Consider the following 52,531-nt stretch of genomic DNA (forward strand, 5'->3'; position numbering starts at 1 on the left):
ATTTTTTGGTCTAACTTTTTGGGGTCGGTACAAAAAACTCAATTCCTTTTTTATTATATTTTCCAAATTTTTCCAATAGCATTTCTAATTTCGTAATTATCCATAAAGTATTCAATGTTTCCATTGAAGTTACGTTTAAACTGGAGAACACCGTAATCAGTAGCATCTTCAGAATGGAAGTCTTTTGAAGTACCAAAGAAGTTGAAATATTTGAAGTTATTGTTAATTGCATATTTCATCATGTGAAATAAGATTGCATATGGCCCTTCATAACGATGGAATTTTCTCATTGCACCACTTGTGAAGTAGATTAAATCTTGACCTGATTCTATAAAAGTCGCACAAGAAAGGTTAATAACATTTCCATTTTCTGCTTTAAGTTCTTTTATTTTATCAATTTTTTTATACCAAATAGCAATGTTTTCATCAAATTCTTTTAGACGGTTAGTTGCTTTTTTAGCATTTACTTTTCCTTGTTCTAATTTTTCTTTTAAATCGTCTCGCTCTTTTTCAAGATTTGCAATTGTGTTAGTTGTAGTTTCAACGAACTGATCACAATCAATATATGAAACAAGGTAGTGAGCTTTTTCTCCGATATTATTTTTTAATGATTTGAAATAAGTATTGTCTCGAATTTCAAAATCAATTCTATCTTCAGTATCACGATTTATTTCATCAAAGATTTTAGCGTCTTCTTCATTGAATATGTCTATTTCGCGAACCTGAACTCCTTCTTTCATCGTTCTGTTAATAGTATAACGAGCGATTTGTGAAATATTTTTTAATAAGTTACTTTCAGTAATATTTTCGTCTAGTGGTTTAGAGAAAACACAACGAGAAGCTAGTGTAGGATTTGTAAATAAATCTTCGTTCATAGCGTGATAATTTAAATCATTTAGAATTCTATTAGTTTTAACTGCTACTTCGTTCTCTTCTACAAATTCAATATCATTATAGATTTTTTCATTTACAAATGGATTTACACGTACACATAATACTCTTAGATTTTTTGCAAAGTATTTTTTTAGTTGTTCAAAGTAGAAACTAACTAACTCAGTATTTGAGTAATCCATAATAGGGCCGTATTGTGCAGTTACTTTGTAAAAGTATTTTTTATATTGGAAATAAATGAAAATACCGTATGCTAGTATTTTATTATTTTCTTTTACGGCTAAAATTTCAGTTTTTAAGTTGTTATTATTGGCCATAATATTATATTCTGCCGATTCAGAGAAATAATATCTATGATCACTTTCTTTTTGAAATTGTTGAAGTTCTTCACTACTAATTTCAGTAAATATCATTTTGAAATCTCCTTTTTAGTTTGTTACTATTCAAAATTACTTATAAAATTATATAACAAAAATTAAAAAAAAAAAAGTAATATACTAATAATAAGTGATATAATTAAGTAAAGTAATTATATGGAGTAAGGTTTCAATGCAAGAATATACAATAAGGAATGAAAGATACAAGATAAGGTATAATGATTTTGAAGGAAGTGGATTACCTATTGTAGTTATTCATGGGTTAGGATGTGCCAGTTCATTTGACTATGTAGAAATTTTTAATAGTGAGGAATTTAAAGGTCATAGAAGGGTACTTATAGATTTGTTAGGTGCTGGATATAGTGATAAACCTCTAGACTTTTCATATGAGGTTAAAGAACATGCGAAATATCTAGCGGAGTTTTTGGAAGATTTAGGTTTGAATAATGTTATCTTGTTTGGTCACAGTTTAGGTGGGGCTATTGCTATTGAGTTGTATGCAAGGTGTAGAGACAGAATTGAGAGATTGATTTTAACAGAACCAAATTTAGATCCCTCTACAAAAGGTCAGATTAGTTGGGCGATAGCACAGTATAAGGAAGATAATTACGAAAAAAGTATTAAGACACTAATAAAATATTGTGAAGGTGGAATGAATACAATGTGGGCTGCAACATTGAAGAATTGGTTACCTAAAGCAGTTTATCAAATTTCTCGTGATGCAGTGTTTGAGAGAGAAATATCATGGAGAAATATGTTATATGAGTTTGATATCCCGAAATTTTTTATATTTGGAGAAAATAGCCTTCCGAGTGATGACCTGGAAGAATTACCTAAACATGGTGTAAATGTAAAAACGGTAAAAAATGCAGGTCACTCAATGGCTTGGGAAAATCCAGAGGGGTTAACTGAGGTTATAGTCAGGTGCTTATTATAATTAAAAAGTGTATATATAAGATTTAATTAAAAAAATGTCCAGATAACTATCTGAACATTTTTTCTATATTTTTTTGATTTTTATATTACTTACCATTAAGTAAGAGCATAACACTAATAGTATTAGTATTGCAATACTTGGTAATTTTATCGGAGCAAGTACTGCAAGGACTGTTCCGCATGTAGTAATTGGAACACCTTGATAGTATCCATTTTTCATTTTTGTTACATTAAATCTCGCTAAACGATAAGCACCACAGCATACGTAAATTCCGCAAAGAATAGCGACAATTACCATTAATAGAGTTGATGGCTTATCATTTGTAATAAAGATTTCAAAAACAAGCATAGCAGGTGCTACTCCAAAACTTACTACGTCACATAATGAATCTAAGTCGTGACCAATTTCAGAAACAACACCAAGTTTTCTCGCAACGATACCATCGTATCTATCTGCAAGCATGGCTAAGATAATAAAGACAGTACCCCAGATAAAATATCCATGTGATGTAGTCAAAATTGACATAAACCCACAAAAAATATTGCAAAGGGTAAGATAATTTGGTATGAAGTTTTTATTCATTTTAAAAGTCAACCTCCAATATTGATATTATAATTATAGTACAAATTTGTAATAATGTCTAAGAAAATATGAAATTTATAATTATTAACCGCCAAAAAATTATTATTTATGCCTGTTGTCTATGACTATAAAACCTGTTATAATTAGGATAAAATTGCTTTTGGAGGTGCACCATGGAAAAAAATTTAAAAAATTTAAATTTCACAAAAATTTTAAAAGAATTATTTATTATTTCTCTAGGATGTGCTATTTACTCTTTTGCTATTATGCATTTTAATGTCCCAAATAAATTGGCAGAAGGTGGAGGAACAGGGATTTCACTGTTATTATTATACTCAATAGGTCTTCCAGTTTCTATTGGGACAATATTGGTAAACATTCCTTTATTAATAATAGGATATAAAATGTTAGATAAAAAGACAATGTTATACACGGTTTACGGTATTATTATGTTGACTTTTTGGATAGGGATTTTTGAGAAGTATAATATAGAAATAGAGATCGGTGGAGATAGATTACTGGCTGCTGTATTTGGAGGATTACTTGCTGGATTAGGATTGGGGATAGTCTTTCTAGCAGGTGGAACAACAGGTGGAGTAGACATAGTGGCGAAAATTGTACAACTTTATACAGGGAGTTCAATCGGTAGGATAATTCAAATTCTTGATGGGGTAATCATAGCATTAACTTTCGTAGTAGTTAAGAGTTTCCCAGCGATTTTATATACTTTGATTTATATTTTCATATGCACAAAAGTGATAGATTATGTCGTTGAAGGTGGGGTTCCTGGAAAAGGGGTAATGATAGTTTCGTCTGAGATAGAAATTATTACTAAAAAAATTCAAGAAGATATGAATCGTGGATTAACTTATATAAAAGGACAAGGAAGCTATTCTAAGAAAGATTTGAATATAGGTTATTGTGTAGTTTCAAGAAATGAAATAGGAAAACTTAAGTCATTAGTTTATAAAATTGATCCTCGGGCGTTCTTGACAATAACTGAAGTTCATGATATTATAGGAGAAGGATTCAGTTATGATCAACCGAAAAAAACAAGTCTAGGTTTTAAGAAGAATCAATAGATAAAAATCTGAGAAGGAGTGACTAGAAAATCATGATTTTGAAGAAACAAGATTTTGTCGAGTCACTTTTCGCAGTGGTTTATGCCTTGTAATATACACTTTTTTAAAAATTTAGAACTTTTATGTCAATCTCAGATTTATATTTGAAGGAGAAAAATAAATATAATATGTTAAGGAATTATTATTTTAGATTAATAAGTACAGTATTATTAATTTCTATTTGTTGTTCGTTATTTGGTCAAATGTTATTGAAATTAATAGAATTAACTAGTAGTTATTATAAGTATTTATTGATTCTAACACCTTTGATACTAGTTTTTACTAAGTTTAGTAATAAATATTTACACACCGGTGCTATAGGTATGAAGTATTTTATTGAAGCGGCAACTAATAAAAAAGAGAAAGTTACATGGAAATTTCCGTTTGTTTTAACTTTAAATACTTTATTGGCACATAGCTTCGGAGTAAGTGTAGGGCGTGAAGGAGTAGCTGTGCAATTAGGTGGAGCAATCGGTGGTAATATCGCTCCTAATGAATTTAGTCCAGAGAAGAAACAATTTTTTGTGAAATTAGGCATGATTTGTGGATTTGCTGGATTATTTCAAACTCCATTAGCTGCTGTAGTATTCATTTTAGAGGTTGTCAGTGACAAATTTAACTTTACAATAAATAAAGTTTATGAGTATGTAATATATGTCGTCGCAGCGTATATAAGTGCTTTTGTATCACATAAAGCAGGTTTGGAAAAATTCTTTGTAACTATAGATGTAAGTGGAATTAATATAAATTTAGAGTTTATTTCTAAATTAGTTTTAGTTGGAGTTGTTTTTGTTTTTGTAGGAATCTTATTTGTTCTCCTTCAAAGAAAAACAAAAGCATTAGTATCTTTGAATAAAAATATCATTTGGATTCTTCTAGTTATTTTTATTTTAGTTAGTATTGTTTTTGAGTACAGATATGCTTCATTAGGTACAAATTTAATTGATCTTTCTTTTACAGATTTTGAACAGATTCAGGTTTATGATTTTATGTTGAAAATTATATTAACAGCTATTTGTACAGGGATAGGCTTTAGTGGAGGAGAGGTTACTCCGTTGTTTGCGATTGGAGCAACTTGTGGAGTAATTCTAGGAGTTTGGTTAGGACTACCAATTCTAGTAACAGCAGCCTTGGGATACTGTTTAGTATTTTCAGCAGCAACTAAGACATACATTGCACCTATATTTCTTGCATTAGAAGTATTCGGATATAAATTGATGTTGTTTGCGGTAATCCCAGCAATATTAATTTACTTAATCAATAAAAAATATAGTATCTATAAATAATTAAATACACCCCAGTGTGAAAATTCACGCTAGGGTGTATTATTATAATCCAAGTATATTTAGTATCTCTTTCTTATATTTAAGTTTTTGTTCATCTTGATTATTTTCATCAAGATTTATTTTTATTTCAGATACAATTTCACCAGGTTTATTTTTAATGATATAAATTCTATCGCTTAGGTCAATGGCCTCGTCTATATCGTGGGTGATTAGTAGAGTAGTTATATCAAGTTTATTCTTGATTTCAAGGTACCAAGAGTGAAGTGATATTTTAGTAATTGCATCGAGTGCACTGAAGGGTTCGTCTAGTAAAAACAGTTCTTCTTTGAACATATATGTACGTAGAAGTGCTACTCTTTGACGCATACCACCACTTAATTCACTAGGATATTTATCTTTATATTCATAAAGATTAAATAATTTAAGATTTTTTATTGCTTCTTCTTCTGCTTCTTTTTTATTAATTTTTCTTATTAAAAGAGGAAGTATAATGTTTTGAATAATAGTCTTATGTTCTAATAATAAGTCTTTTTGAAGCATGTAACTTACACGACCTTTATAGTCTGTGTTACCTTTTATAGAGATTTCTCCACTTTGAAGAGGATTTATACCCGCAATAATGTTGAAAAGGGTAGTTTTACCAACACCACTTCCACCAAGTATAGAAACAACTTCACCTTTATCGACATGGATGTTTATATCTTTTAGTATTTTATTGTTAGGATAATTGAAAGATAAGTTTTTTATTGATAATATATTCATTATTTTATATAGTCATTGCTGAATCCAGTGTTTTCTGCAAGAGGTTGTTTTGTGATTTTGTTTTCGTTAACCCAACGGTAGAATGCATTCCATCTGTTAGCATCGAATTCACCCCAGTGATCTTTGTTTGATGCATATTGTTTAGATAGATATTTTTGAGATTCAACAACGAAATCTTTTTTATCTTTCAATTCTGGAGCATTTTTAATTAAAATCTCTGCAGCTTCTTCAGGATGTTCTATAGCGTAGACATATCCTTTCTTAATAGCTTTAAGAACTTTTTTAGCTTCTTCTTTATTTTCTTTTAAGTAATCGTTATTAGCAATGATTACTGGAGAGTAGTAGTCTAAATCTTTATTGAAATCTTTTAGATAGAAGTAGTTAATATCTAGTTTCATGCTTTCAGCTAATTTACCATCCCATGCATAGTAAATCCAAGCTGCATCGAAAAGACCATTTTCTAGTGGAGTAACAGAGTTTGTATCTGTATTTGGAGCTAGATTTAATTTATTAGCATCTCCACCTTGTTTTTGAATTAATGATTTAACCATTGCTAATTCTACTGGATCATTCCAAGTTCCGTACTTTTTACCTTGAAGATCTTTTGGTTCTTTAATGTTGTTTTTCTTAAGTGAAATGATACCAGAAGTGTTGTGTTCAATAATTGCGGCTACGGCAGTAATTCCTGCACCTTTAGAAAGTTTGTTAGCCATTGAGTCTTGGTAGTAAATACCAAAAGGTGCTTTGTTATTAATAATTAAATCAGAAGTACTATCTTCAGGCGCCGGCTTAATGTCAAGATCAATACCTTCTTCAGCGAAGTATCCTTTCTCTTTTGCTACATATAGACCAGTGTGGTTTGTGTTAATTGCCCAGTCAAGTACGAAATCTACTTTTTTAAGTTCTTTTTTCTCTGCGTTTTTATTAACCGTACTGCATGCAGTTAATGAGATTGCTAAGATAAAAGCAAAAACGCTAGTTAATATCTTTTTCATGATTTTCTCCTATGTATTTCCATTTAATAAATTTTTTCTCACTTAGTTTAACAAGTTCGATACTTAATAAACTGATAACCGATACTAGTATTATGATTGCAAACATAGTATCGTATTCAAATAATTTTTTCGCTTTAATCATGTAAACTCCAAGTCCTTCAAAGCCACCTAACCATTCAGCAACCACTGCTGCGATAAAGGCATAAGATACACTAACTCTAAGCCCAGCATAGAAGTAGCTTAGACTCGTTGGGATTTTTACATGCCAAAGTATTTGTAATTTACTAGCATTCATTAATTGTAATAAAGTAATCATATCTTTATCACAGTTTCTAAATCCATCTAGTATACTTACAACAATTGGGAATGTTGTTGTTATAACAATTAATACAATTTTTGGTGTAAGTCCATAACCCAACCAAAGCACAAGTATAGGGGCTATTGCAATAGTTGGTATAGTTTGAGTCAGTACAAGAAGTGGATAGATAGACTTGTTAAATATTGGTATGCTATCCATAATTAAAGCAAGAAGCCATGCTATGACTATCCCTAGGAATAGACCTATAATAGCTTCAAGTAGGGTGATTTTGCTGTGAAATATTAATAGTTCGTAGTTTTTTATAAAAGCTTTAACTATTTCAACAGGTGTAGGTATGATATATTTTGGAAGTAAACCGAGATTACCAGCTCCTTGCCAAATAATCACTAGACACAACATAGAAATAGTTGCTGCATATTTATTGATTAAATTTGTCAATTTTTTCATTTATAGTTAAAACATCTCCATAGTTAATTTTCACATTTGCAAAAATATTTTTACTATCCTCACCCGCTAGGACAAAGCATTCTTTAAGAGTATCCATAAGTTCGTTGAATTCACCTTCAATTACTGTTTCGAATGGAGTAACAATTACATTTGAATGCTTATTTTGTAGAAAATAGATAACTTTATCTATAATCTTTAGTCTTCCATCATGATTATCAAGAGGAAGAATTTGTAATGCAATACTGCAATTTATCAAAATAAAAAACCTCCTTACAATATAAGAGGGGTCTAAGTTTGTCTTTAAGTCAAATAATGCCTACGCTAGCATTATCTAGATCAGGCGCGGTCGAAATATTTATATTCCCTCTCAGACTGTTCACAGACTCCCGTATAAATAATTATATCACACGTATGAAAAAAAACAATAAAAGTGCTTACAGAAATAACGGTATTTCATGAAAAATGATTTACATAAATATTGACATTTTCATTTCTAAACAGATTAACAAAAATATTTGAGTTGATGTGAAATCTATAAATTCCAATATATTAATTCTAATATATTAATGGAAAATTTATTTTTGATTTTTCTATTAATATATGGTAGAATTATTAATCATAAATAAAATAAAAGAGGGATATACCAGTGAAAATTTTAAGAGAAATTATGGAGTGGATAGTAGTTGTAGTAGTTTCTATTGCTATTTATCTACTTATAAGCACATATCTTATCGCGCCTTTTACAGTAAAAGGACACTCGATGGATTACACATTTGCTGATAACGATAAAGTTTTCGTTAATAAATTCAGCAAAAATTTTGAGCGTGGAGATGAAGTTGTATTCCATGCAAATGAAACTGATGACTATATTAAACGTATAATCGGAGTTCCTGGAGATACTATAGAGTACAGAAACGATGTACTATATGTAAATGGTCAAAAAGTTGAAGAGCCATACTTAGCTCAAAAAATTAAAGAAGCTAATGCTTCTGGAACTGCACCATTTACGCCAGATTTTAATATTGAATTTTTAAGTAGTACAAAATCTAAAACTGTGCCAGAAGGTACATACTTTGTATTAGGAGATAACAGACAACACAGTACAGATAGTCGTGTATTTGGATTTGTTAAGAAAGAAGCAATGATTGGGAAAGTAAGCTTAAGATACTACCCATTTAGTTCATTTAAATTCTTTTAATAAATACTAAAAGAAAATTTAATATATCGAATTATTTTAGTTGCTAAAAATTTTGCGTTATGCTAGAATAATATACGGGCACTCTTAAAGAGTGATTTAAGAAACCACCCCCTGCGATAATTTCGTAGGGGGTTTATTATTTTTAATAGAAGGAGAACACAATGACAAAGTATATTTTTGTAACAGGTGGAGTAGTATCATCATTAGGAAAAGGTATTGTAGCGGCATCAGTAGGTCGTGTATTAAAAAATAGAGGATTAAAAGTAACATTACAAAAATTTGATCCATATTTAAATGTTGACCCTGGAACAATGAGTCCATATCAACACGGAGAAGTTTTCGTTACAGAAGATGGAGCTGAGACTGACTTAGACTTAGGTCACTATGAAAGATTTATCGATGTTAACTTAGGACAATATTCTAACGTAACTGCAGGACGTGTTTATTCTTCAATTATTGAAAAAGAACGTCGCGGAGATTATTTAGGAGGAACAGTTCAAGTAATTCCTCACGTAACAAATGAAATCAAATCACGAGTATTATTAGCTGGAGAATCTAGTGATGCTGATGTTGTTATTACAGAAATTGGTGGAACAACAGGAGATATTGAATCTTTACCATTCTTAGAAGCAATCCGTCAAATCCGTAGCGATTTAGGACGTGAAAATGTATGCTTTATTCACTGTACATTATTACCGTACATTAAAGCAGCAGGGGAAATGAAAACTAAGCCAACACAACAATCTGTTAAAGAATTACGTGGTTTAGGTATTCAACCAGATATTATTGTAGTTAGAAATGAACTTGCTTTAAACGATGAGCTACGTGCTAAGATTTCATTATTCTGTGACATTCCAAAACAAAACGTTATTGAAAGTCGTGATGTAAGTAATCTATATCAATTACCAGTAAATCTTAAAGCACAAAAAATTGATGATATCGTGTTAAATCATTTTGGTTTAACTGCGCCAGAAGCTGATATGACTGAATGGTTATCATTAGTGGATAGAGTAGATAACTTAAAAGAGGATGTAAGAATCGCATTAGTAGGTAAATATGTAGAACTTCACGATGCTTATATTTCTGTTGTAGAATCTTTAAAACATGCAGGATATAAAAACAATGCTAAAGTTAAAATTGATTGGATTCAATCTGAAGATATTACAGAAGAAAATGTTCATGAGTATCTTAAAGATGCAGACGGAATCCTTGTACCAGGTGGATTTGGTGATCGTGGAGTTGAAGGTAAAATTACTACTATTAAATATGCACGTGAAAACAAAGTACCATTCTTCGGTATTTGTTTAGGTATGCAACTTGCTGCTGTTGAGTTTGCACGTAACGTGTGTGGTTTAACTGGAGCACACTCATCAGAATTAGATCCAAATACGCCATACCCAATTATTAACTTATTAGCGGATCAAGAAAATGTTGTTGAAATGGGAGGAACTTTACGTTTAGGAAGTTACCCATGTACATTAATAGAAGGATCTGTAGCTCACAAAGAATATGGAGAAATCAATATTACTGAGCGTCACCGTCATAGATATGAATTCAATAACTTCTATCGTGAGCGTTTAACTCAAAAAGGAATGGTATTATCAGGAGTTAGTCCAGATGGTAAATTAGTTGAAATCGTGGAAATTCCTGAACATCCATGGTTTGTAGCTGGTCAATTCCACCCAGAATTTAAATCACGTCCGGAAAAAGCACACCCATTATTCGCTGGATTCATTAAAGCAAGTTTAGAAAATAACAGATAAGAACTTTTATTATAAATTATGAAATTATTAGATTTAATAACTGACTTTGAAGAAAATCGTAATGAACTTTTAGCTGAATCAATGTCAAAGTATATGCAGGACAAGTTTAGATTTTTAGGTGTACGTGGTGCAAGCAGAACGGAAATCTATAAAAAATATTTTCCAGAGGTGAGAAAATCTAAGGCAATAGACTGGGATTTTATTGAAAATTGTTGGAATAAAGAAGAGAGAGAATTTCAATATGTAGTTGTTTATTATTTAAAGGCAATGCAGAAATTCTTAAAAAGAGAAGATATTTCAAGATTAAAATATCTAATCGTGACAAAATCATGGTGGGATACTGTTGATTTGCTTGCTAAAGTTGTAGGAAGTTTAGTTATTCGTATTGAAGGTTATGATCAAATTATGCTAGAGTGGAGTAAGGACAGTAATATTTGGTTGAAACGAGTAGCTATTTTGTACCAACTGTCTCTTAAAGACAAAGTAGATGAAATAATTTTAGATAAAATTTTAGTAAACAACCTTGGTGATAATGAATTCTTCATTAATAAAGCTGTTGGTTGGGCACTTAGAGATTATTCTAAATTTAATCCAGAGTGGGTCAGAGAATTTATTAAAAAGAATAAGGATAATATGGCTAATCTTAGCATAAGAGAAGCTAGCAAGTACATATAGAGAGGAGCGATTTTTAATCGCTCCCTTCTTTTTTTAAGGTTACAAATTAAAGAATAACTATATTTAGTGAAGTCGATAGTAAATTTGTTCTGTTTATCATATATAACGAATTAAGTTATTGTGATTATCAGAAAGAATTGAATGATTTCACTTTTTTCATTAAAAATAAAATGTTATACTATTAATAAAAGATAAATAGTATTAATTCTATTATTTAACATAATAATTTATTGATATAGTGTTTGAAATTGGAGAAAATAATTTAGAGGTTGGAGAAAAATGAAAAGAATAGTTATAAGCCTATTTTTAATAGTTCTTTCTGTTTTATTATTTGCAGTACTTCCTTTCGTTTTGAAGAATAAACAAGAAGAGTATATAGACTTTTCTGAAGTAACAGAAACAGTTGATAATAGCGCGAAGGATGATGAAACTTTAAGAATTGGATTGATTTCCGTAACTGGTGATAATAAGAGTTATATTTTGGAAAAAGAATTAGCTAATTATATCGGAGAGAAATTGAATAAAAAAGTAAAATTAATACAGAAAAAAAGTTATAGAGATATAAATGTATTATTAAAGAATAACAAGATAGATGTAGCATTCTTATCTACGGGAGCATATTCGTTATATGAAGATAAGGAGTCTTTAGAACTTTTAGCAAGACCAAATAGGGGGAAAACATACTATCATCCCATAGTTATAACAAAAAAAGATTCCAATATAAATAGTATTGAAGATTTGAAAGGTCAGAGCTTTGCATTTGTAGATACTTACAGTTATTCTGGGTATTTAGCAATGAATGATTATTTAAAGAAAAACGGGTTATCAGCAAATAAGTTTTTCAGTAATAGTTATTTTACTCACAGTCATGAAGAATCAATAAATCAAGTAACTAATGGAACTGTAAAAGCTGCTATCGTAGATGACTGGGCATTACAGTATATTTATAATAATTTTCCAGATACTGCACATAATATAAAAATAATAAAAACATTTCCGGAGGTTGCAACTGGACCGGTAGTAACTCATAAAAACTATGAAGAAAAAGATAAGCTTAAACAGATTTTGCTATCTATTGATAAGGATAGTGCAATAAAAAGCACGTTATCACAGCTTCAAATTGAAAAATATGAAGAAACAAAAGCTAGTGATTATCCTAATTTAATAAGTGAGGATTAATATATGGCAAAATTAAAGATAAAAAATAAGATAATTATATTCTTTATAGTAATTTATACTATATATTTAAGTGTTATTTTGGCTTTTACTTATGTTAGTAATAAAGATATACTCGAGAGTGCTTTAAAAGATAGAATAACTCAGACTTACTATCAACTTTCAGGAAATATTTCTGAAAATATAAAAACAGAAAATACTTATGAAATTCATCAAAAAATTCATAGTGCAGCATTGAATAATGAGGTTGCATACATTATTGTATTTGATAATGAAAAAAATATCTTAGGAAAAACATTGAAAGAGATTCCTCAGAAAATTGCAACATTTAGTGATGAACAGTTAAACAATTTTAAGAAATATGACAGTTCAAGAGGGGAAATATTAGAGTATGTATCTCCCATAGATGATGTTAATATTGGTTATATTAGAGTTGGATTCTACACTAAAAATATTTATTTGAAGACGTATAGTCAGTTTTTAAGAATACTCATTCTGAATATGTCAGTATTTGTTATGTTATTAGTTATAGCATACTACGTTTCAAAATTAATAGAACGTCCAGTACAAGATTTAACTTTAGTAACCGATGAGATAATTCGCGAAGGCGATTATAGGACAAAAATAGAAAAAGAGAATTATAGTCGTGATTTTCATGTTCTTGTCAGTTCTATAAATGAAATGGTGGAGACTAATAAAAAGAATAAGAAATTAAATAACTATTTATTAAATAAAATATTTAGAATTCAAGAAGAAGAGAAAAAGATGCTTTCAAGAGAACTTCATGATGAAGTTAGTCAATCTTTAGCAAGCCTTCTGTTTTTAATAAGTAATTTAGTAGATAAAGAAAGTGACCAAAAGAAAAAAGAGCGCTTATTATTAATTCAGTCTGAAATAGAAAATAGTTTAAGTAATATTAGAAATATAGCTGTTAATTTGCGACCACCTAGTGCTGAACTTAGCTTAGGGGAAGTAATTAGTAAATATATTGAAGATTATAAGAATCTGTATGGTATAGATGTTGATTTTTACACAAACTATGAAGGTGGGAAAAATAATAATTTTGATATTACACTTTATCGTATTATTCAAGAATCATTATCGAATATAAAACGCCATTCAGGTGCTACAGAAGTCCAAATTAAATTATATGAAAATACAGATTATATAATTTTAACTATTGCGGATAATGGAATAGGATTGACCAAAGAACGAGTTGAACTAGCGAAAAAACAAGGAAGATTAGGAATTTATGGTATACAAGAGAGAATTTTTGATTTTTCTGGAGAATTTAAATTATTGAAGAATGATAAGTACTCTACTATACTGATGTGTAAATTTAAAACAGAAATGTTAAAAGAGGAGAAAATTGATGAAAATATTATTAATTGATGATCATAAATTGATAAAGATAGGTATCAAGGTTCTATTAGAAGATAACAAAGAAGTCAATGTTATAGACGATTGCTCAAGCAAAAAAGAGTTTTTAGAAAAGATAACTAATGATTCTTATGACTTATTTATATGTGATATATCATTACCTGATGGAACTGGTTATGATATACTTGAAGTTATTAAAGAGAAAAAAATAAATACAAAAGTAATTATTTTAAGTATGCACGAAGATAAATCTTACATGAAGAAAGCATTTAAATTAGGTGCTTCGGGTTATGTAACCAAGAGCACAGCTCATGAAGAAATACTCCATGCTATAGATAAAGTTATGTTTAAAAATGATATATACCTAAATGAAAAATATGCTACGATTTTCTATGAATTATTTAAAGAGGATAAGGAAATAGAACTTAGTGAAAGAGAAAAAGAGGTAGGAAGGTATATTGTTGAGGGATACACACTTACTGATATTGGAGAAAAGTTATTCTTAAGCGTAAAAACAGTTGATACATATAAAAAACGTTTGATGGAAAAAACTAATACGAAGAAAAGAAGTGAACTAGTAGAATATTTGAAGTCGAATTTAATATTATAGTAATAAATATAAAGGAAAATACGGGTGATTATAGAAATCATCCGTATTTTCCTTTATAAAAAAACACCTCTATCAATTTAAGGAGGATCAATGATCTTAGTTGATAGAGATGTTTTTTTTCATTAGTTTTCTAATTGTTTAGATGTTTTCTTGAATAATGTTAATGCGATGAATACGAATGCTAATACACAAGAAACGATTAATGCGTAGAAACCTCCGTTCCATCCGAACACGTCAACAAGTTTACCCATTACATAACCAGCACTTGCTGATCCAAGTAGGTAACCGAATAGTCCAGTAAGACCAGTAGCTGTACCTGTAGCAACACGTGGAACTAAGTCCGCTGCTTGAAGACCGATCATCATAACAGGTCCGTAGATTAAGAATCCGATAGCTACTAGACAGATGTTATCGATAAGTGGGTTACCTGGAGGGTTTTTCCAGTAAATAAATACTGCAACAAGTACTCCAGTTAAGAATAATAACATTGGAGGAGCACGGTGTCCTTTGAACACTTTGTCACTTAAGTAACCACTAGCTAACATACCGAAGATACCAGCATATTCATATAAGAAGTAAGCCCAGCTTTGTTTGTCAACAGAGAAGTGTTTTACTTCTTTTAAGTATGTTGGAGCCCAGTCGATAATTCCGTAACGAACGAAGTATACGAATACGTTAGCAACTGCGATAGCCCATAGGAATTTGTTGTTAATAATGTATTTAAAGAAGATATCTTTTGCTGATAATGTGTGAGCAGATTCAACTTTTTCTACAATTTTTTCACCTTTCCATTCATCTACAGGTGGTAAACCTTCAGATTCTGGAGTATCTTTCATTAGGTAGAACATGATAATTGCTAAGATAATAGCAATAGTCGCTGGTAAGTAGAATAATGATTGCCAAGCACCAAAAACAGAAAGTCCTACAAGTGCAAGAGGTCCGATTAAACCACCACCAAGGTTGTGAGAAACGTTCCACCAACTCCACCAAGCACCACGCTCAGAAGCTGAGAACCAGTTAGTCATTGTTTTAGCACCAGGTGGGTATCCCATACCTTGGAACCATCCGTTAAGTGCTGATAAGAAAATCATTAATGTTAATGAAGATAGCACTGCAGGAACAAGACCAAAAATTAAGCTGACAGCAGCAGAAGCAACTAAACCAATAGTAATAAAGTACTTAGGATTACTTCTGTCTGATACGTTACCCATGATGAATTTACTGAAACCATAAGCTAATGATAGAGCAAGTGAAACTTTCCCTAAGTCAGCTTTAGAGTAACCGTATTGGTCGATTAAATAAGGGATAGCAAGTGAGAAGTTTTTTCTAATTAGATAGTACGCTGCGTATCCAATGAATACCCCTGAGAATACTTGCCATCGAAGTCTTTTGTATTCAGCATCTGTACGAGCACTGTCGATTCTCGGTTTAGGCGCTGAAGCTTTTAGAAATGAGAACATTTTAAATTCCTCCTTAACTTCAATTATATATAATATTAAATTAATATAGTTTTTTTATTATAAAACCTTTTATTTAATAAGTTTTTACAGCAATTTAATATTTTTTAAATCGCATATTTATTTAAACTATTTAACTTATAAAATCATTATATAAGACTAGAAAACGTTTGTAAATGCTAATAGAAAAAGTTTTTTTCTTTTAGAAAATACCTTACACTTTTTGTAAGAATAAATCCTACAAAATATAATAATTGACAAATCAACTATTATAAAGCATAATAGTTTTTAAATAATTGACTTATCAATTAATAGAGGAGAAAAATATGGATGTTAAAGACTATGTAAAATTATTACACGATTTGAAAATTTTAGAAATAAAAGTCGCGAATATTTTCGAAAAAAGATTAGAAATAAGTTTAACAAGATTTCAAATTATAAAATATTTATATGAAGTCGAGGTTGCAACCCCTAAGCAACTAGCACAAAGCTTAGAAATAGATGCAGCAGCCATAACAAGACATTTAAAAATACTAGAAGAAGGAGAATATATAACAAAGCGTCGTAATGAGCAAAATAATAGAGAAGTATTTGTAGAACTTACACAATATTCCAAAAATAAAGTGGATCAGTGCGTTAAAGAAACTGATATTAGACAATTTATTGGTCCAGAATTTACCAATGATGATTTTGAACAGTTGGTAAAATTACTTAATAAATTCAATAATAATTTAATTTAAAAAGAGGTATAAAGATGAGTATAATAACAATAATTCTAACAGTTTTAGTAGCATTACTATTTTTCTATATTATGTATTTAGAAACATTTGCTACAGATTCTGATAGTACAAGTAGAGTATTTAATATTGAAAAAGAAGAGTTACAGAGACCTAATTTAAATGTTTTATTCAAAAATCAAGGTGTATATAATGGATTAATTGGGGTTGGCTTACTGTACGGAACATTCTTATCAAAAAACCCTAAAGAAATTGTAGGAATGTTACTAATTTATATTATATTAGTAGCTATTTACGGTGGTTTAACTAGTGATAAAAAAATTATTCTAAAGCAAGGTGGATTACCAATCTTAGCTTTAATTTCATTAATTTTATAGAGAGGGATATTAGCATGAAAAATACAGCAGTAATTATTGGGGCAACTGGAGCAGTAGGTAGAGAAATAGTAAATGAGATATTAAGTGGTGAATATTATAATAGAGTATATATTTTAGGAAGAAGTTCTATCAGTAAATTACCTGATGATAGTAGGTTGGAAAAGATAATCATAGATTTTGACAATATAGATTTTGATATGAATATATTAGAAAATGCAGATGTTTTTGCTAGTCTTGGAACAACGATAAAAACTGCAGGTTCAAAAGAAAATCAAAGAAAGATTGACGTTGACTATACAGTGAATTTCGCTAAGCTTTGTGAAGGGAAAGTAAGGAGTTTTAATGTTGTTTCTGCTATAGGTGCTAATAGCAAGTCGAAAAACTTTTATAATTCACTAAAAGGTGAACTAGAGGATAAACTAAAAGAGATGAATCTTAGAACGCTTAGAATTTTCCAACCATCACTTCTTATTAGTAAACGCGAAGATAAGAGGTTTTTAGAAGAAATATTTATGAAGGTAGCGCCGATTTTTCAATTTGTATTAAAAGGGAAGATTAAAAAATATAGTCCAATAGAGGCTAGTTTATTAGGAAAAGTAATAGTTCGCTTTGTAACTGAAAATAAAGGAAAAGGAACATATACTTATAATGATTTTTAATAGAAATTAAACTAAATTATCTAGGAATAATTGATAGTAATTATCATTTATTTCTAGATTTTGTTTTTTATTTATTGTAGAATATAAATATGACATATATTAAGGAGTGACATTATGAAGAAGGAAATGGGACACAAATTTTTAAAAAATTTAGGTAAAACTAGATTGAGACCTGGAGGAATCAAAGGTACAAATTTTTTGTTTGCTCATATAGAATTTAAAAAAGGTGACAGGATTCTAGAAGTTGCTTGTAATAGGGGTGTAAATCTTCTTGCTTTAGCTAAACAATATCTAAAAACTACTTTTATAGGAATAGATGTGGATAAAGTAGCAATATTAGAAGCACAACTTGAGGCGATGAAAAATAATCTTAGTAATATTGAATTTATTAGAGCTGATGCCTTCCATTTAGAATTTCCGGAAAATAGTTTTGATTATATTATTAATGAAGCGATGTTAACTATGTTTAGTAATAAAAGTAAGACTAAGGCGCTAAGTGAGTATTATAGGGTATTGAAACCAGGTGGATTACTATTAACTCATGATATCTTATTGCTGAACAATTACGAGAAAACAAAAAAACAATTATCTGATGCGATTAATGTAAATGTATCACCATTATCTAAAGAGGACTGGTTATCGTTATTTGAAGAAGCAGAATTTAAAACGGTTAATTATATGCATGATAAACTGACACTACTTACAGTATCGGGACTATTGGCAGATGAAGGGGTAATAAATTCACTAAGAATAATTAAGAACGGTTTTAAAAAAGATAATAGAAAGCAATTTATTAAAATGGGAACAACTTTTAAAAAATTAGAAAAAGATATGAATTTTATTTGTTTTGTTAATAAAAAAGTTTTATAATAAGAGTATGAAAACGTTTATATAAGGAATAGATATAGAGATAAAATTATAATAAAGGAGAATTAGTATGAGTGTAGGAATAATTTTTGAAGAAGCGGGATTGTTAAAAAAACATGACAGATTTAAATTAGTAAAAAAAGTAGGGAAACAAGGTGAACTAATAGCGAAACATAACCATCCAGAAGCCTTGGTAGTATTTACTTGTGTTAAAGGAGAGGTTAAGGTGTACTTAAATGATGATGAAGTACATATTGTTAAACCAGGGAAAGTTCTTCATTTTGATGGAGATAATTATATTAATGCTGAATTTTTACAAGATGGAGAAGTATTTGTAACTTTAATTCATAAATAATTCCTAAAATTACCATGAGATATTTGGCACATAGAATTGTATAAAATTATAGTCTTCCAATTGTTTTTATAGCGATCTAAATTATTATTTTAAGGGAGGATATATTATGTTAAATCAAGTAATATTAATAGGAAGACTAGTTAAAAAGCCTGAACTAAAAGAAAGTGATAAGAAAGTAAACTATATTAAAGCAACATTAGCTGTTCAATCTGATTTTAAAAATAAGGATGGAAATTATGATACAGAATTTTTCGAGTTTACTACTTTTGGTAAAACTGCAGAAAATACCGCTAAATATTGCGAAAAGGGAAGTTTACTTAATATAGTAGGAAGTTTGAATAACAATGTTTATACTGACAAAAATGGAGTAAAACACTATCAAATGTCTGTAATTGCTAATAAAGTTTCTTTTTTAAGCAAAGGAACGAAAAAAGAAGAAAAAGAGTCAGAAGACGTATTTGTCTTGGGTCAATAAAATTAAATACTAATTTAGATTGCATAAATCTCTAACATAGGTTAAACTGTGTTAGAGGTTTATTTTTTTGTTGTATTCTTTATTTTTTTGTTGTATTCTTTATTTTTTTTTCGTATAATAATGTATAAAAAAAATAAAATTTATTAATAGAAAGGAAGCGGCTTTATGGAAGAAATCAAAGCAAAATATTTTAAAGATGATAAATTGATGACAATTCCAAAAAAAGAAAAGAATAAGATCCCTGTTCTTCAGTTAGTTTTAGAGATGTTAAAGGAAAAATCATTAGAGTTTACCGAGAAAGAATTAAATGAAGCAATTAAGGAGATTTATCCGGATTATTCACTAATTAGAAGATATCTTGTTGATTATAAGTTCTTAGAAAGAGATAATTATGGGAAAATGTATAAGATAGTAGGGGAAAAAGATGAATAATACAAAATTTTATTATTTGTATAGTATTTTATCTACAACAGCACTATCATTCTTTAATCCGATTTTGTATATTTATCTGTTGTCAAAAGATTTCTCTTTTACTGAAGTTGGGTTATATTTATCGATTTTTTGGTTGGTTTCATTTATGACTGAGCTCCCATGTGGAGCAATCACCGATAATATCGGAGCAAAAAATAGTATTCTTCTAAGTGTGATTTTTAGGGTTGTTGGATTAATATTGTTGCTTAGCAATAGTTTAATATTGTTATACATATCTGCAATATTATCTGCCATTGCAGAATCATTTCAATCTGGAACTTTAACAAGTTGGTTGGTCAATGTAAACAATAAAAATAATGAAGAAATAGATATAGATAAAGTTCTTTCTAGAAGTTCACTATATTCACTATTTTTCTCAGCGGTAATAGGATTTATTAGTGCTAAGTACGTGTATGTATACTATAAAAGTTTGTCGATAATATTGAGTATGTCAATTTTTATTATTTCGTTTTTATTTACATATTTATTTATGCAAAAATTAGAACAGACACAAAAAATATCTATTGAGAATTTAAAAGGTTCAATAGTTACGGTGAAAAATTCGTTAAAAGAAACACTTTATGTAAAAAGTAGCGTATTTCTTATGATACTGTTTGTTATTCCTTCTATTTTAGATCTTGGACCATCAAATCAGTGGCAAGCTGTATTTGAAAAATTAGATGCTGATATTATCGGTTATGTTTGGGTAGGAATCTCAGTTAGTGGAATGTTAGGAAGTGTCATATACGAAAAATTATCAAATAAATTATCAAAGTTACGTATTTTATATTTCTTTGTAATTGTAAATCTTGGAATGCTATTAATGTTTATTTTTATTCAAAATGTATATGCTAAGTTTATACTATTCATGCTATTTATTGTATTTTTCACTTTAATGAGCATACAGGTTAATGTATTTATGCATAAATATTTAGTAAAAAGTGATGAAAATAGGACTACTACAGTTTCTATATTTTATACTTTTGAATCTATCATTGTAGCAGTATTATTATCTGTAAATGGAGTACTAACTGATAAGGTCGGAATAGAAAATACTTGGTTAGTCTTTATAGGAATGGTAGGGCTAGTTATTATATCATTTATGTTTGCAAAACTAAAAAAAAGTAGAATTAAATAGTTTAATTATTGATTCTAAAAATCTTCGATATAGGAAAATCTATATTGAAGATTTTTTTTAGTAAAGGTGAACAATTGATATTGCTTATTAATTAGATTAATAGTAAAATAATTAGTATAAACTTATATACAAGGAGTTCATATTGTGAAAAAATACAAATTATCAATATTATTAGCAAGTGCAGTATTAGGAGGAGCAGGTGCGACTTACTTATCTGCAGAAGTAAATGAAGTTTCTGCGGCAGAAGTAAAGACAGAAGTAGTTGCTCCAGCTACAACAGATAAAAATGAAGTTACACCGGCAGCAGCAACTGCGCCAGCACCTCAAGCAACTGCTCCAAAAGAAGTTAAAAACATTGGAGAGATACAAGGTGAAAGTCATCAGAGTCCTTTAGCTGGAAAAGAAGTAGTTATTAACAATGTTGTTGTTACAAAAACTGATAAAACAGGTTTCTATGTTCAAGACAAGGTTTCTGATGATAATCCAAGAACATCTGATGCGGTTTATGTTGCCTCAACAGATCCAAAGAATAAAGTAGAATCAGGTGACTTATTAAAAGTTCGAGGTACTGTTAAAGAAGGATATATGGAAGAATACTCTGTAAAACAAGGTCAAACTTTTAAAAAGCCTGCAGGTAGCTTAACAGTTACTCAAATCATTAACGCTACTATAACAAAACTAGGGAAAGCAGAATTACCAAAAGCATTAAATATTTCTGAGAAAATGCCAAAAGATGTAGTGGATAATACACCAACTAAATATAATCCAGAAACTGAAGCACTAGACTACTGGGAAAGTCTAGAGGGGATGCTAGTAGAAGTGACTAAACCAAAAGTTACAGGTCCACAATATAAAGGTGATATTTATGTCTTACCAGGAGACTACAAAGGTCAAAAACTTAACAACATCGGTGGGGTTAATCTTCGTCCAGGTGTTCAAAATACAGAAGTGTTACCAGTAACTGTAGGAAATAAATTTGTAGTAAAAGCAAAAGATTACTTTAATGACAATATTACAGGAGTAGTTACTTATAGAAATAAAACATACAAAATTGATCCAAATACTGTACCAAAACTACAAGATGGTGGATTAAAACGTGAAGTTTCAAAAATTTATCCTTCAGAAGATAAATTAACTATAGCTTCATACAACATTGAAAACTTCTCAGCTAATAATAGTGGTCACGATGAAACACCAGAGGAAAAAGTTGATAAGATTGCTAATTCATTTATTAAGGAAGTTCACAGTCCTGATATTATTACTTTAATCGAAGTTCAAGATAACAATGGTGGAGTTAATGATGGAACTGTTGATGGAGTTAAGAGTGGGGAGAAATTAGCTCAAAGAATTAAGAGTCTTGGTGGACCAGATTATAAATATACTGAAATAGCTCCAGTTGATGGAAAAGATGGTGGGAAACCAGGTGCTAACATTAGGGTAGCTTACTTATACAATCCTAAGAGAGTAACTCTAATTGGTAAAGAAAAAGGTGGAAGTGAAGAAGCAGCACGTTTTGTAAATGGACACCTTGAGAAAAATCCAGCTAGAGTTGATCCAACAAGTGTTCACTTTGAAAAAGTAAGAAAATCATTAGCTGCTGAATTTGAATTTAAAGGTGAGAGAATAGTAGTAATCGCAAACCACTTAAAATCAAAATTAGGAGACGATGCAATCTATGGTTCTAACCAACCATCAGTAGAAAATACAAAAGCAAAACGTATTGAAGAAGCCAAAATTCTTAATGCCTTCATTAAAGAAGGATTACGTCAAAATCCTAACTTAAAATTTGTTCTTACTGGAGACTTCAATGATTTTGAATTCTCAGATAGTGTAAAAACAATTGTAGGAAATGAACTTGTTAACTTAATGGCTGAACATGAACAAGGGGACAGATATTCATACTTCTATCGTGGAAGTAACCAAAGTTTAGACAATATTTTAATTTCTAAAAATATCAAGGATAAAGTAGTATTCTCTCCTGTACATATTAACGCTTCGTTTATGGAAGAGCATGGACGCGCTTCTGACCATGATCCTGTAGTTGTTCAAATCGACTTTAGTAAACCAACAGCTCCAGTATCACCAGAGGTAAAACCAGAACCAGGTATTACTCCAAACAAAGAGGATAAAAAAGATAACTCTACATCTCAAAATTTAGGAGTAGTTGCAACAGAAACTGGAAGTGTAGCTAACGGAGACACTCCTAAATCAAATGTAAAAGTAGCTACACCAGCTAAAAGTGTACTTCCAAAAACAGGATTAGATACTTCTAGCTCATTAGTATTTGCTGGAATCAGTGCGATGATGGCATTCTTCTTAGGAAGAAAAAAACGTAACTAATTATTATTGAATAATTTGTAGAGAGATGACTCAAGAAATTTGATTAAAATAAATCATTATTCTTGGGTCATTTTTATTTTTTTATGAAAAATAAGTTAAAGTAAGTATAATCATTAGAGAAAAAAGTAGAAATATGATAAAATTTTATAGTTAAGCAAAATAATGATTGAGGGGTATTAATCATGAAAACAGTGTTATTTATTGATAATCTTGAAGTGTTTGCTAATCACGGATTATTTGAAGAAGAGAATAAATTAGGTCAGAAGTTTATTTTTGACATAGAATGTGAGCTTAATTATAAGAAAGCTATGTTCAGTGATGAAATGACAGATAGTATTAGTTATGCAGATATTGCAGAAGTTGTTGTGAAAACTGCTACGACTAATACATTCAATTTGCTTGAGAGATTAGCTGGAGAAATTTTAAAAAATATTTTCACTGAATTTTCTCAAATAGAAAATATTAAATTAAAAATCAATAAACCAGGAGCACCGATAAAATATCATTTTGAAAAATGTGGTGTAGAAGTAAAAGTATCACGTGAGGAGTTTTATAACTTATAATGATTATACTAGCGTTAGGAACTAATATAGAGCCAAGAGAACAGTATTTAAAAGATGCTTTAACAAGAATAGAAGAAAATAATCTTAAAATTATTTTGAAAAGTAGTGTCTACGAAACACCTGCATGGGGTGGGGTAGCAGATCAAAACTTTTTAAATATGTGTATAGAAGTAGAAACTGAACTAGAAGCATATGAACTGTTAGATACGATTCAAAAAATAGAACTTGAATTGGGTCGAGTTCGTAAGGAACACTGGGGTAATAGGACAATTGACATCGATATAATCACATTTAATGATTTAATTTTTAATGATGAGAGATTAATTGTTCCACACAAATATATTCATGATAGAAACTTTGTTTTAGCTCCTTTAGTAGAAATGTATGGTAGTATATATATTGCCGGAAAAAACATAAAAGAATCATTAGAGAAAATAACAGAACCAATAAGTGTATATAAAGAAAAATTGTAAAAAGAAAGGATAAAGAATGTTTAAAATTAGAGAAGTAGAAATTCCAAATAGAGTTGTTTTAGCACCTATGGCAGGTGTATGTAATGCTGCATTCCGTTTAACAGCGAAAGAATTCGGTGCAGGATTAGTTTGTGCTGAGATGGTAAGTGATAAAGCTATTTTATTTAATAATAAAAAAACGATGAATATGCTATATATCGATCCGAGAGAACGTCCACTAAGTTTACAAATCTTTGGTGGGGAGATTGAAACATTAGTAGAAGCGGCGAAGTATGTTGATAAAAACACTGAAGCGGATATTATTGATTTAAATATGGGATGTCCAGTACCGAAAATTACTAAAGTTGATGCTGGTAGTAAATTACTTCTTGATCCAGATAAGGTATATGAAGTAATTGCAAGATTAGTAGATTCTGTTTCTAAGCCAGTAACTGTAAAAATGCGTATGGGATGGGATGATGAGCATATTTACATAATGGATAATGCTAGAAATGCAGAGCGTGCAGGTGCAAGTGCTATTGCTATCCACGGTAGAACAAAAGTTCAAATGTACAGTGGTAAAGCTAACTGGGATGTTATTCGTGATGTGAAAAAAGAACTGAAGATTCCAGTAATCGGTAATGGAGATGTAACTACACCAGAACTTGCGAAAAAGATGTTAGATGATACTAATTGTGATGCGGTAATGATAGGACGTGCAGCTTTAGGAAATCCTTGGATGTTATATCGTACTGTTAAATATCTAGAAACTGGTGAATTAACAGAAGAGCCAAGTCCAAGAGAAAAAATTGACGTTTGTCTACTTCACTTAAGAAGACTTATGGAAATTAAACCTGAAAGAGTAGCCGTACATGAAATGAGAAAACATGCTGCATACTACATGAAGGGTATTAAAGGTGGAGCAAAAGTTAAAAAAGAATTAAATACTTTAAACTCATATGCAGAGATGGAAAATCTATTTGGAGAATTCCTAGATTATCTTGAGTCTGGTATTGTAGCTCCTAAAAAAGAAATAATCATTTAATGTATTGAATTATTATTTTTAATTAAATAAAAAAATTCTGAAAAGAGGTTATACAAATGTTAGTATAACCTCTTTTTAAAGTTAAGAAATAAATATTAAAAATATTTAAATAATTTCTAAAGTCATATAAATACTGAAAATTAGAGATTTCTAAAGTGTTTTTTAAACTAGGCGGTCTATAGGACTTAAAAATATCTAAATGGTAAATGAAGATTAGGGAGTGGTAAACTATAAAAAGTATCTAGAAAATAATAATTTAATGTGTTATAATTAAGAAAAAAGAAAACGTTTTAAAAGGTGAGGTAGTTATATATGACTAGAAAGGCAAAAATTATAGCAACTTTGGGAAATAGTACAGAGGGAATATTAGAGGAGATTGTTGCTAAAGGGGCGGATGCTGTATTAATTGATACATATTATGGAAGTACAGAAGAGTGCATTGATAGAATTAATAAAATAAAAGAATTAAGAGACAAATTAGATAAAAATACTGCAATAATTTATGACTTAGATCATATTTATGCGGAAAGTAAATATAAGTTAATTAAAATAGAAGAAGAAACTGTTCATTTTGCTTGTCAACATGATGTTGATTTTGTTGCATGTCCATTTGTTAGTAATCTTGATGAAATCCGAAAAGTAAAAGACATATTGCAAGTTCAAGGGAAAAAGGATATTGGATTAATTGTAAAAATTGACTGTAAAGAAGCATATGATAATATTGATGAAATTATTCAATTTGCAGATTCTATTATGATAAATAGGGATGAACTTGGTATGGAATTACCATATCAAAACTTACCAAGTATTCAAAAAGAAATTATTAGAAAAGCTAATGATGCAACTGTAGAAGTAATCTTAACAACTCAAATGTTACACTCTATGATTTATAACCCTAGACCTACACGTGCAGAAGTTTCGGATGTAGCGAATGCAGTTATTGATGGAGTAGATGCAATAATGTTGATAGAAGAAACAGCAACTGGAAGCTATCCAAAAGAGGCATTACAAACTGTCGATAAAATTATTAGTTATGTAGAAACTCAAGATAGAGTATTTGAAGATGACGATGATGAGTATAAAAATCACAAGATGGATATTGCCCATGCAGTTTCGCTATCTACTAAATATTTACTTGATTCTTTAGATGTAAATAATATTGTAACTTATACAAAATCTGGTAGTACAGCTAAGTTTATCGCAAGGTATAAACCAAAAGTTCAAATTTTAGCAGTAGTTCCATCAAAACAAAAAGCTCGAAAATTAGCATTAACACGTGGTGTTACTACATTTATTGAAGAAAGAACACTACCTATGGAGGAAATGTTAAGTTTAGCACCAAAATTTGCTAAGGAATCAGGTTTAGCAAAAGAGGGAGATTATATCTTAATTACAGCTGGACAACCAGATCTTGGAAAAGATAATGTACCACCAACTGATTTCGTAAATATAAGACAAGTTTAAAAATGTATATTTTCATAATGTTAAGAGATTGAACTATGTAAAAGTTCGATCTCTTTTTATGTATATCAAGAAAAACTCAGGTATTCGTTATAAATTTTAGTGTATAAGAGAGGATTATTTTTGAAGAAATTTTAAAAAAATTATGATATAATCTAATGTGGAGTTTAGATATGTAAACACAAATTTTTAGAAAGGAATATTTTTTATGAATAATAATAAATCTTTACTAAGTAAAATTGTAAAGTATGTCTTGATGCTTTTATTTGTAGTTGGTGGAGTGTTTGGAATATATTCTTACATGAATAAGAATTCCGTTGAACCACAGGTTCGAGTTGAGCAAAAAGTAGACTCTACACAATCTAAGGAAGAACCTAAGAAAAATGATGAATATGTAGTAGATCAAGCTGAGAAAGATTATTTAGCTAATAAGTTTAAAGACTTAAAAACAACAAATAATGAGGTTATCGGTTATATGTATGTTCCTGGTGATGGTAAGGATTCGCTTAAAGAACCAATTTTACAAACAACTAATAACTCTAAGTATTTAGAGTATGGAATTGATAATAAACCAGCTCCATTTATCGGTGCAGTTTTTATGGATTTTGAAAACAAACCAGGTTTAGATCAAAGCGATGTGAAATGGGTATTTGGACATGCTCGTGCGGGAATTGAGGAGAAGAAAATAACATTGGATACGAGAGTATTCAACAATATGAACTGGTTTGCTAAAAAAGATTATTTTGACAGTCATAGAGTTGTAGTTATGGAAACTCCGGAAAGAAAATACTATTATGAAGTAACAGGGGTTAAAGTGGTTCATGAAGATACTAATCTGTATCAGATACCGACAACTGCTGATAAGAAAGATGAATTTATAAGTTTATTTAAAAACGGGGCAAGAAACTGGTTAGAGAATACGAAAATATCTGGTGAGGATAATATGACAGTATTTGCTACTTGTCGTTTAGATGATGTATCACTAAGAACATTAGTATTAGCTAGACAGGTTCCAGATAAAGAATTAAAAGAATTCTTAGAAAAAAATAAAGAATTATTAAATAGTTAATAATAAGAGGCACAACGTAAAAATTATACGTTATGCCTCTTTTGGTTTATATTATTTTTTGTTTCTTAAAATTGCGTAACTAACTAATGTAGAAGTTAACATTAGTGTAGTAGTTATGAAAAATGGTGTTGTATATTTTTCTAAGTATAGAGCTTCAGGTATTTTTGTAAGTACTACTGGAGTAAGAATTACACCAATATTACCACCTACTAAAATTATACTTGTTGCAAAGTTTATAAATTTGTTTTCCAATTTCTTAGAAATATAAAAGAAGTTAAATGACATTGTTCCAACAAAGCTGATTCCTATAAAAATAGCTGCGATATAAAATATAACAATATTATTTGTTAAGGCAAACAACCCACTCCCGATTGTCATGAAACTTAACATAATTGGTAAAGTTAGATTTTTAAATCTCTTAACAAGGATACCGAAGATAACTCCTGAAAGAATACCACTTAAAGCAAGAATCGTTAATAAATTTCTAGATACATCTGGTTGGTAGTGATATTTTTCTGCTAGTAGGGTAGGGATTTTAATAGTTGCTCCCATGTAAGAAATTCCTACTAAAAATGTTAGAAGAGTTAGAACTATAGTTTCCTTATGGAATTTAATGCTAACTTTTTTATTATTCACATTTTCTGCATTAGGCACGAATAATAGAAAAATTATAAATATAGGAAGTGCTAGAGCATAAACTAAAAATGTATATTGAATACCGTAAATTAGTAGATATCCAGAAATAAATGTAGTTAATGCTTTACCTATATTTAAGAATGCCGTTCTGAGTCCAATCATAGTACCACGGTGTTCTTCATCAAAGAAGTCACTTATCATACTAATAGAAAGGGAATTAAATAAACCAATACCAGCTCCAAGGAAAAGTCTACTAATTAAAACAACTTTAAAATTAGTTGTAAAAGCTGGTACAATACCAAAGATAAATATTAGTAGTAGCCCAAGAAGAACTGTATTTTTTTTACCAATAAACTTAATAACTCCATTGCTAAGAAGAACGAAGATTGTTATCATCATAGCTGGAATTGTAGCTAAACTCTCAACAGAAGCCAGACCTATATTAGGATTACTTTCATGATAAAATTTATATAGGTTTGGAATTACTGGAGAGATAGCAAGGTGTGACATTAATAATATAGAAATACTAAGTAATGAAAACTTAGCGAATGAATTTAATTTCATTTTATTTCTCCTTTTTTCTTAGATATTTAAACCTAACTTGAAAAAAGTTAGGAAAAAACTAAGTTTTATGAAAACCATACTATACCAGTATAAAAAAAATATTAGACAAGGTCAAGTGATGAGGGGATAGTATAAGTAAAGTAAGAAAACTACTAATCAAGGCTTGTTAATAATATGATAATAAGATAAAATAGAGATAACAATAATTATGGAAAGGTTTTGAGAAAATGGCAAAAGCAGAAATTAAAAGAATAGTAATGGATATGGTAGATGAAAACTGCTATGTAGTATATAAAGATGGACGTGGAGTTATTGTAGATCCAGGTGAAGGTTTTGATAGAATACAAAAAGCTGTAGATGAATTAAATGTAAAGATCGAAGCTATATTATTAACGCATGCTCACTTTGATCATATTATGTCATTAGATGAATGTAGAAAACACTACGGAGTGCCGGTATATATTTCAGGATATGAACGTGATTGGTTACAAAATCCAGATTTTAATGGTTCAACATTATTCCGTTTGAGAAGACCACCTATGACTGAGCCAGCAGAATTCGAGTTTGAAGAAAATAAAAAATACGAGATTGCCGGTTTAAGTTTCACTGTATTACCAACACCAGGGCATTCTCCAGGTGGAGTATCATTTGATTTTGGTAAGTTTATTGTAGTGGGAGATGCACTATTTAGAAGCGGTTTTGGTCGTTATGATTTATATGGATCAGATTATGATGCACTAAAAAATTCATTAGGTAATGTATTATTTAAGCTTGATGGAGCCAAAATAGTTTATCCAGGTCATGGGGATGAAACTACAATTGAAAGAGAAAGAAATCTAAATCTTATCGGTTTCTAATTTTAAAAGTTATAATATTAATTTTTAAAAGTAGGGAGGAATTTTATGAGAAAATATATAGGAAGATTGTATGTTGATTATTTTTTCTTTAATATTTGGGCAATAAGCATAACATTTGTCGTGCTGGCTTCTGTGATTTTTAAGTTTACTGGTTTTGAAGAAGTGTTCGGTGTTGATACTTATATAATTCTATGGGTAATATTAGGATTAGTTTTTCTAAATCATGTTATAGTTGTAATGCTAAGAGATAAATATGAATATAATACATTTTTTGAAATAACAGATGAACATTTTAAATTAGCTTCAACATCAATATATACATTTTTTAAATTGGAGAAAATAGCACCACTTAGAAATATATTAGATTACACAATTAAACAAAATATATTGTCGGAAAAATTCAACATTTACAAGGTTAGTATAAACACTGGTTCGGAAAAATTAAGTTTTTATGTTTCTAAAAAAGATGTAGAGAAACTAGAAAATTTATTACTAACGATACTAGAGAATAATCTTAACTATAGGAGGTATAGAGATGAATAATATTAAAAAGAGTCGAGTACACCCTATGGTTATTATGGATACAGTAATTACAGGATTTAGATTGTTTGGTATCTTTATGGTGTTGGCATTAAAAGAGCAAAACTGGAAATATTATTTACTAGTTTTAGCAGGGTTTCTTCTACTAATAGTAATAGGTATTTTTGATTATTTTGTTAAAAGTTATGAAGTCCGAGATGGGGCATTAATTTATACAAAAGGAATAATAAATAAAGAAGTAAAAAATATAAATCTTGAAAATATCCAGTCAATAGATATGAGTTCCAATATAATGTATCAAGCATTTAATCTGCTTTCTGTAGATATTAATCTTGTTGGAGGCAAGATTAGGATAAAACCTTTGAAGAAGGAAATCGCATTAAATTTAATCGATATATTAAGAGATTTAAAACGAGATGAAGATACTTCTGTAGTTCATGAGAATACTGAAGAAGAGATTCAAAGAGAAATACTACGATTATCTGTAAAGGATCTTGCATTTTATGGATTGTTACGAGTTAGGTTCTTTGCTGCTTTAGGGTTAATACTTGCCTTAAATGACAAGATTCGAGATGTATTTAAGATTATTTTTGATAATGAAGCTTATTTTGATGAACTACTTCAAAAAAATGCCGAATCAGTTGCAGGGAATATAACAGCCTTATTTATAATAATTGGAATTTTCATGATTTTAGTAGTGTTAGCATCAATTATTTTTACGATTATAAAATATTATGACTTTATCCTTACGACAAAAGATCATAATTTACTGTGTAAATATGGACTCTTAACGAAAAAATCATTAGTTATTGATATTGATAGAATTCAAAGCGTAAAATTAATATATCCGTTACGTTATAGATTCTTTGGACTAGCGAAATTATCTGTTGAGACTTTGACAAATAATGTATCAGAAGATTTAAGTGAGCAAAAATCTACGATAGATGTCTTACCATTGGTGAAGAAAGATTTTGCACAGGATTTTGTGAAAAATAATCTAGGTATTGATTTAGAACATTATGATAATTTAGAAAGTGAGAAAATACAACGTAAGGCAAGAATGGCGATGTATCGTTGGAGTTTATTTAATTGTAGCCCGCTCCCAATAATAGTATTTGCGATTTTATACTTTGCTAATGTTGACTTGAAGCTTGAGTATAAAATATTAGGTTCAGTTGCTCTTTATCTTGTCTTAGTTTCATATAGTATTTTAGTGAAAAATTATATGTTGAAATACAATGAACTTTCTTATGATAGACATTACTTTAAAAATACATTTATGAGACAATTAACGATAATTACGGAGTTAATTAAGGTGAAAAAAGTAGGAACTATAAATAGTAGAACGAACTATTTTATGAAAAAAAGGGACCTTTCTCATCTATCAATAAATTCTATTGGAGTAAACTCTGATATTAAGTTGAAATATTATGATAAAGGATATAAAGAAAAATTAGAAAGAGATTTTATTATATCGGAGGTAGGTTATGAATAGAATATTTGAAAAAAAATCACGTAATTTACCACAAAGGTCTATACAATATACGAGAATATACTTTGGGATATATGCTCTAGTTCTCTTATCACCAGTTATTGGTAAGAGTGTATATGATTACTTTAAAACTGAAATAAATTATAAATTTCTAGGTCTAGGTATATTAGTGATATTAATAATATATGCTTTAGTGGCTTTAGTCATCCCGCCTTTAGTAATTAGAAATTATTCTTACGAGATAGATGATATGGGGGTGTCTAGAGTCGAAGGAGTATTTTTCAAGAGTAAAAAAACTTTACCATATAATACTATTCAAGATGTTACTATAAATACAGGACCTATCTTAAATAAGTTTAAATTAGCTAATGTACAAGTAACAGGAATATATAGCAAATTATCGATTGATTGTCTTTCAGTAAAAGAAGCGGAGAGGTTGAAAGAAAAAATTCTCCGAGAAAGAAGTAAATACAATATTGAATATTAATTTTACCATATCTTTTCAGGAGTTTTATTTGACAATTATCTGATATTAGTTTAGAATATAAGTATAAAGAGTAAGTAAAAACATAAAAGTAAAACACTAGCACCCGTCACAATGCTAGTGTTTTTATTATGAAGAACATAATAAGGCTTATCGTTGTATATTAGAGTGCTTTTCATCAAGCCATTTACAAATATAATATGAAACTATATTTGTCATAATGTTAAGCACTGTTTGAGTAAGTATTTCCATAAAAGTATTTTATCACCTCCTACTATCGCAGGATTTGATTTGTTATCAACGACAAGTTAATTATATCATAGAAGAAGTCTAACGGGAAAATAATATTAATATCTATTTTGTATGTTAAGTGTGAATAGGAAAAAATTCAAGTCGATAAGACGAGTTTTACCAATTCTAATAGAAGAAGCGGAGAAACTAAAAGAAAAAATTCTCCAAGAAAGAAGCAAATACAATATTGAATATTAATTATTTTATTTTATCGTTTGACAAATTAGAAAAAGTATATTAAAATCTAATATGCTGATAAAAGAAATATAAATACTTATCAAGAGTGAGTGAGGGATAAGGCCCGTTGAACTCCAGCAACCTAATCAATTGATTAAGGTGCTTTCCTTAGCAAAGTTTACTTTGAACGATGAGGTAATAAATAAAGACCTTGTCTATGTGATAAGGTCTTTTATTTATATAATTTAAAAGATATTAAGGATCTAGAGGAGATTTGTATTAATATCAGACAAAAATATTTTAGGAGAAAAAAATGAGCAAAACATATTTATTTACATCAGAATCAGTAACAGAAGGACACCCAGATAAAATTGCTGACCAAGTGTCAGATGCAATTTTAGATGCAATTTTAGAGCAAGATCCATATGGACGTGTAGCTTGTGAAACTTGTGTAAACACAGGATTAGCAGTACTTGTAGGAGAAGTTTCAACAACAGCAAATGTTGACTTCCAGCAAATCGTTCGTGATACAATTAATGAAATTGGATATAACGATCCTAATAAAGGATATTCAGGTGATCATATTTCAGTACTTGTTGGGTTAGATAAACAATCTCCAGACATCGCTCTTGGGGTTGACAATTCATTAGAAACAAAACAACAAAAAGAAGAAAATGAAGTAGGTGCTGGTGACCAAGGTCTTATGTTTGGATTCGCAACTAACGAAACACCAACATATATGCCACTACCAATTTACCTAAGTCAAAAACTTTCAAAACAATTAGCAGAAGTTAGAAAAAATGGAACTCTTACATACTTAGGTCCAGATGGAAAAGTACAAGTAACAATCGAATACGATGTAAACCACAAAGTTAATAGAATTGATACAATCGTAGTTTCTACACAACACGATGCAGATGTTACTCAAGAACAAATCCACGCTGATATTAAAAAATACGTAATTGAGCCATGTTTAGATAAAGATTTATTAGATGAAAATACTAAGTACTTCATCAATCCAACAGGAAGATTCGTAATCGGTGGACCAGTAGGAGATGCTGGACTTACAGGACGTAAAATTATTGTTGATACATACGGTGGATTCTCACGTCACGGTGGTGGAGCATTTAGTGGTAAGGATGCAACAAAAGTAGATAGATCAGGAGCTTATATGGCTAGATATATCGCTAAAAACATCGTTGCTAGTGGAATCTGTGATAAAGCAGAAGTACAATTAGCTTATGCGATTGGAGTAGCTCACCCAGTATCAATCTTTGTTGAAACATTCGGAACTTCAAAAGTTGACGAAGGGGATATCGTTAAAACTATTAAAGAAGAATTCCGTTTAACACCAAATGGAATCATCGAAACTTTAGATTTAAGAAAACCAATCTTCAAGAAAACGGCAGCTTACGGACACTTTGGACGTGAAGATGTAGAATTCACTTGGGAAAGAACTGACAAAGTAGAAGCATTTAAAAAATTATTAAAATAGTAGTACTAAAACGTAGAATAGGTATAGTCTTATTCTACGTTTTATACTTTTATACTAAGATTGAAATATTTACATAGAATATATACTTCTTAGTATATTATTCTGTAAAATTATATTTTTGGCCAGCATTTTAATTGCAAAAATTTTATTAATGTAGTTTAATATAAATAAGGACAAAAAGTGAAAAAAATATGAACAAATTGTGGAGGTAATTATGAACCTGTATGAACAAATAGGAGAAGAAAAGATTGATGAACTAGTTATGCATATGTATGACGATATTATACCAAATGACGATAGAATCAATCTTTTATTTAATGATGGTTTTGATAAAATCAAAATAGAACAAAAACGATTTTTCAGATTATTCTTAGGACAGCCAGGTCATTCGATCTTTGCTACACCTGACTTAAGAAAAAAACATATGAAACTACCTATTTCTATAAAAGAAGCAAAATATTGGTTAGAAGACTTTGAATTAGCTTTAGATAGAATAGATATAGATCCTGCAATTAAAAAATTCTTTAGCCAAAAAATTAATGCTTTAACGATGCAAATGATAAATACAATTTAAAAAAAGTAATCCCTCATTACTGACTTCAGTAGTGAGGGATTTATTTATGCGACAACTTCGTCTTCATCCGATCTAGAGAATATTTCTCTTAGTGTCTCAGGAGAAGCAGTAGAAACAAATTTAATTGTAGATTTTATATTATAAAGGAATGCTTCATCCTTGTGTATTCTATTAGCAGTTAATGCGCCTTGAATACTAGTGAATAACCATTCACTAACAGGATTACAAACATCTTCAGGTAGATTTCTATCGAATAATCCATCAGCAAGAAGTAAGCGCCAATTTTCCAATATATCACTACATTTTTCAGCGATAATTGGTGATAATTCTGCAGTTTCCATAGCTAATAATGTTAGAGAGAAACCACTACGTTTACATGCTTTACCTTTTGATATAAAAAGATCAAAAACAGTTGTTAAATACTCCTCTAAAGTCCCTAATTTCGGAGAAATTGTTTTAAATTCTTTTTTTACATTACTGTTGATTTTATCTAGTGCTTCTAGATAAATCTCATCCTTTCCTTTTGGAAAATAATAATATACGCTTCCTTTAGGGGCTTTAGCTTTTTTAATGATATCCTGAACACTTGTCAGAGAATAGCCCTTAGTTCAAACGTTTTGGACAGTTGTTAAAATAATATTTTCTTTTACTTTATTATTTAACGTCATGTCATTCACTCCCTTGCTTTATTATTATAATTATATTATACAATTTTATGGTGATAAAATCAATATTCTATAACAAAAATTTAAAAGATACTTGAATATACAAATATCAAATTTTCAATAATGGTAACGTATAATAGTTGAATGTAATATAGTTAAGTTTCTTGAAAAATATAATAATATAAAAGATTATACTATAATAATCAGATTAAATTAAATAATATTTTTAATAAAATATACTTTCTGATAGTTTTAGGCTGATTTCTTTGCAATATTTGTATTTAATCGACTTTTATAGTAAAATATAACATGATATTCAATAAGGAGGCGGGTATGTTAAAAAAGAAAATGTTTCAACTTTGTGTTGAATTAACTAATGGAAATATGAGTTCTAAAGCTCTTAAAAAATTAACTAAGTCTAATTTAAGTAGATTAATGATTCAACCTTTTGCTAAGGTATATGATATTAATACAGAAGAAATCTTAGATGAAATTGATGATTTTAAAAATTTAAATGAATTTTTTATCAGAAAACTACGACCTGATGCTCGACCAATTAATCAAGAAGAGGATTCTTTAGTGAGTCCTACTGATGGAGTTATTTCAGAAGTGGGAACTATAAGTGAAGATAGTACATTTATTGTGAAAAATCAAGTGTACAATGTTCAAACATTAGTCGGCGATAGTGAGTTAGCTGATAAATATAAAGATGGTACATATATTATAATATATCTAAGTCCAAAGAATTATCATCGTATTCACTTCCCTATGAATAGTCAGGTAAAGGATGCATATAGTTTAGGTAAATATTCATATCCAGTTAATAATCTTGGATTAGAATTAGGAGATAATATATTAAGCTATAACTACAGACAAGTGTATAGACTTAATGGAAAAATAAATTATACATTGATCCCTGTAGGAGCTCAAAATGTTAATTCTATTATTCCGACGTATGAGAGTATTTATGTGAAAAAAGGAGAAGAGTTAGGGTACTTTGAGTTTGGTTCAACAGTAGTATTACTGTTTGAAAAAGATAATGTAATCTTAGAGGAAAACTTAGAGAATAAAGAAATCAAGATGGGAGAGAAAATAGCTACTATTTTATAAGCTATTGATAAAGGAAAATGGTACTAAAAAGATATTTTTCACCAGATGATTTTATAGAAAAGTATGAGTTTATTGATGTTGAATATATGAATATGCATAACAAGAAAGTTATTATTTCTGATTTAGATAATACTTTAATATCATGGGACAGTAAAAAAGATACAAAAGAATTGAATAAATGGCTAAAGAAGATGAAAAAAGCTGGTTTCGATATTATTGTTGTGTCTAATAATACTGAAGAACGTGTTGAGGAGTTCTGTAAAAAATTAAATCTACAATATGTAGCTGGAGCAAAAAAACCTTTGACAATTGGATTTAAAAGAGCTTTACAAAAATTAAATAGAAAACCTGAAGAAGCAATTATCCTAGGAGATCAAGTTTTAACTGATGTACTAGGTGCGAAAAGTTTCGGAGTTATGAGTGTACTAGTAAAACCTATATCTAAAACTGATGCATTCAAAACTAGAATTAATAGATTTTTTGAAGGGTTAATAATCCAAAATTTAACAAGAAGAAAAAAATTCCCTAAAATGAAAAAAGTAGGGTATAGATTAAAACATAAGAAAGAAAATGGAGGCCATATTGAGTAATAAAGTTTATTGTATAGGTTGTGGTGTTGAGATTCAAAGTGAAGATCAAAATAAACAAGGTTATTTACCAAAGAGTGTTGTTGAAAAAAGTATTGACGGCAATCTTGTTTGTAAAAGATGTTTTAGATTAAAAAACTATAATGAAGTATCTGATGTGCAACTTGGAGCTGAAGACTTCTATCAACTTATCAAAACACTATCAAAAAAAGATGCATTAATTGTAAAAGTAGTAGATATTTTTGACTTTTCTGGAAGTTGGATTGAAGATGTAGTTGATATTGTAGGAAATAATAAAGACATAGTACTTGTAGCTAACAAGTTAGATTTATTACCTAAATCTGTTAAGCAAAATAAAGTAAAACAATGGTTATTTAAGATGCTGAAAGCTAAGGGCATTAAAGTAAAAGATATTCTTTTAATTAGTGCGATAAAAAATCAAGGTGTTGAAGAAGCAGCAAGTCGTATAGATGAATTACGAAATGGTAAGGATGTTTATATAGTAGGAGCAACGAATGTCGGTAAATCTACATTTATTAACAAACTTATCGAACTTACAACTGGGGATAAGAATGTAATTACAACTTCTCACTTCCCGGGGACAACGCTAGGGATGATAGAGATACCATTAGATCGTGCTACTAGTATTTATGATACACCAGGTATTATTCTGGATTATGATATAGCTCATTATCTTGATGCGCAAAGTTTAAAATTAGTAATGCCCAAAAAAGAGATTAAGGCTCGTGTATTCCAGTTAAATGCTGAACAAAGTTTATTCTTTGGTGGTATGGCTCGAATGGATTTTGTAGAAGGTGAGCGTCAAAGTTTCACATTATATGCATCTAATTTAGTAGAAATCCATCGTACAAAATTAAGTAATGCAGATCAATTATTTGAAAAGCACTTAGGAACATTATTAAAACCGCCGTTTGAAGATAATATTTCTATCTTCAACAATCAAGTTAAGAAAAGTTTCACTATTGACAGTAGAAAGATGGATATTGTGATTTCTGGATTAGGATGGATTACTGTTAATAGCGATAGTGGATGTAAGATTGATATTCATGTACCAGAAGAAATCGAAGTATTTGTACGTGAATCGATAATATAGTAAAAGAAAAGAGGATAAGATGTTAAAAGGAAAACAAAAAAGACAATTAAGAGCATTAGCTCATCATTTATCACCAATTTTCCAAGTAGGGAAATCAGGTGTAAATAGTGATATGATTCAAGGAATTAGAGATGCGTTAGAAAAACGTGAATTATTAAAAGTAAGTATTTTACAAAACTGTGAAGAAGATAAAGATGAGGTTGCTCAAATTCTATCTGAACGTACTTCATCTGAATTAGTTCAAGTAATTGGACACACTATTGTATTATACAAACAAAGCTCTAAGGAAAAGTATAGAAAAATAGAGTTGGTGAAATAAGATGTCAATTGCGCTTTATGGTGGTAGTTTTGACCCGATTCATATAGGTCATCTAATTACTGCCGAAATAGCACTAGATACTTATAATTTAGAGAAAGTTATTTTTATTCCCTCATATATTACACCGTTAAAAGGTAGAGAACTTGAAGCTAGTGATAAAAATAGGTTTGAGATGACGAAACTAAGTACTAAAGGCAACTTAAAGTTTGAAGTAAGTGACTATGAAATATCAAATGAGGGTGTAAGTTATAGTTATAATACTGTTAAGTATTTTAGTGAATTGTATAAAAATGAAAAAATCTATTTTATTATTGGAACAGATAGAGCCAAAGATTTAAAAAAATGGTATAATATAGGAGAACTAGCAAAACTTGTAACTTTTATTTTTGTTGCTCGTGATGAAGAGGATTTATATAAAGTAGCAGAAGGGGATGTTTTTTATAAATCTATTAATTATGAGATAATGAAATCACCGATAATTGAGATAAGTTCTAGTTTAATTAGGAAAAATTTAAAAAACAAGAAAAGTATTAATTATATGATTACGGATGAATGTAGATCATATATAGAGGAGTTGAGTTTATATGGAATATCAAGAAATTCAAAATAGAGTGAAAGAAATATTACCAGAAAAAAGATATGAACACACACTAAGAGTTGTGGAAGTAGCGAAACATTTAGCAAAAATTCATGGGGCAAACGAAGAAAGAGCAGCATTAGTAGCGTTAGTACATGATGTTTGTAAACCAATGGATGAAGTATTAATGAAAAAATACGTAATCTTACATAATTTAGATGTTAACTTATTAGACTATCCGGTAGAAGTGCTTCACGGACCTGTAGCAAGTGCATTTATTGAAGAAGAATTTGGTGTAGCTGATGAAGAAGTTAAACTGGCAGTTGCTAACCACACATTCGGTAGAAAGCACATGACATTATTAGAAAAAATAATCTTCATAGCTGACTATACTGATCCACAAAGAAAACACCCACATTTAGATGAGGTTACTGAAGTATCTCAATACGATTTAGATGAAGCGGTAAGACTTGCTGCTAAGTATACGCTAGTTTATTTAATCGATAACGATGAAAGAATTTATCCATCATTATTAGAGTGTTATAACTATTATAATATTAAAAACTATCGTGTTGGATTTAAAGAAAAAAATAAAGATAAAATCTTAGCTGATGAAAAAACAATTACGATTAGAAATAAGAGTGAAGCTCACTTCAAAAAAGGTGATTTATTAGAAGCTACGACTTATGAAGATCCAGATACAGTGTTTGCTACATTAGAAGTTGATTTAGTTAAGCCTGTAACAAGAGATACTTTAACAGAACGTTATGCTAAGTATTATGGTGTTACTTTAGACGAATTAATCGATAAATTAGCAAAAAGATACCCAGAAGATGATGTACTATATGTGGTAATGTTCCATATTATAAAAAAATAAAATAAAGAAAGAGGATGAAAATGGAAGTAGAAAACTTATTAAAAGTTGTTGTAGATGCATGTGACGACAAACACGGTTACGATATCGTTGCGTATGATTTAACTCAAGCAGGAGTATTATATGATTATTCTGTAATTTGTCACGCACCTACAAACAGACAAGTAGAAGCAATTGCTCAAGAGGTAAGAGAACAAGTATTAGAAAATGGTGGAGAAATTCACAGTACAGAAGGTCTAAGAGAAGCCAAATGGATTCTTATGGACTTAGGTGATATAGTAGTAAACATCATGACTCGTGACGATAGAGAATACTATGAATTAGATGCACTATTTGAGAAATATCCTATAAAAGGTGTATAATATGTACGAAAATTTAAGTATTGTTTATGATAAACTAATGGATGTCGACTACGATGCTTATAAAAATATTATTGGTCAAGAATTAGAAGATAGAGAAAATCTTCTAGTTCTTGATTTAGGTTGTGGTAGTGGTGCAATGCTACCAACTCTAAAAAAATATGGAGAAGTATTTGCAGTAGACAATAGTGAACAAATGTTGGCGATAGCTAGTGAAAAAGTTCCTGGTTGTAATTATTTTGCGATGGATTTATTAGAAATTTCATCATTAAATATGGAATTTGATTTTGTATTAAGTGCATTTGATGTATTTAATTATCTATCGGATTTTGAAGAGTTTAAACTAGGGTTAAAAGAAGTATACTCGTCTTTAAGAGAAGGTGGAAAATTTGTGTTTGATATCCATACTCCCAAAAAAGTTACGGATATGTTAGAAAAACAAGTTTTCGGTTATGAAGATGAGGAAATAAGCTATTTATGGTTTACATATGAGACAGAAAATTCTTTAGAAGTGGAGAGCGAGTTATCGTTCTTTATAAAAGAAAATAACGGTTTGTATAGAAAACTTGAGCAGTTTCACTCTCAAAGAACCTATGAAATTGAAAGTGTCCTTGCTGAAGTTCAAAATATTGGATTTAAAGTTAAAGATTATTTCTGTGACTTTGATAAAAACAATAAAAGATATGCTGAATCAGATAGAATAATTTTTGTTTTGGAGAAGTAGTATGGCAGTTGATTTTAAAAAAACTCTTAAGCATTTATATGCTCCTAAGACTAAACCGAGTATTGTTAATGTCGAGAAAGCTAATTATATAGCAGTAAGAGGAAGTGGGGATCCAAATGATGAAAATAGTGAATATAAACAATCGATTAGTTTATTGTATCCTGTAGCTTACGCTATAAAAATGAGTGAAAAAGGAGATTATAAAATTCATGGTTACTTTGATTTTGTTGTTCCACCGTTAGAAGGGTTTTGGTGGCAGGAAGGAATAGACGGTGTTGATTATAGTAATAAACAAAATTTTAAGTTTATTTCGTTAATACGTATGCCAGATTTTGTTACAAAAGAAGTATTTGAGTGGGCTATCAAGCAAGTAACGGAAAAGAAAAAAGGAGATTTCTCAAACGTTGAATTTTTTAGCTATAATGAAGGAACTTGTGTCCAATGTATGCATATTGGTCCTTATGACAAAGAGCCAGAAACTGTCACTAAGATGCATGAATATATGATTTCTGAAGGCTATGAATTAGACATTAACGAGATGAGATTCCACCATGAAATTTATATTTCTGATGTGAGAAAAACTGCACCTGAGAAGCTTAAAACAGTTATTAGACATCCTATTAGGAAAAAATAGTAAACTTGATTCTAGTATTGCTAGAATCAAGTTTTTTATGAATTGACATTATTTGATTAAAATAGTATTATAGTTACAGATGTAACTGAGAAAAAAGGATGATAATAAATGGAAATTAATATTTCGGAAGCGGAATGGGAAGTAATGCGAGTGGTCTGGAGTAATAAAGAAACTACAAGTAAGTTTGTAATCGACACTCTAGGTGAAGAAAAATCTTGGACACCATCGACTATTAAGACTTTACTGTCAAGGTTAGTTGAAAAAGGATTTTTAGAAACAAGAAAACAAGGGAATAAATTTTTATATTCAGCAAATTGTGTAGAAGATGAATGTTTAGATATACTAACACAGAACTTTTTAGAGAGAATTTGTGAAAGAAAAACACATGTGATTGTTAAGAATATAATTGAGACTGATAATTTAAGTAAAAGTAATATTGATGAAATTATTGAGTTGCTGAAAGAAAAAAGAAAAATAGCCCCAGAGGTAATTACGTGTAAGTGCCTAAAAGGGCAATGTAGCTGTGCAGCGAAACACGGATAAGAGAGGGATTATTGTATGGAAAATAGCAAACAAAAAATACTAATAACGGGAGCTTCTAGTGGTCTAGGTCGTGAGTTAGCACACCAATATGCACAAAAAGGGAATGTTGAGTTGATATTAGTAGCTCGCAGAAAAGAAGCTCTTGAAAAAGTTGCTAAAAAATGTGAAGCTTTTGAAAATGTTAAGACTAGAGTATATAGCGTGGATATTGGTTCTCAAGAACAAGTAGAACACCTACTTTCATCTATAAAAGATATAGATATACTTATCAATGGTGCAGGCTATGGAATTATGAAGGATTTTAGTGAATTCAGTGATCATGATGTAGTGAATATGTTTGATACAAATGTTATAGGAACTATTCAACTAACAACTGAGATTGCTAAAAGAATGAGAGAAAAGAAATCTGGAACTATTGTAACTATAGCTTCTCTAGCAGGGAAAATAGCTACACCGAAGAGTTCTGTTTACTCTGCTACAAAATTTGCTCTAATTGGATATTTTAATTCTTTACGTTTAGAACTTAAAAAAGATAATGTTCATGTTATGACTGTAAATCCAGGACCTGTAGCTACAAATTTCTTTAATATTGCTGATGAAGACAAGAGTTATCAAAAAGCGATGGGTGGTAAGACACTAACGCCTAAACTTGTTGTCAGTAAGATAATAAAAGGCATTGAACAGAAAAAACGTGAAGTAAATTTACCATTTAAACTAGTTTTAGCTGTTAAAATTAGTCAATTATTCCCAAGATTAAGCGATAGAATACTTTTAAGAATGTTTAAATAACAAGATTGAATCGAGATTAGATTATATCTAATTTCGATTTTTTTATTCTCAAAATAATATTAATAAACACAAATTTTAAAATAGTACGCTTTTAAATCGTTATCATAAAAAAATACTTAAATAATAGTTGAAAAACACGAATTATTGTGATATTATGTAAATACTAAATTACAAATAAGAAAGTGAGAAAAAAAGTTATTATGAAGAAAAAAAATTATACATTAGCGTCAGCTACAATCGTAGGATTAGCAATTGCAACTTCAGGAGGAGCTGCGTTCGCAGATGAGTCAACAACACCAGCTCCTACAACGCCTGTGACTTCTGCAACAGCTGCGCCATCGACAACACCTTCAGAGGCTCCATCAACTGGGAATGCAAGACCATCTAATCAACCAAGTGCCAATACAGAACCATCAACAGCATCAGTACAAAAAACAGCTGAAAAAGACTTAGTATTGGTTCACACTAATGATGTTCACGGACGTATCGTGGAAGAAAAAGGTCGTGATAAAAATACATCAGTTGTTGGGGATGCAAAATTAGCTACAGTAATTGAAAATGAACGTGCTAAAAAAGATCAAACAACAGTAGTGGTAGATGCAGGGGATGCTTTCCAAGGGTTACCAATCTCTAACTCAACAAAAGGTGAAGCTCGTGCTGAAATTTTAAACAAAATGAATTACGATGCTATGGCTGTAGGAAACCACGAGTTTGACTTTGGTTTAGATGAAGCTAAAAAGTATAAACAAATTTTAAAGTTTCCGCTATTAAGCTCAAATACTTATGTTAATGGCGCACGTTTATTTGAAGCATCTACAATCATCGATAAAGATAAAAGTGTTAAAGGTGATGAGGTTGTTGTTATTGGGGTAACAACACCAGAAACTGCTACAAAAACACACCCTAAAAATGTTCAAGGTGTAACATTCAAAGATCCTATTCCAGAGGTACTAAATGTAGTTAAAGAAATCCAAGCCAAAGCAAAAGCTACTGGAGATGATTATAAAACATATGTAATTTTAGCTCACCTTGGAGTAGATACAACAACTCCAAATGAATGGAGAGGTTCTACTCTTGCTGACGAACTATCTAAAAGTCCTTTATTAAAAGGAAAACGTGTAGTAGTAATCGACGGTCACTCTCACACAGTAGAATCAAAAACATATGGAGACAACGTTACTTATAATCAAACAGGAAGTTACTTAAACAACATTGGTAAAGTTACATTAAAACCAAATAGTTTATTAGGAACTCCAAGTCTAATTAAAGCTTCAGAAACTACTAATGTAACGCCTAATGCAGAGGTGAAAAAATTAGTTGATCAAATTAAAGCGAAATATGACGCAGAAAATGCTGTAGTTGTAGTGAAAAATAGCCCTGTTGAGTTAAGTGGTACTCGTGAAAATGTTCGTGTACGCGAAACTAACTTAGGAAATGTAGTAGCTGATTCACTATATGAATATGGTCAAACTGGATTCCAAAACAAAACTGATATAGCAGTAACAAATGGTGGTGGTTTACGTGAAACTATTGCTAAAGACAAACCTATTACAAAAGGAAGTGTAATTGCTGTTCTTCCATTCGGTAATACTATTTCTCAAATTAAAGTTACAGGTCAAAATGTATTAGATATGTTTGAAAAATCATTAGGATCTATTTTACAAGTTGATAAAGCTGGTAAAACTGTCTTAGATGAAAATGGACAACCATTATTAGAACCAAGTGGTGGTTTCCTACATGTATCAGGAGCTAAAGTATACTACGATACAAACTTACCTTCTGGCAAACGTGTATTACGTGTAGAAGTTAAGAACCACGACACAGGTGCATATGATAAATTAGACTTAAATAAAACATACTACCTAACTACAAATGACTTCTTAGCAGCAGGTGGAGATGGATATACAATGCTAGGTGGAGCACGTGAAGAAGGGCCATCTATGGATGTAGCATTCCAAAATTATTTAGAAAAAGCTGATTTAACTAAATATGCAGTAGTAAATCCAAACTCACGTACAATTTCTGTAGATTCAAAAACATATAAATTTGATGCTGAAAAACCTCAATCATCAAATGGTCAAGATGCTCCAGTCTTAGTTAAAGAAGAATTAGTTGTAACACGTCATATTGATGCGGCAGGTAATGAACTTGCACCAGTAGAGCTTGGAGAAAAAGCACCTAAAGTTCTTAAAGGATATAACACAGTTTCAACATCTAAAAAAGATGGAATTACAACTCATGTATACGGAGTAGAAAAAGCTAGCGTTAAATCTAGTGAAAAAGTTGCTGAAAAAGCTAATGTTTCTAACAGTGAAAGAAAATTACCTAATACAGGTATGAATTCATCTAGTACAACTGCGCTTGGTTTAAGTTTAATTGCACTTGTTGGAATTGCTGTTAGACGTAAACTTTCTAAATAGTAAAGTTAATTTGTTAATAAAAAATTAAGAGTATGGATGTTTCTATACTCTTAAATTTTTTGTAGTTTCATCATTAATATTCCTATAGTACTGTTGTAGTCAAAATATTAGCGAAAACTAATTTTTTCCGTAGTGTCGTAAATCATAGTGTAGAGTAATTTATTCTTTTTTTCTACTCTTTTCGTAATAATTTTACTATATCGTTTCTCAAAAAAACATTGACAAGGGTTTCTTATCTTGATATACTTATATCACAATAAAAAATTACACTTTGAAAAGAAGAGTAGTAGTTGATATTTGCTTAGAGAGTCTCGGTGGGTGAAATGAGATCAAAGATGATACTATGAAGATGGTCTTTTCGTGTTAGTAGTTGAATAGTTAAACTACTACGGGATAGCCCGATACAGCTAGGAGTATTAAAATGGTATTTTAGTACTTTTTGAGATGGTATTTGTGAAAATACTATAAATCAAGGTGGTAACACGTCTATAGATACGTCCTTGTGGAAGTTAATAGCTTCTACAAGGGCTTTTTTCTTTGTGTAGGAAAAGTGAGGTAAAATTTATGAAAAAAAATAATAAGAAAATAACAAAAGTTGTTAGTTCTAGTTTAGCTTTAACATTATTATTAGCAGGTTGTGCTACTAATCAAAATAAGAAAACAGGGGATATTACAAAACCATCGGTTGAATTTAAAACTTTAGTTCAAAATGATGGAAATGCGGTATCAGACAGTCATTTAAAAGTAGGAATCTTATCAGCAGATCCACTTACAGGAATGTTTAATCCAATATTCTTCTTACAAGCAACGGATTACTATGTTATGAGAGATACAATGCTTTATACTTTTGCATTGGATAAAGACTACAGATTAAAACAAGATGATAATGAAGCTCCTGCGAAATTCCATTTAGATAAAGAGAAAAAAGAAGCAACAATTACTCTAAGAAAAGATCTGAAATGGAACAATGGGGAAGATGTTACCGCTGATGACATAATTGCTACATATAATTTAATGGGTAATCCTAAATATGTAGAAAATATCAGATATTCTTCTGACTATGAAGTAATCGAAGGAATGAAAGAATATCATGAAGGTAAAGCTTCATCGATAAAAGGTATAGAGAAGAAAGATGATAAAACAGTGGTAATTAAATACACAGATGTTAGACCATCATTACTTTGGGGTAATGGTTTTATCACTACATTTTTGAATAAAGCACAGGTTGAAGAAGCATCTAAAGATTTTGCTAAATTCTCTGGTGCTAATCTAAATACAAAACCATTATCATATGGTCCATATTATTTAGACAAACAGGTTAATGGAGAAAGTGTTCTAGCCAAACAAAACCCGCATTTCTTTAATAAAGATAAAGTAAAAGTAAAAGAAATAGAATTTAAAGCTGTGTCACCATCACAAGCAGCATCGGTTATTAAGAATGGAGATGTAGACTACATTCGTTCTCTTAGTCCAAATATTTGGGAAGGTATAAAAGATTCTAAAAATGGAGATGTTTTAGGTCAAACAGATCTTTATGTGTCATATGTAGGATTTAAATTAGGTAAATTTGATAAAAAAGAAGGAAAAGTTCTAACTGATACAAGCGGAAAATTAGGCGATGCTAAATTAAGACAAGCTTTTGGATATGCAGTAGATTGGGATCAAATTAATGATAAACTATTTAAAGGATTAAGATATACACCAACTGGTTCAGGATTCTTCCCACCTAGAATAGAATTAGCAGTTAACCCTAATGGTAAGAAATTCAAAAAAGATGTAGAAAAAGCTAAAAAATTATTAGATGAAGCAGGGTATAAAGATACTGATGGAGACGGATTACGTGAAAACAAAAATGGTGAGAAATTAGTATTTAATTATGCTGCAAGAAATACTGGTAGTGATTTAGATCAAGCGTTAGCGGATAATTTCATTAAATCATGGAAAGAAGTAGGTCTTGATGTTAAATTGGTAGATGGTAAATTATTATCACCAAAAGATTGGTCAACAAGAGTACAAGCGGATGATCCTTCTATTGATATTTTCCAAGGGGCATGGGGATTCTTTAATAATCCAAACCCTAACTATATAGCTGGTGGAACTTCTAAATTAAATTTACCTAGATATATAGATGAAACTCTAGCGAAAGATTTAGAAGCGATTGATTCAAAAGATTCATTTGATGATAATAAAATAAAAGAAGCGTTTAATAAATTTGATAATGATTTTGCTGAGGTTGCACCATGGTTACCTTTAAGCTGGAGTACAGATATAGTTTGGGTAAATAAACGAGTGAAAAATATAGATCTTAAAAAATATAATACTTTTGAACAACAATTCTACGAACTTGAATTGACTTCAGATAAAGGTATTAAAAGCTAAATATAAATAAAAACATACGTAATATGATAAGACTTATGAATATAGTTTAAATTCTGATAGTTAGGTATAGTGATTCAGAGAAGACTAAAATTTATAATCTAATAAAAAATATGTTGAGCGGCTTAATAAAATTAATTCCTAAGGGATTGCAATTTTTGAGTCGCTCTCTTTAAAGGATTATTATCCCTAAATATTATACAAATTTTAAAAAAAATAAAATAAAGGTCTTTATCAAAATAAATTGTGAAATAATAATATTTTATTAGAATTATTGTACTGATAATAAATATTATTGGATGGAAAAATTTTCTTAAATATGGTAAAATAAAGTATTGAGAAATCAACGATTAAATTTCTAATGAAAGAGATTAAAGGAGATTATATGATTAATAAATTAGGATGGAAAATTGGTGGAGAACAAGGTGAAGGACTAGAAAGTACAGCCGAGATTTTCTCTACAGTAATAAATACATTAGGTTACCACATGTATTCTACAAGAGATTTCGCAAGTAGAATTAAAGGTGGTCACAGTAATAGTAAAATTTGTATTTCAGAAGAAAAAATTAATGTTATTGACTATAAGACAGACATTCTTATAGCTTTTGACCAAGCAACATTAGATAGTTATATTCCGGAATTGGATGAAAACAGTATTATTATTGCGGACGCTAAAATTAAACCAGAAATTTCTGAAGAAATTAAAGGATTAGTTGCGGTATTCCCAATTACTGATTTAGCAAAAGAAATTGCAAATCCAATCATTAAAAACATTATTACACTTGGAATTTGTTCAGCTTTATTAGATATCGATTCAAAAATATTCTACGATATGATTGAAGCAAAATTCTCTAGTAAAGGTGAGGAAATCGTAAATACTAACATTCAAGCCTTCGATAAAGGTCGTGAAATTATGAATGAATTCATGGCTGAAAATAATATTAATGATAAGTATTATCTAAAAAAATTAAACCCAACTCACAAAAATATGTGGTTAGTTGGTAACCATGCAGCGGGTCTTGGTGCATTAGCGGCAGGATGTAGAATGTATGCAGGATATCCAATTACACCAGCTACGGAAATAATGGAATATTTATTCGATAAACTTCCACTAGTAAATGGTGCATATATCCAAACAGAAGATGAGATTGCAGCGTTAGGTGTAGCTATTGGAGCGAACTTCGCAGGTGTTCGTGCTATGACAGCTACTTCAGGACCTGGTATTTCATTAATGACTGAGTTCTTAGGTATGGCAGCAATGGCAGAACAACCAGTTGTTATAGTCGACGTTCAAAGGGGTGGACCTTCTTCAGGGCTTCCAACAAAAACTGAGCAATCAGACATTTTCCACGCAGTATACGGAGGAACAGGGGATGCTTCTCGTATTGTATTAGCTCCAACATCTGTAGAAGATTGTTTCTACACTATGATTGATGCGTTCAATATGGCAGAAAAATATCAAACACCTGTTATTGTCTTAATGGATTTACAATTAGGTATGAACAAGGCTACAGTGCCTAACTTTGACTTTAGTAAGGTTCAAATCGATCGTGGAAATCTATTAAAACAAGAAGAAATTACTGAAGAAGATATTATTTACTTCAAACGTTATGCGACAGATGTATTAGTTTCAAACAGAACTATCCCAGGTCAAAAAGGTGGAATCCACAACGCGAACAGTTATGAACACTCTGTTGTAGGATTACCTTCTGAGGTCAAACGTAACACAGTACGTCAAAAAGAAAAACGTTCTAATAAGATTGAATCTGCATTAGTAGAAAAACCATTCGAACTAAATGAATATAACGATGAAAAAGATATTCTATTAGTAGGTGTAAATTCAACATATGGAGTTCTAAATAAAGCTGCTAAGCAATTACAAGAACAAGGTATGAAGATTGATACTATGCATATTCGTCAAATTTATCCAGTTGCTCAACCTATTCGTGATGCATTTGATAAATATAGAAAAATCTATATTGTCGAGCACAACCACAATAAACAGTTACGTACTGTAATAGCAAGTAAATACCACAATTCAGAAAAAATTGGTAGTTTACTAAAATATAATGGAGACATCTATTATACTCACGAACTTGTTGAACAATTACTAGAGGAGGAAAAATAGTTTGAAAGTAACATTAAAAGATTATAAAAACGATGTTAAGCCCGATTGGTGTGCCGGTTGTGGAGACTTCTCGGTACTTGCGGGTATAAATAGAGCTGTTGTAAATCTAGGAATTAAGCCTGAGAATGTTGTAATCTCTGCAGGGATTGGATGTTCTGGGAAAATCAGTGGATATACAAAAGCATATGGAGTTCAAGGATTGCACGGACGTTCACTACCAGTCGCTCAAGGGATAAAACTAGCCAACCAAGACCTAACAGTTTTCGCTATGGGTGGAGATGGTGACGGATATGCCATTGGTATTGGTCACGCAGTTCACGCTATGAAACGTAATGTAAACATGACATACGTAGTAATGGATAACCAACTTTACGCATTAACAAAAGGGCAAATGTCACCTAAGTCTGATGAAGGATTAGTAACGACAACAACTCTTGAAGGTGTTATGGAAAAACCATTGTCAGCTATGAAAATTGCCTTATCTTGTGAAGTTACATTCCTAGCGCAAGCATTTACTGGTGATATGAAAGAAATGATGCAAATCTTCGAAGAAGCTGTTAATCATGATGGATTCTCACTAGTTAACGTGTTCAGCCCATGTAAAACATATAACTACAAAAACACGCCAGCATGGTATAAAGAACACTTAACAAAACTTTCTGATATCGAAGGTTATGATAATACTAATAAATTAGAAGCGTATAGAGTCTTAGAAGAATACAACGACCTTGTAACAGGGGTAATCTATAAAAATGAGAAAAAACCTCATTACGAAGATACTTTACGTAATTATAAACGAGATGAACCTATTGCTCATCAAAACCTAGAACTTAGTGAGGAATTATTTAACTCGTTATGTGATGAATTCAGATAAGAGGTAAAATATGAAATTAAAAAGAATATTATTGCCATTAGCTGTAGTTTATGCAGGATATCGTGTTTATCAAAAAACAGAAGAGCAAGAATTAAATAATGATCACATAGATAGGTGTAGAAACAAATTAATCGCATTAGGTTATGATGTTATAGATAGCTATACGCTAAACTTAAAAGAAAACTCATATTTAATGTTCTATTTTGACAATAACAATATCGAATATGAAGTACGTTATGATAAAGAAAGTGAAACAATAGAGTACATAAAAGAGGTATAAGAAAATGAGTAAATCAATAGAAAGATTCAGAGAATTAACAATGTTAGACGGAACATCAGGGTTTGAAAGTGAAATTTCAAAATATTTAGAAGAGAATTTATCTAAATATGCTGATGAGATTAAGTTCGATAATCTTGGTGGAATCTATGCTATTAAAAAGTCTAAAAAAGAAAATGCTAAAACAGTTATGATTTCAGCTCACATGGATGAAGTTGGATTTATCGTAACTAAAGTATTACCAAATGGTATGCTTAAATTTGAAACACTTGGTGGTTTTAGGGAAGATGTTCTTTTAGCTCAAACTTACACAGTAACTTCATATGAAGGGAAAAAATTCACTGGAGTAATAGGTTCAATTCCTAAACACTTCACTGCAGGAGTAGCGCAAAATGTAAAAATTAGCGATATGACTATAGATGTAGGTGCAGCTTCAAGAGAAGAAGCTTTAGAAATGGGAATTCGCGAAGGTGCATTTGTTACACCAAAAACAACATTTGAACAACTTACTGAAAACAGATTTATGAGTAAAGCTGTTGATAACCGTTACGGATGTGTAATTATTACAGAAACCTTAGAAGAATTTGCTGATAAAGAATTAGACTTCAACCTAGTAGTTTGTGCTACTGTTCAAGAAGAAGTAGGTCTTCGTGGAGCAACAGTGGCAGCAAATATGATTAAACCTGATGTATGTTTCGTTGTAGACTGTAGTCCAGCAAACGATATGGACGGAAAAGAAACAAGTAATGGTCGCCTTGGAGAAGGATTCTTAGTAAGATTAGTTGATAGAACTATGGTACTTCGTGCTAACATGAGAGAAAAAATCGTAGCACTTGCTGAAGAAAATGGAATTAAATACCAATACTTCACTTCACCAGGAGGAACAGATGCTGGTAATATTCACCAAGCATTAAATGGTATTCCAACAACTGTAATCGGTATTTGTGCACGTTATATTCACACTCACAATGCAGTATTCGATATTCGTGATTATTACGCAGCTAAATCAATTTTAGGGAAATTATTAGAAACTATCGATGATAAATTCATTGAAGATGTAAGAAAA

Annotated in this window: 55 protein-coding genes and 1 riboswitch; of the genes, 46 read left to right on the top strand and 9 right to left on the bottom strand. The window is 30.1% G+C overall.

Features of this window, described 5'->3' with window-relative positions; all coding sequences use genetic code 11:
• Window positions 1–53: 53 nt before the first annotated feature.
• Window positions 54–1,304 carry a peptidoglycan bridge formation glycyltransferase FemA/FemB family protein gene (locus O3884_RS05175; protein ID WP_371452186.1) on the bottom strand — a complete coding sequence of 417 codons (1,251 nt, stop codon included), beginning with the start codon at window positions 1,302–1,304 and terminating at the stop codon, window positions 54–56.
• Window positions 1,305–1,440: 136 nt separating this feature from the next.
• Here O3884_RS05175 and O3884_RS05180 point away from each other — a divergent pair, with 136 nt between their 5' ends.
• Window positions 1,441–2,205 (top strand): alpha/beta fold hydrolase, encoded by a 765-nt coding sequence (locus tag O3884_RS05180; protein WP_371452188.1) that lies wholly within the window; start codon window positions 1,441–1,443, stop codon window positions 2,203–2,205.
• Between the two features lie 63 nt (window positions 2,206–2,268).
• On the opposite strand, the gene pssA is transcribed toward O3884_RS05180, so the two are convergent.
• Entirely contained in the window at window positions 2,269–2,787 is a 519-nt protein-coding gene (gene pssA / locus O3884_RS05185) for a CDP-diacylglycerol--serine O-phosphatidyltransferase (RefSeq protein WP_004263857.1), read from the bottom strand.
• 173 nt (window positions 2,788–2,960) lie between these two features.
• Here pssA and O3884_RS05190 point away from each other — a divergent pair, with 173 nt between their 5' ends.
• Together O3884_RS05190 and O3884_RS05195 are read left to right on the top strand one after the other, a co-directional pair.
• Window positions 2,961–3,869 (top strand): YitT family protein, encoded by a 909-nt coding sequence (locus O3884_RS05190; protein WP_371452190.1) that lies wholly within the window; start codon window positions 2,961–2,963, stop codon window positions 3,867–3,869.
• Between the two features lie 167 nt (window positions 3,870–4,036).
• Window positions 4,037–5,194 carry a chloride channel protein gene (locus O3884_RS05195; RefSeq protein WP_371452192.1) on the top strand — a complete coding sequence of 386 codons (1,158 nt, stop codon included), beginning with the start codon at window positions 4,037–4,039 and terminating at the stop codon, window positions 5,192–5,194.
• Window positions 5,195–5,236: 42 nt separating this feature from the next.
• Here the strand turns inward: O3884_RS05195 and O3884_RS05200 are convergent, their stop codons facing one another.
• Genes O3884_RS05200 through O3884_RS05215 form a run of 4 tightly spaced genes read right to left on the bottom strand, consistent with a single transcriptional unit; the run spans window position 5,237 to window position 7,973 of the window.
• Window positions 5,237–5,956, bottom strand: a complete 720-nt coding sequence (locus O3884_RS05200) for an ABC transporter ATP-binding protein (RefSeq protein WP_060914212.1) — start codon at window positions 5,954–5,956, stop codon at window positions 5,237–5,239.
• Window positions 5,956–6,951, bottom strand: a complete 996-nt coding sequence (locus tag O3884_RS05205; RefSeq protein ID WP_371452194.1) for an ABC transporter substrate-binding protein — start codon at window positions 6,949–6,951, stop codon at window positions 5,956–5,958. The genes O3884_RS05200 and O3884_RS05205 overlap by 1 nt, the downstream gene beginning before the upstream one ends.
• On the bottom strand, window positions 6,932–7,717 hold the full coding sequence (locus O3884_RS05210) for an ABC transporter permease (protein ID WP_371452196.1): 786 nt from the start codon (window positions 7,715–7,717) through the stop codon (window positions 6,932–6,934). Before O3884_RS05210 ends, O3884_RS05205 begins: the two co-directional genes overlap by 20 nt.
• A complete protein-coding gene (locus tag O3884_RS05215; RefSeq protein ID WP_004263982.1) occupies window positions 7,689–7,973 on the bottom strand; it encodes a thiamine-binding protein in 285 nt (94 codons plus the stop codon). The genes O3884_RS05210 and O3884_RS05215 overlap by 29 nt, the downstream gene beginning before the upstream one ends.
• Before the next feature lie 390 nt (window positions 7,974–8,363).
• Here O3884_RS05215 and lepB point away from each other — a divergent pair, with 390 nt between their 5' ends.
• The 6 genes from lepB to O3884_RS05245 all read left to right on the top strand — a co-directional run bounded on the left by lepB (window position 8,364) and on the right by O3884_RS05245 (window position 14,519).
• Window positions 8,364–8,915, top strand: a complete 552-nt coding sequence (gene lepB, locus O3884_RS05220; protein ID WP_371452198.1) for a signal peptidase I — start codon at window positions 8,364–8,366, stop codon at window positions 8,913–8,915.
• A 161-nt stretch (window positions 8,916–9,076) separates the two neighbouring features.
• Window positions 9,077–10,678: a CTP synthase gene (locus tag O3884_RS05225; protein ID WP_371452200.1), complete on the top strand. Its 1,602-nt coding sequence runs from the start codon at window positions 9,077–9,079 to the stop codon at window positions 10,676–10,678.
• 18 nt (window positions 10,679–10,696) lie between these two features.
• On the top strand, window positions 10,697–11,353 hold the full coding sequence (locus tag O3884_RS05230; protein WP_371452202.1) for a DNA alkylation repair protein: 657 nt from the start codon (window positions 10,697–10,699) through the stop codon (window positions 11,351–11,353).
• Window positions 11,354–11,632: 279 nt separating this feature from the next.
• Window positions 11,633–12,532 carry a phosphate/phosphite/phosphonate ABC transporter substrate-binding protein gene (gene phnD, locus O3884_RS05235; RefSeq protein ID WP_371452204.1) on the top strand — a complete coding sequence of 300 codons (900 nt, stop codon included), beginning with the start codon at window positions 11,633–11,635 and terminating at the stop codon, window positions 12,530–12,532.
• Between the two features lie 3 nt (window positions 12,533–12,535).
• The gene (locus tag O3884_RS05240; RefSeq protein WP_371452206.1) at window positions 12,536–13,921 is read left to right on the top strand and encodes a sensor histidine kinase; all 1,386 of its coding nucleotides are present in this window, start codon (window positions 12,536–12,538) and stop codon (window positions 13,919–13,921) included.
• Window positions 13,902–14,519, top strand: coding sequence for a response regulator (locus O3884_RS05245; protein ID WP_371452208.1), 618 nt, complete (start codon window positions 13,902–13,904; stop codon window positions 14,517–14,519). Before O3884_RS05240 ends, O3884_RS05245 begins: the two co-directional genes overlap by 20 nt.
• A 122-nt stretch (window positions 14,520–14,641) precedes the next feature.
• Here the strand turns inward: O3884_RS05245 and pgtP are convergent, their stop codons facing one another.
• Window positions 14,642–15,979 (bottom strand): phosphoglycerate transporter protein PgtP, encoded by a 1,338-nt coding sequence (gene pgtP, locus O3884_RS05250; RefSeq protein WP_371452210.1) that lies wholly within the window; start codon window positions 15,977–15,979, stop codon window positions 14,642–14,644.
• A 323-nt stretch (window positions 15,980–16,302) separates the two neighbouring features.
• Between pgtP and O3884_RS05255 the strand changes: the two genes are divergently transcribed.
• From O3884_RS05255 to srtB, 14 genes are all read left to right on the top strand, one after another.
• Window positions 16,303–16,716, top strand: coding sequence for a MarR family winged helix-turn-helix transcriptional regulator (locus O3884_RS05255; protein ID WP_371452212.1), 414 nt, complete (start codon window positions 16,303–16,305; stop codon window positions 16,714–16,716).
• 14 nt (window positions 16,717–16,730) lie between these two features.
• The gene (locus tag O3884_RS05260; RefSeq protein WP_371452214.1) at window positions 16,731–17,090 is read left to right on the top strand and encodes a DUF1304 domain-containing protein; all 360 of its coding nucleotides are present in this window, start codon (window positions 16,731–16,733) and stop codon (window positions 17,088–17,090) included.
• Window positions 17,091–17,104: 14 nt separating this feature from the next.
• On the top strand, window positions 17,105–17,749 hold the full coding sequence (locus tag O3884_RS05265) for an NAD(P)H-binding protein (RefSeq protein ID WP_371452216.1): 645 nt from the start codon (window positions 17,105–17,107) through the stop codon (window positions 17,747–17,749).
• A gap of 114 nt (window positions 17,750–17,863) precedes the next feature.
• On the top strand, window positions 17,864–18,619 hold the full coding sequence (locus O3884_RS05270) for a class I SAM-dependent methyltransferase (RefSeq protein ID WP_371452218.1): 756 nt from the start codon (window positions 17,864–17,866) through the stop codon (window positions 18,617–18,619).
• Between the two features lie 67 nt (window positions 18,620–18,686).
• Window positions 18,687–18,971 carry a cupin domain-containing protein gene (locus O3884_RS05275; protein WP_371452220.1) on the top strand — a complete coding sequence of 95 codons (285 nt, stop codon included), beginning with the start codon at window positions 18,687–18,689 and terminating at the stop codon, window positions 18,969–18,971.
• Window positions 18,972–19,077: 106 nt separating this feature from the next.
• Window positions 19,078–19,446, top strand: a complete 369-nt coding sequence (locus O3884_RS05280; RefSeq protein WP_004263834.1) for a single-stranded DNA-binding protein — start codon at window positions 19,078–19,080, stop codon at window positions 19,444–19,446.
• Between the two features lie 165 nt (window positions 19,447–19,611).
• Window positions 19,612–19,878, top strand: a complete 267-nt coding sequence (locus O3884_RS05285; RefSeq protein WP_371452223.1) for a DUF2087 domain-containing protein — start codon at window positions 19,612–19,614, stop codon at window positions 19,876–19,878.
• Window positions 19,871–21,055: an MFS transporter gene (locus O3884_RS05290; protein ID WP_371452225.1), complete on the top strand. Its 1,185-nt coding sequence runs from the start codon at window positions 19,871–19,873 to the stop codon at window positions 21,053–21,055. Before O3884_RS05285 ends, O3884_RS05290 begins: the two co-directional genes overlap by 8 nt.
• A 144-nt stretch (window positions 21,056–21,199) precedes the next feature.
• The gene (locus O3884_RS05295; protein WP_371452227.1) at window positions 21,200–23,395 is read left to right on the top strand and encodes an endonuclease/exonuclease/phosphatase family protein; all 2,196 of its coding nucleotides are present in this window, start codon (window positions 21,200–21,202) and stop codon (window positions 23,393–23,395) included.
• Window positions 23,396–23,577: 182 nt separating this feature from the next.
• Window positions 23,578–23,958 (top strand): dihydroneopterin aldolase, encoded by a 381-nt coding sequence (folB, locus tag O3884_RS05300; protein WP_371452229.1) that lies wholly within the window; start codon window positions 23,578–23,580, stop codon window positions 23,956–23,958.
• Window positions 23,958–24,431: a 2-amino-4-hydroxy-6-hydroxymethyldihydropteridine diphosphokinase gene (folK, locus tag O3884_RS05305; RefSeq protein ID WP_371452231.1), complete on the top strand. Its 474-nt coding sequence runs from the start codon at window positions 23,958–23,960 to the stop codon at window positions 24,429–24,431. The genes folB and folK overlap by 1 nt, the downstream gene beginning before the upstream one ends.
• 16 nt (window positions 24,432–24,447) lie before the next feature.
• Window positions 24,448–25,455, top strand: coding sequence for a tRNA dihydrouridine synthase DusB (gene dusB / locus O3884_RS05310; RefSeq protein WP_371452233.1), 1,008 nt, complete (start codon window positions 24,448–24,450; stop codon window positions 25,453–25,455).
• Window positions 25,456–25,767: 312 nt separating this feature from the next.
• Entirely contained in the window at window positions 25,768–26,919 is a 1,152-nt protein-coding gene (locus tag O3884_RS05315) for a pyruvate kinase (protein WP_371452234.1), read from the top strand.
• A 205-nt stretch (window positions 26,920–27,124) separates the two neighbouring features.
• The gene (gene srtB, locus O3884_RS05320; protein WP_294681862.1) at window positions 27,125–27,985 is read left to right on the top strand and encodes a class B sortase, LPKTxAVK-specific; all 861 of its coding nucleotides are present in this window, start codon (window positions 27,125–27,127) and stop codon (window positions 27,983–27,985) included.
• A gap of 51 nt (window positions 27,986–28,036) precedes the next feature.
• Here the strand turns inward: srtB and O3884_RS05325 are convergent, their stop codons facing one another.
• Entirely contained in the window at window positions 28,037–29,185 is a 1,149-nt protein-coding gene (locus tag O3884_RS05325; protein ID WP_294681864.1) for an MFS transporter, read from the bottom strand.
• 227 nt (window positions 29,186–29,412) lie between these two features.
• Between O3884_RS05325 and O3884_RS05330 the strand changes: the two genes are divergently transcribed.
• The 6 genes from O3884_RS05330 (at window position 29,413) to O3884_RS05355 (ending at window position 35,095) form a co-directional block, all read left to right on the top strand.
• Window positions 29,413–30,042 carry an MBL fold metallo-hydrolase gene (locus tag O3884_RS05330; RefSeq protein WP_294681866.1) on the top strand — a complete coding sequence of 210 codons (630 nt, stop codon included), beginning with the start codon at window positions 29,413–29,415 and terminating at the stop codon, window positions 30,040–30,042.
• Window positions 30,043–30,087: 45 nt separating this feature from the next.
• Window positions 30,088–30,585, top strand: a complete 498-nt coding sequence (locus O3884_RS05335) for a PH domain-containing protein (RefSeq protein WP_294681868.1) — start codon at window positions 30,088–30,090, stop codon at window positions 30,583–30,585.
• Entirely contained in the window at window positions 30,578–32,077 is a 1,500-nt protein-coding gene (locus O3884_RS05340; protein WP_294681870.1) for a PH domain-containing protein, read from the top strand. Before O3884_RS05335 ends, O3884_RS05340 begins: the two co-directional genes overlap by 8 nt.
• Entirely contained in the window at window positions 32,070–32,561 is a 492-nt protein-coding gene (locus O3884_RS05345) for a PH domain-containing protein (protein ID WP_294681872.1), read from the top strand. The genes O3884_RS05340 and O3884_RS05345 overlap by 8 nt, the downstream gene beginning before the upstream one ends.
• 559 nt (window positions 32,562–33,120) lie before the next feature.
• A riboswitch (SAM riboswitch) is annotated at window positions 33,121–33,223 on the top strand.
• 116 nt (window positions 33,224–33,339) lie between these two features.
• Window positions 33,340–34,521, top strand: a complete 1,182-nt coding sequence (metK, locus tag O3884_RS05350) for a methionine adenosyltransferase (RefSeq protein ID WP_294681874.1) — start codon at window positions 33,340–33,342, stop codon at window positions 34,519–34,521.
• Window positions 34,522–34,735: 214 nt separating this feature from the next.
• The gene (locus O3884_RS05355; protein WP_294681876.1) at window positions 34,736–35,095 is read left to right on the top strand and encodes a truncated hemoglobin; all 360 of its coding nucleotides are present in this window, start codon (window positions 34,736–34,738) and stop codon (window positions 35,093–35,095) included.
• A gap of 44 nt (window positions 35,096–35,139) precedes the next feature.
• Here the strand turns inward: O3884_RS05355 and O3884_RS05360 are convergent, their stop codons facing one another.
• Entirely contained in the window at window positions 35,140–35,688 is a 549-nt protein-coding gene (locus O3884_RS05360) for a TetR/AcrR family transcriptional regulator (protein WP_371452254.1), read from the bottom strand.
• A gap of 405 nt (window positions 35,689–36,093) precedes the next feature.
• On the opposite strand from O3884_RS05360, the gene O3884_RS05365 reads away from it, so the two are divergent.
• From O3884_RS05365 to O3884_RS05445, 17 genes are all read left to right on the top strand, one after another.
• Entirely contained in the window at window positions 36,094–36,870 is a 777-nt protein-coding gene (locus O3884_RS05365; protein ID WP_371452237.1) for a phosphatidylserine decarboxylase, read from the top strand.
• 17 nt (window positions 36,871–36,887) lie between these two features.
• A complete protein-coding gene (locus O3884_RS05370; protein ID WP_060914242.1) occupies window positions 36,888–37,460 on the top strand; it encodes a YqeG family HAD IIIA-type phosphatase in 573 nt (190 codons plus the stop codon).
• The gene (yqeH, locus tag O3884_RS05375; RefSeq protein WP_060914243.1) at window positions 37,453–38,571 is read left to right on the top strand and encodes a ribosome biogenesis GTPase YqeH; all 1,119 of its coding nucleotides are present in this window, start codon (window positions 37,453–37,455) and stop codon (window positions 38,569–38,571) included. Before O3884_RS05370 ends, yqeH begins: the two co-directional genes overlap by 8 nt.
• A gap of 19 nt (window positions 38,572–38,590) precedes the next feature.
• Entirely contained in the window at window positions 38,591–38,890 is a 300-nt protein-coding gene (gene yhbY / locus O3884_RS05380) for a ribosome assembly RNA-binding protein YhbY (RefSeq protein ID WP_004264083.1), read from the top strand.
• Between the two features lies 1 nt (window position 38,891).
• Window positions 38,892–39,500, top strand: coding sequence for a nicotinate (nicotinamide) nucleotide adenylyltransferase (nadD, locus tag O3884_RS05385; protein WP_371452241.1), 609 nt, complete (start codon window positions 38,892–38,894; stop codon window positions 39,498–39,500).
• Entirely contained in the window at window positions 39,475–40,344 is an 870-nt protein-coding gene (gene yqeK / locus O3884_RS05390) for a bis(5'-nucleosyl)-tetraphosphatase (symmetrical) YqeK (RefSeq protein ID WP_294681888.1), read from the top strand. The genes nadD and yqeK overlap by 26 nt, the downstream gene beginning before the upstream one ends.
• A 20-nt stretch (window positions 40,345–40,364) precedes the next feature.
• Complete coding sequence (rsfS, locus tag O3884_RS05395) at window positions 40,365–40,703, top strand: ribosome silencing factor (protein ID WP_294681889.1); 339 nt, start codon at window positions 40,365–40,367, stop codon at window positions 40,701–40,703.
• Window position 40,704: 1 nt separating this feature from the next.
• The gene (locus tag O3884_RS05400) at window positions 40,705–41,424 is read left to right on the top strand and encodes a class I SAM-dependent DNA methyltransferase (RefSeq protein WP_294681890.1); all 720 of its coding nucleotides are present in this window, start codon (window positions 40,705–40,707) and stop codon (window positions 41,422–41,424) included.
• A gap of 1 nt (window position 41,425) precedes the next feature.
• On the top strand, window positions 41,426–42,058 hold the full coding sequence (locus O3884_RS05405; RefSeq protein ID WP_371452244.1) for a GyrI-like domain-containing protein: 633 nt from the start codon (window positions 41,426–41,428) through the stop codon (window positions 42,056–42,058).
• Window positions 42,059–42,166: 108 nt separating this feature from the next.
• A complete protein-coding gene (locus O3884_RS05410) occupies window positions 42,167–42,601 on the top strand; it encodes a CopY/TcrY family copper transport repressor (protein WP_371452246.1) in 435 nt (144 codons plus the stop codon).
• Between the two features lie 15 nt (window positions 42,602–42,616).
• A complete protein-coding gene (locus O3884_RS05415) occupies window positions 42,617–43,390 on the top strand; it encodes an SDR family NAD(P)-dependent oxidoreductase (RefSeq protein ID WP_371452248.1) in 774 nt (257 codons plus the stop codon).
• Window positions 43,391–43,590: 200 nt separating this feature from the next.
• Entirely contained in the window at window positions 43,591–45,810 is a 2,220-nt protein-coding gene (nt5e, locus tag O3884_RS05420) for a cell surface ecto-5'-nucleotidase Nt5e (RefSeq protein ID WP_294681895.1), read from the top strand.
• Between the two features lie 564 nt (window positions 45,811–46,374).
• Window positions 46,375–48,189 carry an ABC transporter substrate-binding protein gene (locus tag O3884_RS05425; protein WP_294681896.1) on the top strand — a complete coding sequence of 605 codons (1,815 nt, stop codon included), beginning with the start codon at window positions 46,375–46,377 and terminating at the stop codon, window positions 48,187–48,189.
• A 382-nt stretch (window positions 48,190–48,571) separates the two neighbouring features.
• Window positions 48,572–50,314: a 2-oxoacid:acceptor oxidoreductase subunit alpha gene (locus O3884_RS05430; protein ID WP_371452250.1), complete on the top strand. Its 1,743-nt coding sequence runs from the start codon at window positions 48,572–48,574 to the stop codon at window positions 50,312–50,314.
• Window position 50,315: 1 nt separating this feature from the next.
• Window positions 50,316–51,188 (top strand): 2-oxoacid:ferredoxin oxidoreductase subunit beta, encoded by an 873-nt coding sequence (locus O3884_RS05435; RefSeq protein ID WP_294681898.1) that lies wholly within the window; start codon window positions 50,316–50,318, stop codon window positions 51,186–51,188.
• 10 nt (window positions 51,189–51,198) lie between these two features.
• The gene (locus O3884_RS05440; protein ID WP_371452251.1) at window positions 51,199–51,468 is read left to right on the top strand and encodes a hypothetical protein; all 270 of its coding nucleotides are present in this window, start codon (window positions 51,199–51,201) and stop codon (window positions 51,466–51,468) included.
• Between the two features lie 4 nt (window positions 51,469–51,472).
• Window positions 51,473–52,531: M42 family metallopeptidase (locus O3884_RS05445; protein ID WP_371452253.1), on the top strand; the 1,059-nt coding region annotated here is incomplete at its 3' end.

The organism is Gemella sp. 20925_1_85, from assembly GCF_041433735.1.
In the GTDB taxonomy this organism is placed as follows: domain Bacteria; phylum Bacillota; class Bacilli; order Staphylococcales; family Gemellaceae; genus Gemella.

Bases quoted from the DNA above. Each gene is read 5' to 3' on its own strand.
- O3884_RS05355 (WP_294681876.1), top strand. From the start codon at position 34,736: ATGAACCTGTATGAACAAATAGGAGAAGAAAAGATTGATGAACTAGTT.
- O3884_RS05440 (WP_371452251.1), top strand. From the start codon at position 51,199: ATGAAATTAAAAAGAATATTATTGCCATTAGCTGTAGTTTATGCAGGA.
- pgtP (WP_371452210.1), bottom strand. From the start codon at position 15,979: ATGTTCTCATTTCTAAAAGCTTCAGCGCCTAAACCGAGAATCGACAGT.
- O3884_RS05425 (WP_294681896.1), top strand. From the start codon at position 46,375: ATGAAAAAAAATAATAAGAAAATAACAAAAGTTGTTAGTTCTAGTTTA.
- O3884_RS05265 (WP_371452216.1), top strand. From the start codon at position 17,105: ATGAAAAATACAGCAGTAATTATTGGGGCAACTGGAGCAGTAGGTAGA.
- O3884_RS05270 (WP_371452218.1), top strand. From the start codon at position 17,864: ATGAAGAAGGAAATGGGACACAAATTTTTAAAAAATTTAGGTAAAACT.
- O3884_RS05180 (WP_371452188.1), top strand. From the start codon at position 1,441: ATGCAAGAATATACAATAAGGAATGAAAGATACAAGATAAGGTATAAT.
- O3884_RS05260 (WP_371452214.1), top strand. From the start codon at position 16,731: ATGAGTATAATAACAATAATTCTAACAGTTTTAGTAGCATTACTATTT.
- O3884_RS05330 (WP_294681866.1), top strand. From the start codon at position 29,413: ATGGCAAAAGCAGAAATTAAAAGAATAGTAATGGATATGGTAGATGAA.
- O3884_RS05315 (WP_371452234.1), top strand. From the start codon at position 25,768: ATGACTAGAAAGGCAAAAATTATAGCAACTTTGGGAAATAGTACAGAG.
- O3884_RS05400 (WP_294681890.1), top strand. From the start codon at position 40,705: ATGTACGAAAATTTAAGTATTGTTTATGATAAACTAATGGATGTCGAC.
- O3884_RS05345 (WP_294681872.1), top strand. From the start codon at position 32,070: ATGAATAGAATATTTGAAAAAAAATCACGTAATTTACCACAAAGGTCT.
- O3884_RS05275 (WP_371452220.1), top strand. From the start codon at position 18,687: ATGAGTGTAGGAATAATTTTTGAAGAAGCGGGATTGTTAAAAAAACAT.
- nadD (WP_371452241.1), top strand. From the start codon at position 38,892: ATGTCAATTGCGCTTTATGGTGGTAGTTTTGACCCGATTCATATAGGT.
- dusB (WP_371452233.1), top strand. From the start codon at position 24,448: ATGTTTAAAATTAGAGAAGTAGAAATTCCAAATAGAGTTGTTTTAGCA.
- O3884_RS05200 (WP_060914212.1), bottom strand. From the start codon at position 5,956: ATGAATATATTATCAATAAAAAACTTATCTTTCAATTATCCTAACAAT.
- rsfS (WP_294681889.1), top strand. From the start codon at position 40,365: ATGGAAGTAGAAAACTTATTAAAAGTTGTTGTAGATGCATGTGACGAC.
- O3884_RS05175 (WP_371452186.1), bottom strand. From the start codon at position 1,304: ATGATATTTACTGAAATTAGTAGTGAAGAACTTCAACAATTTCAAAAA.
- O3884_RS05190 (WP_371452190.1), top strand. From the start codon at position 2,961: ATGGAAAAAAATTTAAAAAATTTAAATTTCACAAAAATTTTAAAAGAA.
- folB (WP_371452229.1), top strand. From the start codon at position 23,578: ATGAAAACAGTGTTATTTATTGATAATCTTGAAGTGTTTGCTAATCAC.
- O3884_RS05225 (WP_371452200.1), top strand. From the start codon at position 9,077: ATGACAAAGTATATTTTTGTAACAGGTGGAGTAGTATCATCATTAGGA.
- O3884_RS05335 (WP_294681868.1), top strand. From the start codon at position 30,088: ATGAGAAAATATATAGGAAGATTGTATGTTGATTATTTTTTCTTTAAT.
- O3884_RS05415 (WP_371452248.1), top strand. From the start codon at position 42,617: ATGGAAAATAGCAAACAAAAAATACTAATAACGGGAGCTTCTAGTGGT.
- O3884_RS05210 (WP_371452196.1), bottom strand. From the start codon at position 7,717: ATGAAAAAATTGACAAATTTAATCAATAAATATGCAGCAACTATTTCT.
- O3884_RS05230 (WP_371452202.1), top strand. From the start codon at position 10,697: ATGAAATTATTAGATTTAATAACTGACTTTGAAGAAAATCGTAATGAA.
- nt5e (WP_294681895.1), top strand. From the start codon at position 43,591: ATGAAGAAAAAAAATTATACATTAGCGTCAGCTACAATCGTAGGATTA.
- phnD (WP_371452204.1), top strand. From the start codon at position 11,633: ATGAAAAGAATAGTTATAAGCCTATTTTTAATAGTTCTTTCTGTTTTA.
- O3884_RS05280 (WP_004263834.1), top strand. From the start codon at position 19,078: ATGTTAAATCAAGTAATATTAATAGGAAGACTAGTTAAAAAGCCTGAA.
- O3884_RS05365 (WP_371452237.1), top strand. From the start codon at position 36,094: ATGTTAAAAAAGAAAATGTTTCAACTTTGTGTTGAATTAACTAATGGA.
- srtB (WP_294681862.1), top strand. From the start codon at position 27,125: ATGAATAATAATAAATCTTTACTAAGTAAAATTGTAAAGTATGTCTTG.
- O3884_RS05285 (WP_371452223.1), top strand. From the start codon at position 19,612: ATGGAAGAAATCAAAGCAAAATATTTTAAAGATGATAAATTGATGACA.
- pssA (WP_004263857.1), bottom strand. From the start codon at position 2,787: ATGAATAAAAACTTCATACCAAATTATCTTACCCTTTGCAATATTTTT.
- O3884_RS05340 (WP_294681870.1), top strand. From the start codon at position 30,578: ATGAATAATATTAAAAAGAGTCGAGTACACCCTATGGTTATTATGGAT.
- O3884_RS05255 (WP_371452212.1), top strand. From the start codon at position 16,303: ATGGATGTTAAAGACTATGTAAAATTATTACACGATTTGAAAATTTTA.
- O3884_RS05240 (WP_371452206.1), top strand. From the start codon at position 12,536: ATGGCAAAATTAAAGATAAAAAATAAGATAATTATATTCTTTATAGTA.
- O3884_RS05195 (WP_371452192.1), top strand. From the start codon at position 4,037: ATGTTAAGGAATTATTATTTTAGATTAATAAGTACAGTATTATTAATT.
- folK (WP_371452231.1), top strand. From the start codon at position 23,958: ATGATTATACTAGCGTTAGGAACTAATATAGAGCCAAGAGAACAGTAT.
- O3884_RS05370 (WP_060914242.1), top strand. From the start codon at position 36,888: ATGGTACTAAAAAGATATTTTTCACCAGATGATTTTATAGAAAAGTAT.
- O3884_RS05405 (WP_371452244.1), top strand. From the start codon at position 41,426: ATGGCAGTTGATTTTAAAAAAACTCTTAAGCATTTATATGCTCCTAAG.
- O3884_RS05325 (WP_294681864.1), bottom strand. From the start codon at position 29,185: ATGAAATTAAATTCATTCGCTAAGTTTTCATTACTTAGTATTTCTATA.
- O3884_RS05290 (WP_371452225.1), top strand. From the start codon at position 19,871: ATGAATAATACAAAATTTTATTATTTGTATAGTATTTTATCTACAACA.
- O3884_RS05430 (WP_371452250.1), top strand. From the start codon at position 48,572: ATGATTAATAAATTAGGATGGAAAATTGGTGGAGAACAAGGTGAAGGA.
- O3884_RS05245 (WP_371452208.1), top strand. From the start codon at position 13,902: ATGAAAATATTATTAATTGATGATCATAAATTGATAAAGATAGGTATC.
- metK (WP_294681874.1), top strand. From the start codon at position 33,340: ATGAGCAAAACATATTTATTTACATCAGAATCAGTAACAGAAGGACAC.
- O3884_RS05410 (WP_371452246.1), top strand. From the start codon at position 42,167: ATGGAAATTAATATTTCGGAAGCGGAATGGGAAGTAATGCGAGTGGTC.
- O3884_RS05205 (WP_371452194.1), bottom strand. From the start codon at position 6,951: ATGAAAAAGATATTAACTAGCGTTTTTGCTTTTATCTTAGCAATCTCA.
- yqeK (WP_294681888.1), top strand. From the start codon at position 39,475: ATGGAATATCAAGAAATTCAAAATAGAGTGAAAGAAATATTACCAGAA.
- yhbY (WP_004264083.1), top strand. From the start codon at position 38,591: ATGTTAAAAGGAAAACAAAAAAGACAATTAAGAGCATTAGCTCATCAT.